Origin of the sequence: Nocardia sp. NPDC024068 (genome assembly GCF_040638875.1) — a bacterium.
Lineage (GTDB): Bacteria > Actinomycetota > Actinomycetes > Mycobacteriales > Mycobacteriaceae > Nocardia.
This window is the reverse complement of the sequence record NZ_JBEZYU010000002.1, coordinates 1-56,883: the sequence shown is the minus strand read 5'-3', so window position 1 is coordinate 56,883 and position 56,883 is coordinate 1. Positions and strand designations below refer to the sequence as shown.

Below are 56,883 nucleotides of genomic sequence, written 5' to 3'. Positions count from 1 at the left end.
TCACCCCCGGGGATCGAGCCGCGCTGGCCGCCGCGCTGCCTGCGCTCGAGCGCCTGCGCGAAGCCCTCCAGCGACTTCGTACTCCCGAGGAGCCCGCATGAACGCGCTGCGTCGACGCCTGTCCCGCCGGTTGCAGGCACGCACTATCAAGGGACTGACTCCGGGACCCCACGACATCACGATCCGCAAGAACCTGCGCGTTCCCATGGACGACGGCGTCGAACTGCTGGCCGACCTGATCACCCCGATCGGCAACCCCGAGCCCCCGCTGCCCACGATCGTGATCCGCGGCCCCTACGGCCGCAGCGGGCCCATGGCCGGTCAAGCCCGTGCGCTGGCCCGCGAAGGGTTCACGGTGCTCTTCCAGAGCTGCCGGGGCACCTGGGGTTCCGGCGGTGTGTTCACCCCGCAGATCGACGAGCAACGCGACGGCATCACCACACACCGGTGGGTCCGGGCACAGCCCTGGTGCACCGGGCCGGTGGTCACCTATGGGGCCAGCTATATGGGTTACACGCAGTGGGCGGTGGCCGCGGCCCTGCAGCGCGAGGAACCCGCGGCGGCGCCCGATGCCCTCTGCCTGATCACGACCATGCCCGATTTCGGCGCCGTCACCTGGGACAATTCGGCGTTCGCACTCCGTAACGCGCTCGGCTGGTCGCAGATGATGGATCGGATGATCCACCGCGAATTCCTCGCGCTGCTCTGGGGACAGCTGCGTCCGGACCGCCGGCTGCGCAGCGCGTTCGGCGTTCTTCCGCTGGCGGACGGGGATCTCGCGGCCACCGGCCGGCGGATGCACTGGTACCAGGATTGGGTGGCCCACGAGCGGCTCACCGACGAGTACTGGACCCGGCAGTCGCATACCGCCTCCGTCGCCGAGGTCACCGCGCCGGTGTACATGGTGACCGGCTGGTACGACATCTTCCTGCCGTGGCAGCTGGCCGACCACGCCCGGCTCGCGGCGGCGGGCCGGGCGTCGCGGCTCACCGTCGGCCCGTGGGGGCATCTTTCCCGGGGCATGGGGGCGCCCGCGATCAGCGAGAGCGTCGCGTTCCTCCGGGAACATTTCACCGGCGCCGACAGCGACCGGGTGGCGCCCGTGCGCGCCTATCGCACCGGCGCCGGGCAGTGGCACGATCTGGCGACCTGGCCGCCGGCCGGGGTGACCACCGAATCGCGATATCTGTCCGCATCGGGTTCACTCGGGGCCGGCCTCCCGGACGGCGGTGTCACCCGCTACGTCTACGACCCCGCCGCTCCCACACCCGCTCTCGGCGGGCCGAGTCTGCTGCCCGATTCGGGTCCGGTCGACAATGCCGCCCACGAGCGCCGCGACGATGTGGTGGTCTTCCGCAGTGAGCCCCTCGACGAGCCGGTCACCGTCGCGGGCGAGCCGGTGGCCCGGATCCGGTTCCGCTCCTCACAACCCGGCGCGGATCTGTTCGTCCGGATCTGCGATGTACACCCCGACGGCCGCGCGATGACCGTGTGCGACGGGATCCGCCGCATCGGCGGCGTCGCCACTGCGGCCACCGATCCGCCGGCGGGCCCGGACGGTTTCCGCGATATCGAAGTGCGGTTGTGGCCCGCGTTCCACCGATTCGCGCCCGGGCACCGGATCGGGGTGCAGATCAGTTCCGGCGCGCACCCCCGCTACGCCCGCAACCCGGGATCCGGTGAACCGGCCGTGTCTGCCTCGGCGCTGCATCGCGCCACCCAGGAGATCTCCCACGCGACAACGGATCCGTCGCGACTCGAGCTCCCGGTATGGTGCTCCGGCGACGGAACTCAGTAGCACACCGCCCCGGCACACCGCCGCCCACCGCGACGGCGTCGCCGGTGATCGCGATACTGCGCGGTGAGGCCGGGGAGGTCACCACATCGGCGACCTCCCCGGCATCGATGATCCTTCTTCGCGAGCCCGGCCTCGAGCGCGGTGACCGGCGTGCCCGACTCCCGGCCTGCGCGGCCAGACGATCGCGCACTCGGCACCGTGCTCGACCGGCCTGTTATCCCTGTATATGGACTTTTCCCCGGTGTAGGCTCACGCCGTGTCCACGACCTCCGCCGACCGGTCGGCGCGGATCCGCGACTGGGCCGAGAGCGGAGTCCCCGCACTCACCGGATTCCCCGGCGGACCGCCCCTGATACCACCCGGCACGGCTGCGTCGACCGCCCGGCGGTATACCGACCGGATCGCGGCGGCCACCGGTGGGCGCGTCCGGCTCGACGGTGCCCGGTTACTCGGCGAACGCACCGCCTTCACCGGATTCCGCCGCGGCGGAACGATCTCCGCAGGCGGGCATTGCCGCCTCCTGCGCACCGCGGACGGCTGGGCCGCGGTCAGCTGCGCGCGCCCCGACGATCCCCTGCTGCTCGGTGCACTCATCGGCAGTGCCCCCGTAGCTGATCCCTGGCCCGGCGTCGCGGACTGGCTGCGCGCTCACACCGGCACCGAACTCGCGGAACGCGCGGATCTGCTGGGCCTGGCCGCCGGACCGGTCGGGGCGGGGACGGCCGCGGCGCCACCGGAACCACTGGCGCCGCGGTCGGTAGAGGGGCTGCGGGTGGTCGATTTCAGCGCGCTGTGGGCAGGCCCGCTCTGCGCGCACCTGCTCGGTCTGGCGGGCGCGCGCGTGATCAAGGTGGAGACACCCACCCGCCCCGACGGCGCGCGACGCGGCGATCCGGATTTCTATCGGCTACTGCACGGCGGCCACGAATCCGTCGTCCTGGACCCCGGAGACCCCGCAGGACGGCGGGCACTACACCGGCTCGTCGCGTCCGCGGATATCGTGCTCGAGGCATCCCGCCCCCGCGCGCTGGCCGGATTCGGGCTGGACGCAGCCGAGTTCGCCGACTCCGGGACCACCTGGATATCCCTCACGGCGCACGGGCGCGGATCGAATCGGATCGGGTTCGGCGACGATATCGCCGCCACCGCGGGTCTGGTCGCCCGGACCGAGGACAGTACACCCGTTTTCGCCGGCGACGCGATCGCCGACCCGCTGACCGGCCTGGCGGCGGCCGCGGTGGCGATGTCGGCACCGGCCGACGGTTCGGGGCGACTCTGGGATATCGCCATGTCGGCGGTCGTGGCCGCGACCCTCGAACCGGATTCGCCCACCGTGACCGCGGACGAATCGCGTATTGTCGCACCGACCCGGCGGGAGTCCGCCGGACCCGCACCGGACAGTGGGCGCGACACCGCCTCGGTGCTCGGTGAATTGGGTGTCCGGCTCGGATGAACGATCTACTGATTCGTGACGCGGAAGTCGGCGGCCGCCCCCGGACCGATGTGCTGCTGCGCGATGGTGCGGTCGCCGCGCTCGGACCGGATCTGCCCGCGGCCGGACTGCCTGTCCTCGACGCGCGCGGCGGGGCCCTGCTCCCCGGTCTGCACGACCATCATCTGCATCTCCATGCCCTGGCGGCGGATTCGGCGTCCGTGCGCTGCGGACCGCCGCGGGTGCGGACCGCCGACGAGCTGGCCCGGGCGCTCGCCGCGGCAGCCGGTGACGGCTGGATTCGCGGTACCGGATACGCCGAAACCGTGGCCGGGATGCTCGATTCGACCGGGCTCGACGCGCTGTGCCGCGGCCGCCCGGTCCGGATCCAGCACCGCAGCGGCGCGCTGTGGTTTCTCAACTCCGCGGCGGCCCGGCTCGTCGGCCTGGACACCGCCACCGAACCGGGTGTGGAACGCGACGCGGAAGGTCGTGCGACCGGACGGCTCTGGCGCGCGGACACCTGGCTGCGATCACGGTTACCGGCGACCGGGCCACCCGATCTCACCGAGGTCGGCGCCGCCCTGGCCCGCTACGGCATCACCGGAATCACCGACGCCACACCCGATCTGACCGACACCTCACTCGACGCCCTCACCCGTGCGGCGGCGTCGGGTGCGATACCGCAGCGGCTGAATCTCCTCGGCGTTCCGCTCGGCCGCGCATCTGGTCCGGAGGTGACGGTGGGCGCCTACAAGATCGTGCTCGCCGACTCGGGCCTGCCCGATATCGAGACACTGGCCACCGCGGTCCGCCGGGCGCACGCGGCCGCCCGTCCGGTCGCCGTGCACTGCGTGAGCCGGGAGGCACTGCTGATCCTGCTCGCCGTCTTCGCCGAGACCGGAACTCTACCGGGCGACCGGATCGAGCACGGCGCGATCATCCCGGCCGAATCCGTCCGAACGCTACGGAACCTCGGGCTCACGGTCGTCACCCAGCCCGGTTTCCTCGCCGACCGTGGGGACGACTATCTCCGCCGCGTCGACCGCACGGACCTGCCCGATCTGTACCGATGCCGGAGCCTCACGGAGGCGGGTGTGGGCCTGGCCCTGTCCAGCGACGCCCCCTACGGCCCGGCCGACCCGTGGCAGGTCATCGAGGCGGCCCGCACCCGCCGGGCACCCGGGGGCGCGGCGCTCGGAGCGGGCGAGGCGCTTCCGGCGGCGCAGGCTCTCGGCCATTATCTGGCCCCGCTGCATGATCCGGGTGGTCGTGGCCGCACGGTTGCACCCGGCGTGAAGGCGGATCTGGTGCTGTTGGATCGGCCGATCGCCCCCATGCTGCGGCATCCGGAAGCGGAAGCGGTGCGCGCGACCATCATCGGCGGCCGGATGGTGTTCGAGCAGTAGGACCGCGACCACCGGTATCTCTCCCGCCGCTGCCGCGGCGGCACCCGCCTACGGCTCCGGCGAATCGGCGACCTCGTCGACCAGGCCCCACTCGAGCGCACGACGCGCCCCGAGCCCGACCCCGGTGATGAACAGATGCAGAGAACGCCACCGGCCGATGCGGCGCGGCAGGCTCACCGTGCCGCCGGCTCCGGGGATCAATCCCATCGCCACCTCCGGCAGCCTGACGACCGTGTCCGGTGCCGCGACGACTCGGCCGGCGAATGCGGAGATCTCGATCCCCGCGCCGACGCAGTGACCGTGCAACCGGACTTCGGTACGCCCCGCGATACGCGCCAGCAACCGGGCCGCGCCGCCCCGGGTGCGGATCAGATGCGCGGTCGCGATATCGGGCGTGTGGCCGAACTCGTCGAGATCGCCGCCCGCGCAGAACGACGGACCCGCCCCGTCCAGCAGAATACGAGTGGAACCGTCGTCCGCCACGGCGACCCGCAGTGCGTCGACGAGGGCGTCCCGCAGCGCGGTTCCGTAGGCATTGCGCCGTTCCGGACGGTTCAGGGTGATCCGCAGTGTTTCCCCGTCCGCGTCGAGCAGTACGGGATCGGTGACCGGCGGAGGTGGTAACGAACGGCCGAGGAGACGACGTTCGGCGAGCCAGCCCGCGAACTCCGGGCCGCCCTGCAAGGTCGAGTACGCCAGCGATTCCACGTCGATCGCCGCGGATATCGGCAGGTCCGCCGAAGCCCGCAGGACCTGTGCGGCGATATGCGACGCCTGCGGGCAACGCCGCACGCAGGCCAGGAACTCCTCGACCGCGTGCCGCATATCGTCACAGCCGACCACCGCGGGGTCGGAAGGGTCCGGCGCCGCCGCGTAGGTGAGGTCGAGGGCGGCCGTCAACGGGGCCAGTTCGGGCCGGATCGGCCCGGAGGCGATCCCGATGACCAACCCCTCCAAGTCGGGTACCCGGGCGGCGGCGGCCGCCGCGGTGGATCCGTCGACGCCGTCCAGATCGACCAGTATCACCGGCTCGAGGAGGGAGGTCGCGTCCAGCACCGCCACCCGGTTTCCGTCACCGGCCACCTCCGCCGCCGTGAGGGTGTGCACGTCGATATCCATGTCTGCCCTCCTGACCTGTGGCCAGAACGGTAGCAGGGCGTCCCGGGGCCGATCGCGTACCGGACCGGCACGAACACACCCGGCGTCGCGACCTCGTCCGGGCCGGCCGAAGATCAGCGAAAGCGGAGCCGAACCGATGATCGCCGATGGTTCGAGCAACCGCAGCCCCCGTCACCGGATAGGCAGGCCGCCCTCTCGCTCGGTTCCGGCGACCGCCGGCAATCAGTCCGTGAGGTAGGCGACGAGACTGCCGATGAGTCCGGCGAGGGCGTCGTCGAGATCTCCGTAGGTGCCCAGCGTCCGTTCCGAGGTGATACCGCGCATTGCCGCCGGGATCAGCGCGGCCACCTGCCGGATCTTCACCGGGTCCACCGGCAGATCGGCGAACGCGCGTTCACAGGCCTTGTCCCAGTTCGGTTTCCAGGACGCCAGTTCCGCGGCCGTACGCGGATAGTCGCGTTCGAGTTCGGCGTGATCCCGGGGCAGCGCGGCGCGCAGGGTTTCGATCGCCAGCGATTCCGGTGTGCGCAGCCCGACAGCCATCGTTTCGATCATCGCCGACACCCGTTCGCGCAGGGTTCCGTCGGGCTTGATCCCGGCGGGCAGATCGCCGCGTTTATCGGCCGTATGGCGTAGGACCGCCGCCCACAGACCGTCGATATCGCCGAACTGGTACTTCACCACTCCCCAGGTCGCGCCGATATCGCGGGCGATCCGGTTCCCCGACACCGCCGCGGGGTCGCCGGTCGCCAACGAGGCGATCGCCGCTTCGAGCATGCTCTCCCGGGAGGCCAGGCCGCGTTTGTTCGCGCGTCGCCCGCCTGTCGCCACGTCCGTCACGGGGATCGAGTCTACCGGGCTCGACCAGGCGAAACCAGTTTCATCGAACCCTCTTGCATTCATCCGGAGACCCTTCTATCCTCGATAGCGCCGCGTGGCCTGAGTCACAGCGGATGATCGCCGCGTACGCCCTTCACCGAACCGGGAGGATCGAAATGGCACCACCACCCCTGTCGATGGAGCCGACGGGCTGGTTCCAGGTCGCCTGGTGCGGCGAGATCACCGTGGGGGCCGTGCACAAGATGAAGTACTTCGGCCGCGAGATGGTGGCCTGGCGCTCGGCGTCCGGCCGGATCGCGGTATTCGACGCCTACTGCGAGCATCTCGGCGCTCATCTCGGCTACGGCGGACATGTGGAAGGCGAGAATCTGGTCTGCCCGTTCCACGGCTGGGAATGGAACCGCGAGGGCCGCAATGTCTGCATTCCCTACGAGGACCATCCGAACCGGGGCCGCCGTATCCGGAGCTATCCCGTGGTGGAGCGCAACGAAGCGGTATGGATCTGGTACGACGTCGAAGGGCGTCCGCCCTATTTCGAGGTCCCGGATATCTTCGCGGCCTTCGGCGACGACAGGACCGCCGCGGACTACTATCCGCCGGTACCGGCCGCCACGCTCTACCGGCAGCAACTGGAATTACACCCGCAGTACATCATGGAGAACGGCGTCGATTTCGCGCATTTCAAGTATGTGCACAAGACCCCTTTCGTCCCGGAATTCACCCGTCACGATTTCTCCGGCCCGGTGTCCTATGTCGACTTCACCATCGCGTTCGACGCGAAGGCCGCCGAAGACGCGGTCAACAGCGGAGTCGAGTCGATCAATGCCGGACTGGGGTGTTCGATCACCAAGAGCTGGGGCATGGTGGACAACCGCACCATGCCGGCCGTGACACCGGTGGACGAACGCACCTCCGATGTCCGGTTCACGGTGTGGATCGGGCGCAAAACCGGCGACGACGGCCCGGAGATCACCGAATACGGCAAGACCATGGCGGATTTCGTGATCGAGCAGTTCGAGGCCGATGTCCACATCTGGTCGCATCAGCGATATTCGGACCCACCGGCACTCTCCCGTAAGGAATTCCAGGGATTCCGGGCGCTGCGCGAATGGGCACGACAGTTCTATCCCGGCGAGACATCCGGGGCCGCCACCGGACGGCCCGTGCCGAACCCGGACGCCGCCGCCGGCCGGATCTGATCCGGGCCGGACGGCCCCGCCGCTCCCCAGCAACAGAAAGGCTTCCGACGATGAGCACCCACGGTAAGGTCCGCGTATTCCAGGTCGCGACGGGCAATCTGGGCACCGAGATGATCGGCCGGATCCGCGACCACCCCGATCTCGAATTGGTCGGCCTGCACTGCTATTCACCCGAGAAGATCGGCCGCGACGCCGGCGAGATCGTCGGACTGGATCCGGTCGGCGTGATCGCCACCGGCTCGGTCGACGATATTCTCGCCGCCCGCCCCGATGTCCTCACCTTCCACGGCGTCTTCCCGGACGAGGACCTCTACGAGAAGGTCCTGGAAGCCGGTATCAACGTGGTCACCACCGCGGATTGGATCACCGGTTTCCACCGCGACACCAACCACCGGCACCCCTCGGGGCGGAAGGTGAGCGAGGTGATCCAGGCGGCGTGCGAACGCGGCAATTCCACCTTCTACGGCACCGGTATGAATCCGGGCCTGGCCCAGATCCTCGGAATCGTGCACACCGCCGACGTTTCCGAGATCGAGAACATCACCGTCACGGAATCGGTGGACGTGTCCTGCCACCATTCGGTCGACACCTGGAAGGCCGTCGGCTACGGCCGCCCGGTCGACGATCCCTCGATTCCGGACTCGCTCTACACCTATACGGCGGTGTTCTCGGACGCGGTGTACCTCATGGCCGACGCCTTCGACCTCGAACTCGACGAGGTGCGTTTCGACTACGAACTCGGCGCCTGCACCAAGGATATCGATCTGGGCTGGTATTTCCTGCCCAAGGGATCGCTGGGCGCCAACTACATCAAGTATCAGGGAATGGTCGACGGTGTGCCCCGGATCGAGACCCATCTCGAATGGCAGATGACTCCGCATACCGATCCCGCCTGGCAGATCAAGGGCTGCTATATCACCCAGGTCACCGGTGATCCGAATATCTACAGCAAACATATGGTCTTCCCGCGTAAGGGATTCGATCTGTCCAACCCGGAGAATTTCGCCTCGATCGGGATGACCGTCACCGGATTGCCCGCGTTGAACTCGATCCGATCCGTCGTCGCCGCCCGGCCGGGGATCATCACGAGCGCGGATCTGCCGTTGCGTGGTTTCGCCGGTCGGTTCCGGATCTGAATCCATGAGGCCGCCGCCATGAGTTCAGCCCGGTAGGTCCCCACGCATTCCGGCCAGGGTCCAGCGGACCAGGGTGGGAAAGTTCTGCTCGATCAGGGCCATCTCGGCCTGCGCGTCCGCGGTCCGGCCGGGATCCAGCGACTCCTGCACCGCCACCACCGAATGATTGATCGTCAGAGTCGCCAGTGAGCGGCAGCCCATGATCGCCAGCGGTTTCGGGAAGCCGGCCCGCAGGGCGGCTTTGACGAGTTCGTTGACGTACCCGGTGACCGCCAGCCGGTCCTCGATCGTCATGAGCCGGGTGAGGTGCGGATGGGCCCGCAGCGCGCGGTGCAGGGCCAGGCACCAGTGCAGCGCGGTGTCTTCCCAGGTGTCGTATTCCTCGAACTCGAGGCGTAGCCGGGAGAAGTGCCGGGCGACGAGTGCCCGCGTCAGCTGGTCACGATTGCCCACCTGCTGATACAGCGTCTTGGTGGAGATCCTGAGATCGCGGACCAGCCGCTGCGCGCTCAAGGCGCCGAGTCCTTCCGCGTCGAGCAGTTCCAGCGCCCGGGCGTAGATGGCCTCGGCCGGGATCAGCGGTTTGGCCATCGCCGCACCGCGTCCGCCGCCCGTAGCGGCCCCGGCCGGGCCCGCACCCGGCCGGTCCGCCGGGCGCGGCCCACCTCGTTGCTGCGCAGCGTTCCGGGCATCAGTACTTGAGAGCGCCCGCGTCGACGGCTATCTGGCTGCCGCTGATCGTCGCCGATCCGGGACCGGCCAGCCACGCCACCACATCCGCGACCTGTTCCGGCGGCATGAAACCGCTCTGGCCGTCGGGGCCCTGCGTGGCCGGGCGATAGGGCACGGGCGGGAAGGCGTTGATGTAGGCCGGATACCGGGCGAAGATATCCATCATGGCGTCCGGTTCGATCATGGGGGTGTCGACCGAGTAGGGGTGGATCGAGTTCACCCGGATACCGAATTCACCGGCCTCCACCGCGAGGGTGTTGGTCACCGCCACCAGCCCGTGTTTGGAGGCCGCGTAGTGCCCGTTACCGGGGGTCGCCTTCAGTCCTGCCGACGAGCTCACGATGACGACGGAACCGCCGTTCCCGGCCTCGATCATCGCGGGCAGGGCGGCGCGGACGGTGCGCCAGGTGCCGTTGAGATTGACGTCGATCACGGTGTTCCACTGCTCTTCGCTCATCTCCCACAGCCGGCCCCAGCTGAGCACACCGGCGTTCGCGACCAGCACATCGAGCCTGCCGAACTGGTCGATCCCGTCCTCGACCGTACGCCGCAGCGCATCGAGGTCACGGATATCGACTTCACGGGCCAGTACTTTGCGTCCCGCGGATTCGACCAGGCGTGCCGTTTCCGCGAGATCCTCCGCGGTGGCGGCCGGGTAGGTGATGGTGTCGGCGACCGGTGCGCAGATATCGATCGCGATGATATCGGCGCCTTCCTCCGCCAGCCGGACGGCATGTGCGCGACCCTGTCCTCGTGCGGCGCCTGTCACCATGGCGACCTGTCCCTGCAGCGTCTGCGCGCGGCTCGTCATCGCGATCCATCTCCCGTTCGAGTAGCGGGGTACAGAGTTCGGGACCGTCCGCCCGGACACACCCGGCTCACCGACGACCCCGGCAGCCCTGCACCGAGATTTAAGAAAATGCAATTTTCTCAAAAAGTAGTCCCGGCCCCGGGGCGGCGCAAGACCCCTGTCACCGGATGGGCCGGATGCCGCCACGGAGTGCCACCCAGGTAGGCGGTGGCCGGCGCCGCGACATCGATGGTGAGGTCCGCAGGCGCGTCCGATGCCGCGACCTCCCGGGCGCCGATCCGGTACGTTCCGGTATTGGCGGGCAGGAGGGTGTCGGTGACCGCGACGGCCACGGCAGGGCCCGGCCGGTAGGCGCGGCGGGCCGGCGCCGCCGGGATGCCGACCAGCCGCAACCAGGTCTCGTCCCGGATTTCCGATACCCGCACCGCGCGCTCGTCGGTGAACAGCCGGCCCAGCGGCGAATCGGGCGCGGCCGTCAACACCACGGAAGCAGCGCGGTCGCCGGCCCGAGCCGGGCGTGGGTGAGCAGCACACCCGGTACCGAAACGACCGCCACTCGTTACAAGGCCGGGGCCGGCCGCCCCCGGCAGTCAACCGGGCGGATCGAATCCCGCGTGCCGCCCCAACGCAATTCGGCCCGGAGGCAGTGATTGCGTTCGAAGTGAGCACAATGGTGGGCGCCCGCCGCGCCGCGCGATTGGATCGACGGAGAACTTCCGAACCATCGGGAGGTTCCGGAGGTGCACCATGACGACACAGGCAGCCGACACCGGTATCGACGCGTTCCGCGCCGAATGGCGCGAGTGGCACCGGCAGCACGAGGACCGGCTGGCCGATCCGCACGGATTCCTGGCCATTACGGGTCTGTATCGGGTATCCGCGACCGCGCAGCGCTTCCCGGGCGCGCCCGGAACCTGGTCCACCGGAGCCGAGGGTGTCATCGTGGTCCTGGACGACAGCGAAGAACTGGTGATCGGCGGAACTCCGGTCCGCGATACCCACCGGTTCGGCGCCATCCCCGAACGGGGTGGGGTGAATGCCGTCTGGGGCGACGCCGTGATCGAGGTTGCGCGGCGCGGCGGACACGATGTGGTGCGCCCGCGCCACCCGGATAACCCTCTGCGCACGGCGTTTCGCGGCACCCCGGCCTACGCACCGAACCCCGACTGGGTCATCGGCGGTCGTTATACCGCCTTCCCGGAACCCCGGCCGACAACCGTGGGCGCGGCCGTGGAAGGGCTGGAACACGTCTACGACGCGCCGGGGCAGATCGAGTTCGTCCGTGACGGCCAAGCGTTGCGGCTCACCGCGTTCGCCGGCAAGGCGCCGGGTGAGCTGTCCGTCCTGTTCACCGACGCCACCTCCGGGGTCACGACATACGCCGCGAACCGCGCGTTGCACATCGCCGCTCCGGCCCCCGACGGCACCGTGGTGCTGGACTTCAACCGGGCCGCCAATCTTCCCTGCGCCTACACGGATCTGGCGACCTGTCCGCTGCCGCCCGCGGAGAACCGGCTCCCGATCGCCGTCGAGGCGGGCGAGAAAATCCCCTACGAACGTGGGTGATCCGGCCGACGGTGCGGCGCCGTCGATCACACACCTGTCGTTCCTGACTCCGGGCAACTATCCCGACAACGACCCCGCCACCGGGCTCGAGGACACCCTGCGGCTCTTCGAGTTCGGTGAACGCCTCGGGTTCGACGGGGCCTGGATCCGGCAGCGTCACCTCGAGCACGGTGTCGGGTCGGCGGCGGTCTTCCTGGCCGCGGCGAGTCAGCGCACCCGTCGTATCCAGCTGGGGACCGCGGTGATTCCCATCGGCTACGAAAGCCCGTTCCGGCTGGCCGAGGATCTGTCGATGGCCGATGTGCTCTCCGGCGGCCGGCTGCAACCCGGGTTCAGCGCCGGCACACCGCCGCACGCGGATCTCATCGGCGATCTGGTCTTCGACGGCGACTGGCGCGGTTACGACCTGTCCTACGGACGGATCTCCCGGCTGATCGCGAACCTGCGCGGCGATTACCTGGGCGACCCGGATACGGTCATCCACTCCCCCGGCAACACCCAGCGGCCCCGGCTGCAACCGCACAGCCCGGGGTTGGCCGACCGGCTCTGGTACGGCGGCGGCAGCACCCGGTCGGTGCGCTGGGCCGGGGAGAACGGGCTCAACCTGCTGTCCGGCAATATCGTCTTCGGCGAAACCAGTGACGATTTCACCACCACCCAACTGAATCTGCTCGACGAGTTCCGCCACCGCGCCGATGCGGCCCGGCCGCCCCGGATCGCGGTGGGCCGGGTCATCGTCCCCCTCGACAGCGCCGACCGCGCCACCCGCGAGCGGTACCTGCGGTACGCGGCCGGAAGGCATGAGCGGACCCTCGGACCGCAGGGCGAGCGCCGGATTCTGTTCGCGCCGGACCTGGTCGGCACCGCCGGACAGATTCTCGATCGGCTGCACTCCGATCCGGTCCTGCACCGGACCAGGGAACTACGCCTGGAACTGCCCTATGAGTTCCACCGCGACGATTACGAGCAGATCCTGCGCGACACCGTCGAACTCATCGCGCCCGCGCTGGGGTGGCGGCCCGCCGCCGACGCTCAACGGCGGCCCGCCGCCGACGCCGCGCGGCCCCTCAGTTCCTGATCAGAGTGATCGGGAGACCGTCCTTGGGGAACGGCAGCGAGTGGTAGTCAATCGGTGGCACATAGCCGGGATCCACGGTCCAGTGGTAGTCGCGCAGCAGCCGGTGCATGATCGCCTTGACCTCGAGGCCGCCGAAATACAGACCGATGCATTTGTGCACGCCGCCGCCGAACGGCTCCCAGGCGAACCGGTGCGTTTTGTCCTCGTGGCGGCCCGGCCCGAACCGATCGGGGTCGAAGGCCAGCGGGTCGGTCCAGTACTCCTCCATGAGATGGGTGAACTGGATGCCGACGATGACATCGGTACCGGCGGGAATGCGCACACCCTGGACCACGGTGTCCTTCACCGCGTACCGGACCAGCACCGGAACCGGGGCGCGCAGCCGCAACGCCTCGCGCATCACCAGATCGATGGAGACCAGGCCCTCCAGCTCGGATTTCGACGGCGCCGGCCCCAGGGCGAGCGCTTCGTCGCGACACCGTTGCTGCCACTGCGGGTGCTGCCCGAGGTACTGCAGGATGGTCGAGGTGGTGATGGTGGAGGTGTCGTGGGCCGCCATCATCAGGAAGATCATATGGTTCACGACGTCGTCGTCGCTGAACCGCTGCCCGTCCTCGGTCTCGACATGGCAGAGCACCGAGAAGATATCGTCGGTCTGCCGGGCACGTTTGGCCGGCAGGTAGTGGCGCAGGAATTCCTCGAGCACCTTCCGGCCACGGTAGGCCCGGCCCCATCGGGTGAACGGCGCGTTGATCCGGACGATACCGGCCGCGGCCTGGACGCAGGCGATGAATGCCTTGTTGATCCGGTCCATCTCCGCCGCACTCGTATCCTCGACCCCGCCCATGAACAGGTCCGCGGCGATATCGAGGGTGAGCTGCTTGAGCTTCCAGTAGGACGGGAACTCGGTGCCCGCCGCCCAGTCGGCCACCCCGCGTTCGACGGCCGGATGCAGACGCTGGGTGTAGGCCTCGAGCCGGGAGCGGGTGAACGCCTCCTGCATGATCCGCCGATGCGCGAGATGTTCTTCGAAATCGATCAGCATGAGGCCGCGATCGAAGAAGGGGCCGACGAGTTCGGACCACGCCGGTTCGTTGGCGAAGGCCTTGTCCTTGTTCTGCAGCGCCGCGCCGCAGGCGTCGGCCCCGAGCAGCATCACGGCGTTCTTGCCGAGCGCGCGGAACGGAGCGACCGGCCCGTAGCGCTCCCAGCGGCCCCGGCACAGGGCAACGGGATCCTTGGCGTATTCCAGTACCTGCCCGAGTACGGGCAGGCCCCGGTCGTCCCGGTGCTGAACCGGGATCGGCCGTGGACCGGCCGCCTGCTCCTGTGCCGTTCCCTCGTGTGGTCCCAGGGCCTTGGCCGTCATGGTTCACCTCGCGCGTTCATGTGGTCCGGATCACGTCAAGACTGATTCAGGAAGAGCATCCTGTCAACCTTGCGCGATGGTTCGCTGTGGCATGCTGGCCGTATGGCCGTGCAGTCAGGGGTCTACCGGGGCCTCAGTGCCGCCGAGCGCGCCGCCGAGCGCCGCGCCCGGCTGCTCGAGGCCGCCCTGACGGTCTGGGCGAATCCCGGGACGAAAACCACGATGACCGCGATCTGCGCCGAAGCCGGTCTCAGCGAACGCTATTTCTACGAGAGCTTCACCGGACTGGACGCGGCGCTGGAAGCGGTGATGAACGCGATCGCCGCCGAGATCGAGGAGACCAGCCGCCGCGCCGCCGAGAACGCGGGCGACGAACCCGAGTCGCGGGTGCGCGCGTCGATCGGCGCCTTCGTGCAATTACTGCTCGACGACCCCCGCAAGGGCCGGGTGGCCATCGTGGAATCGGTCGCGATACCCGAACTGCGGCAACGCCGGACCGAACTGCTGCGTCACCTCGCCCACCAATCCGCACTCGAGGCGCGGGAATTCCTCGGTCCCCGCGGCCGCAGCGAGGACGACGACGAGACCGCGGGCCTGTTCTTCATCGGCGGTATGGCGGAACTGGTCACCGCCTGGCTCGACAATGCGGTCACGGCGTCGGCCGACGATATCGTCGATGCCGCCGCACGCGCCCTCCTCGGCCTCTATCACTGATCCATCGGACCGCATACCGACGCCTGGTTCAACGCCATTCTTGCCATCTGCGCCTGGCGGTCGCGCCCGACGAGTTGATCGCGCACCCCAACTACGCCGCGGCACGGATTTTCGCCCGCAACGCGCACTGCTGCCGGGCAACGCCGCGGCGTGCAATCCTTCGATGACCATCGCCGCCGTGGCCGAACGCGCGATGGACAATATCGTCGGTCGCGATGTGGGGACACTGATCTGAGGATTCCGGCACGACCGCCGGGCACTCAGGTCTTGCGGCCGACCGCGCCGTAGAGCACCAGCTGGGTGTCCGGCAGGTCGTCGGCGAGCCACTGCTGTAGTGGGACCACCCCCGGTTCCAGATTCTCGAAACCGTCCAGGAACGAGGTCACCTCGTCGAGCGAACGGTATTTCACCTGCGAGGAGGTGTTCATCGCGTCTTTCGAGGTGCGCTCGATGATCTCCGGGTGACTGATATCGGCGCCGTGGGTGAACGCCAGATAGCTGCCGGGAGCCAGCGCGTCACGATACCGGGCGACCAGTTCGGCCGGATGTTCCTCGTCCATCACGAAATGCAGGACACCGACCATGGTCACCGCCACCGGTTCGGTGAAATCGATTCCCGATTCGGATTCGAGCCGTGCCAGGAGTTCTCCGGGGTCACGCACGTCCGCGTGCAGGGCGCTCACTCCCGGATGGTTACCCATCAGCGCATTGCAGTGCACGAATACGACCGGATCGTGGTCGACATAGGCCACCCGTGCGGCGGGGTGGGTCTCGTGTGCGACCTCGTGCACGTTCGGGGAGGTCGGGATACCCGAGCCGAGATCGATGAACTGCCGCACACCGGTGGCGGCGGCCAGGCGAACCGCGTGCAGCAGGAAATTGCGGCTGAACCATGCCAGCGACTTGGTTTCCGGCGCCACGGCCAGTATTCGATGGGCGAGCGCCCGGTCGACCTCGTAGTTGTCCTTGCCGCCCAGCAGGTAGTCGAACACCCGAGCCGAACGCGGCTCGTGTGGATCCACCCCTCGCGGTGTGCGTTCCATCTCCGCCACGCTACCTCCGATTCCGCCCACCGGTCGCAGCGAATACCCCGCCCGGCCTCATACGCCCGATTCACCGCCCGCCGCAGTTCGTTCGGCCCGCGTCAGCAACGCATCGGCGACCACGCGGGGACGCCGGCCCAGACCGCAGGCACTGGCCACTCCGTCGACCGGGCGGCCGAGTGCGTCCTCGACGAGGGACAGCAGGTGCAGTTGTTCCTCGTCCGTGGGCGTCTCGTGCACGACTCCCGCGTAGAACGCCGTCTGCGCACCGAGCGCCAGCCGGCGCAGGGGCGCATAGAATTCCGGCCGATCCGGGGGCGGCACGTCGCCCGCCGCGAGTGGCGCGTGCAGGAATTCCAGCGGCCGGTCCGGCGGCCAGTGCCGGACGATCGCGTTGGCGAGATCGACCAGTGGCCGGGTATCGCGCAGCGTGGCCCGGGCCTTGTTGTGCAGGCTACCGAGGCACAGGTGCACGCCGAACCGGGTACCCGCCGGCGCGGCCGCCGCGATCCCGGCGATCCCGCGGGCCAGGCCCAGCACGGTATCGACCGGCCGGTGCAGCGGCTGCGCCGATGCCATCAGCACCAGTTCCGCGGTGGCCTCGAGCTGGATCACCACCTGATCGCCGGCCAGTTCCCGGATCCGGGTGATCTCGCGGGCGGTCGCGGCGGCGAAGGCGGCGCGATGCCGGAACACGCCCGTGACGCCCAAAGCGATGAAGGCGAGGGTGAAATCGGTGGGCATACCGATCTGCAGCGCCGTCCCGGAGGTGGCGTGGTCCGGGCACAGTTGGCGGAAGATGGGCAGCGCCTCCTCGGCTTCCGACCGGTATCCGAGGTCGAGGGCCTCGGCGACGAGCCGGCCGCCCCGTGGCACGCGATGGCGGGTCCGGTCCCGGCTCGACCGCCATTCCCGGGGGCGGTCGACCTCCAGAACACCCTGCTGCACCAGGTTTTCGATGATCGGGCGGATATAGAACTCGTAGCGGCGCGTCTCCCCGGTCGGCAGGGTGCGCAGCCGCGGTCCGGCGGCGTCGAGCATGGCCCGCATCGCGCCCTCGGTGGTGTCGGCCGGAAAACTTCCGACGAAATGCACGGCCCGCCTGTTCACATTCGTATCTTATGCGGCCGAAGCCGTCGCCGACCTGCCGAGACGGAATTCGCTGTGCTGCTGCGTGATATCCCGTTCCGCTTTTCGTGCGCCCGACACTCATTGCGCGCCAACACGACCCCCATTAGGTTCCGTGGGCATGACTGCACAGAGCATTGCGCGCGGCCGCATCCGGCGAGCGCGCCGTTCGCCTATCACCGCACGGTTGCTGACCACCCTGGTGGTCGCAGTGGCGTGCCTGACGCCGGGTGTGGCCCATGCCGACGTGCCGGATCCCGGGCAGTGCGAATCGATTCCATTCCGGGTCGGCGCCGGCGACACTCTCGCGACCACACTGTGCACCCCGGCCGGCGCGACGACCGGAAAAGTCATGGTCCTGATGCCGGGTTCGAACTACAACCACACCTACTGGGATTTCCCGCACGCACCGGAGACCTACAATTTCCGGCGCGCGATGAACGCCGCGGGATTCACCACACTCGTCGTGGACCGGGCGGGTACCGGCGCGAGTTCGCGCCCGGCCAGCACCGGCGTCACCGCCACCGCGGACGCTCAGGCGCTGCACGAACTCGTCGGTGCCCTGCGCGCGGGGTACGCGGGCTCCGAACCGTTCGATACGGTGGTCACCGGCGGCCATTCGCTCAGTTCCGGTGTGGCCGTGCTGGAGGCGACCACCCACCACGACGTCGACGGTGTGCTGCTCACCGGCTATTCGCACAGTCTGAACGTGCCCGGCGCGCTCGGCGTCATCGGTACCTATCAGCCCGCCGAGCAGGATGCCGCCTTCACCGGTCGCGGCTACGATACCGGCTACCTCACGACCCGGCCGGGGACGCGCGAGCGCTCGTTCCACGCCCCCGAAACCTCCGATCCGGCGGTGGTGGCCGTCGACGAGGCCACCAAGGATGTCTTCTCCGCGGCCGAGTACCCCGACGGTCTCACCTCGACCCTGCCTCCCATGTCCACGGATATCACCGTGCCGGTGTTCGTGGTCAACGGCAGCGCCGATGTGCTGTGCTCGAACGCGTGCGCGGATACGGCGACCCTGCAGGCCGCCGAGACCCCGCATTTCGCGCCCGCCGCCCGGCTGCGGACGTTCGTCCTGCCCGGCAGCGGGCATTCGGTCAACCTCGCTCGCAATACCGCCGGCTACCAGGCCGCGGTCCGGGAATGGATGGACTCGATCCCGGGCTGAGCGACATCCGGGGCGGAGGCCGCGACGCGCAATCGGAGCCGCACTCCTGCTAGCTCGCGGGGCGGTGCGCTCCGCCGGAGCGCTCTGCCGCTTCGCGCAGCGTCCGGAATTCCCCGGCCAGCGCGTCCAGCGAGTAGTGGGCGTTGAGCCCGCTCGGATTCGGCAGCACCCACACCTCGGTGTCGCCGAGTTCCTCGGGTTGGCGGCCGACGCCGGTCCGCGGCCGGCCGAACGCGGTGCGATAGGCGCCCAGGCCCAGGACCGCGAGGATCCGTGGCCGGTAGCGCGTCACACGGTCGGCGAGCGCGCGGCCGCCGTCCTGTAATTCCTGCTTTGTCAGCTCCTGCGCCTTCGCGGTCGTGCGAGGTACGACGTTCGTGATACCCAGCCCCAGCGCGGGCAATTCATCCTGCTCTTCTGGGCGCAACAATCGCGGCGTGAATCCCGACCGGAACAGCGCGGGCCAGAAGCGATTGCCGGGCCGGGCGAAATGATGGCCCGTCGCCCCGGACCACAACCCGGGGTTGATCCCGCAGAACAACACCCGCAGATCCGGAGCCAGCACATCGGGAATCGTCGATCCCGCCGCGGCCTCCAGATCGGCCGGAGTGGGGCGGTTGCCGCCGGAACGTGCCATCTCCTCAGTCTGCCCGATCGGCTACGGTCGTAGAATCGGAGACGGTTGTCGCGGTCGGCGTCTACGCACGCGCGACGCGACCACTCCGTTCCCGGGCCCGCGTTCCGGGCGCATGTTCGTCGTCGTAGCCATATCCGCCGATTCGATCGGAAGGTGGTTCGGTGATGCGAACCGAGGGAGACGCGTGGGATATCGTCACCGGTGTCGGGCTCACCGCCCTGGGTGTGGCCACCTTCCGGGCCCTGGAATCGGCGCTGCCCGATCCACTCATTCGTGACGACTACGCGGCATTGTTCGTCCGGGCCGCGGGCGAACCCCATTTCCTGGACATCCTGCGGGACCCGCCGAAAATCGCGGGCCGGCCCCTGGTCCCCGGATTCATGGGATTGCGGACCAAATTCTTCGACGAATTCTTCCTCTCGGCGGTCGCAGCCGGGGCCGGTCAGGCGGTGATCCTGGCCGCCGGACTGGACGCCCGGGCCTACCGGCTCGACTGGCCCGCGGGCACCGTCGTCTTCGAGATCGACCAGCCCAAGGTGCTCGAATTCAAGGACCGCGTACTCGCCGACCACGCGGTGGCGCCGCGGGCAGTGCGCCGGCCGGTCGCCGTCGATCTGCGCGACGACTGGCCCGCCGCGCTCATCGCGGCCGGGTTGAATCCGGACACGGCCACGGCGTGGTCGGCCGAGGGCCTGCTCCCCTATCTGCCGGGTGCGGCACAGGACTCCTTGTTCGACCGTATCCGCGAACTCTCGGCGCCCGGCAGCCGCTTCGCGGTGGAAACCGCCCCGACGAGTGCGGCCGCCGGGAACTTCGCGAACCTCGAGGCGAAATACTTCGACAAGAACCCGTTCGGCGAAATCGACCCGACCGAACTCTTCTACCACGACGAACGAGCCGATCCGGCGCAATGGCTGCACGACCACGGCTGGACGGTGCAGGCCGTCGGCTCTGCCGACCTGGCGAGCACCTACGGGGTGACACTGCCCGAACTCCCCGAGGAACTCGAGCAGCAGTGGCAACGCCCTCGATACCTCTCCGCGGCCTACGACGCCGGATCGGGAGGACCCGGGTGACCCGCTACACCTTCAGGGTGCGGTCGAAGAGTTCCCGGAGCTCCAGATAGTGCCGTTCGGCGCCTGCCTCCTGATACATGCAGGTGTCGGCCATCGTGTAACCGTGCGTCGCGTCGGGATAGACCGCGGTCAGGTGGTCCACACCGGCGGCGGCGAGCGCGGCGTCGAACGCCTCGATCTGTTCCGGGGTGCTGCTCGGATCGTTGTCGGCGTGCCCGGCCAGTACCGCGGCCCGCACCCGGGACACCTCGTGGTGCGGGCTGTCGGCACCGTCGGTGACCAGACCACCGGTATGGAAGAGCCCGACGGCGGCGACCGCGGCGGGCCGATGCGCCGCCAGCACGAGTGCGGCCCGGCCCCCCAAGCAGTAGCCGGTCGCACCGACCACGGATCCGGTCACCCCGGGTAATCCTTGCAGGGCGGCCAGCCAGGTCTCACCGTCGACGCGCAGGACCTCCGGTGTCAGCGCCGTGAGGCGCGCACCGATACCCGAGGCGAAGAACGCCGCCCGATTATCGGGATCACGCAGGTCGGTGGTGGGTGCGAGATCGACGGCCCGGCCGGCGCGCCAGAAGATATTCGGCGCCAGCACGACGTACCCCCAGGAGGCGATCCGGTCGGCGATCTGTTCGATCTGGGGCCGTAGGCCGATCGCATCGGGATACAGCAGAACGCCCGGACCGGCATCTCCCGCCACGTACGCCTCGGCGGTTCCCTCGGACAGAGATATCTCGATCGTGGTCACGGCCCCGACCCTAGCGAAACGGGCCGAGGCGGCCCGACCGTGGCGCCGGAGAGATCACCACGCCACGGTCGGGTCCGCGGTCAGGGGATGACGACCGGGCCGGCGACCGGCGCCGGTTCGTCGGCCCATCGGTGCCCGGACTCCCGCGGGGTGAGGCCCTCGTCCGTCCAAGCGGCCAGCAGCAACGCGACCTTGGTGTGCATGATGGTGCGCAGCCGGTCGAAGGAGTTCTGCGGATTGTCGTCGACCTCGCCGAGCAGCAGCCACCACGCCCACGCCACCGCCCCGGCGTTCGCGACGAAGTCCGGCAGCACCGGGATACCGCGGGCGGCGAGCATGGCCTCCGCCTCCGGCGTGGTGGCGGCGTTCGCGGCCTCGACCACGACGTGGGCCCGGACGTCGAACGAATTGTCCGGGGTGATCGCATAGGAGATCGCCGCCGGGACCAGGATGTCGACCTCCGCGCCGAGGATCGCGGTGCGCGGCAGCTGCTCGATTCCCGCGGGCAACCGGGAGCGATCGATTTCGCCGAATCCGTCACGCAGGTCCAGCAGCGCCGGGACGTCCAGCCCGGCGGCACAGTGCAGAGTGCCGGCGGCGTCGGCCACGGTGGTGACCTTCATTCCGGCCTCGTGCAAGTAGTAGGCCGCCGCCCCACCCATGGTGCCCACACCCTGGATCGCGACCGTGGTGTCCGCCGGGCCCTTGCCCCGCCACACCGCCGCGGCGAGGCAGGCGTGCGCTACTCCGTAGCCGCCGATCACATCGCCCAGCAGGAAGCCGCCGTCGACCGCCGCGTTCAGGCCCTTGCGGACACGCTCGAGGGTCGCCACCGGGTCGGCCGCGCGGCTGATGGCGGCGTGATAGCTCTGCCCCATGCCCAGCTTCTCGAAGACTTCGTCGATCAGGTGCTGCGGGACTCCCAGATCCTCGGCCGTCACCCAGTGCGAGTCGATCCAGGGGCGCATGGCCTCACAGAACCGCTCCAGCACCTCCACGGCACGCGGATCCTTCGGATCGAAATCGATCCCGCCCTTGGCGCCACCGACCGGTAGATCGAACGTCGCGGTCTTGTTGGCCATCCCGCGGGCCAGATCCTCCACCTCGTGCACCGTGCATCCGGCGCGCATCCGGGTACCGCCGGTCGCCAGGCCCGCTCGCAGCGTGTGGACGACGAGATAGCCGACCGCGCCGGTGATCGAATCCGTCCACTGCAGCCGCATATAGGGTTCGGAACGGCGGATCGCGGGGGCGACTGCGACAGCCGGGGGGATGGTCGGAACGGTGTGTGCGGCCACCTGCGGTGTGCCCCCGGCCGGGTCCTGAATCGTCGTCACGGCGGAACCCCTCATCTTTCGTGGTCATGTTTGACGTCACCACCCACGGGGAAATAGTCCCTGTAGTGGCGAGCGTCCGTGCCCGGACCTCGTCGTCCCCGGCCGATGCTTGCATCCGGTGCACCCAGCGTGCATTCGCATCGGCCCGCGCGTCTATTTACGGTTCGTTCACGGCAGTGTTCAGTACTGCTGCACAACGCTTACGCTCATGGGTATGGACCTTTCGCTGGCCCGTCTGCGAATGCTGCGCGAGCTGCACCGACGTGGCACGATCACCGCGGCCGCGACGGCTCTGCACTACACCGCGTCAGCGGTGTCCCAGCAGCTCGCGCAGCTCGAACGCGATGTCGGCACCCGGCTCTTCGAACGCCGGGGGCGCCGAGTGCAGCTCACCGATCTGGGTGTGCTCCTCGCCGAGCACGCGGAGGAGATACTCGCCTCGGTCGAACGCGCGACCCAGGCTCTCGAGGAAGCCGGTGAATCGGTGACGGCCAAGATCACGGCCGGGGTGTGGGCCTCGGTCGCCTCCGGCCTGCTACCCGACGCGCTCAACGCCCTGGCCCGCACCCACCCGGGGATTCTGGTCCGGACGAAGGAGCTCGCGCCGGAGGCCACCGCCGCGGCCGTTCTCGACGGCACCCTCGATCTTTCCTTCGTGCTCGACTACTCGAATTCTCCGATGACCTGGGACCGCGGGCTGGAACGGGCGGTCATCGCCGTCGAGCGGCTACACGCCGCGGTGCCCGCCGGCGCGGTACCCGCGGCCAGTGTGACACTGGCCGAGTTGGTTGAGCATCCGTGGATCCTCGCACCCGCCCGGTCGCATTTCGGGCATTCGGTGCGACTGGCGTTCCAATCCGCGGGGCTGGAACCGCGAATCCATCACGAGGTGGAAGAGCAGGCGACCGCCATGGCAATGGTCGCGGCCGGCCTCGGTGTGACCTTGGTGTCCGATCTGGGTCTGGCGCTGCGCCCGCCGGGCGTATCGGTCGTCGCGCTGGGCGATGTCCTCACCCGGACCGTATCGCTGGCCTACCGCACCAACACGGCGCGGCGGGCAGCGCTGCTGCTGGTCGTGGACGCGATCCGCACCGCGGCAGCGGAGAAAGGCCTGGGCGCCGACACCGCACTTCCCGCCCCCACCGCCGAACAGGCGGTGACACCCGCCGCCCCACCGGACGACGGCACAAGGGGGCGCCTGGCGTACGGATGACCCACCGTCCGGACGACCAGGCCGACGGGCCCCCGGTTCGCCGGGAGATCGGATATCGTTTCGTGAACAACCGTCGGCAATCCGGACACGCACAACCGCGAGACGTGAATATTGTTGTGCCCGAACCAATCACGGTTTTCCCGACCGGCGTCGCGATTGCGCGCCGGCGGGTTCCGCCGGTGTGGACTCGGCACTCTGAATTGTGAATGAAGCAGACCGAACGCCCGGCGCGATGGGCCGCGGCCGGTCGGCCGGGCCCGCGAGGTCCGGATGCAGTATTCGTGACACCGCACGCGCGGCGTCGACCACCAGCGGCGCGATCCGTTCGATCCGGTTGCTCTCCTCGTCGGCACACAGCGAGATGGCGGCGACCGGACCATCGGGTCCGCGCACCGCGGCGCCGGCACAACCGACACCGGGGGACGATTCACCGATATCGAAGGCCAGCCCGCTGCGCTGCCGGATCCGGTGGAGTTCCCGATGCAGCACCGTGCGCTCGCTGATCGTGCGCTCCGTGCGGCCGGGCAGCGCACGGCCGTAGATCTGGTCGACGGTCTCCGGCGCCAGCCGTGCCAGCATCGCTTTACCGGCCGCGGTGGCGTACGCGGGAACCCGGCCGCCGACCCGGGACGGGACCTGGGCCGCGAAGGGGCCCCCGATCTTGTCGAGATATACGCAGTCGGCCCCTTCCAGCACTGTCAGGTGGACCACGACGCCGGTCCGCTGATGGAGTTCGTGCAGGAGCGGCGCGGCGGCTGCCCGGATCTGTCCCCGGCCACCGTCGCCACCCAGGGCCAGTGCGCGCCCGCCCAGCCGGTATCCGTACGCGGCATGCTCGATCCAGTTCAGCCGCACCATCTGGTGCAGGATCCGGTGGACCGTGGATCGCGGGAGCCGCGCCCGACCGGCCACTTCCTCCAGTGTCAGTCGCGACCCGCGCCCGTCGAAGGCGTCGAGGATCAGCGTCATCCGTTCGATCATCGACGCCGGTAGACCCTGGTTCGGCGCGTCGACCTCGCACTCCGAGTCAATGACAGTCATCGATTACTCCAAACACGCACTTCATAGCGGTATTCATCGCCAAAACTGAAATTAATTCTCGCTGACGGTAGCACTCCGGTCGCGGAACCGAGGGTGGAATCGGCGCCTCCGGGCGAGATGCGGTGCGGGTACCGCCCACCGGGATCGCGTGCGGCCACCGCGCGGCGCGATGCGGTACAACGAACGCCGCCCGGTATCACCCGCAACCGATAGGGAGCCTGCGATGCGCATCGGAATCTCGTCCCCCGTGGTCGTCACGCATCCGGCGCTGTGCTCGGAGTGGGAACGGACGGCCGGTATCGGCGAGCTCGCGCGAATCGCCCGAACCGCGGACCGGCTCGGATTCGACCACCTCACCTGCAGCGAACACATCGCCGTTCCCGTCGGCGTGGCCGCCGAGCGCGGCGGCACCTACTGGGACCCGCTGGCCACCTTCGGATACCTCGCCGCCCGCACCGAACGTATCCGGCTGGCCACCCACGTCCTGGTGCTCGGCTATCACCATCCGCTGGAGATCGCCAAACGCTACGGGACTCTCGACACCGTCAGCGACGGCCGTCTGGTCCTGGGATTCGGCGTCGGCAGCCTGCGTGCGGAGTTCGACCTGCTCGGCGCTCCCTTCGCCGACCGCGGCGCCCGCGCCGACGACGCCCTCGCCGCGGTGCGCGCCGCACTGTCGCGCAGCCGGCCGGAGTACCACGGCCGGTTCTACGATTTCGGCGATGTCCTGGTCCGCCCGCACGCGATACAACCGCGGGTCCCGCTCTGGATCGGCGGACGCACCCGGCGCTCGCTGCGCCGCGCGCTCGAATACGGCGACGGCTGGGCGCCTTTCGGCCTGGCACCGGACGCGTTGCGCGCACTGCTGAGCACTGTGGATCTTCCCGGCGGATTCGATCTGGTCCTCGGGACCGGCACTCCCCTCGACCCGATCGGCGCACCCGGCCGCGCGACGCGCTCCCTCGAACGTCTCCGCGATATCGGTGCCACGATCGCCGGCGTCGCGCTGACCGCCCGCGATGCCGACCACTACTGCGATCAGCTCGCCGCACTTCGTGCTCTGGGCGGGCGACTCGGCTGCCCGTTCACCGACCCCGCCGACTCCGGCCCGAGAGGAAACCCATGACCGACACCGCTGCCCTGGTGGCGCAACTCGCCGCCCGGGTGCAACACCTCGAGGACACACTCGCCGTCACCGAACTGCTGACCGCCTACGGCCCGGCCGTCGACAGCGGCAGCGCCGAGGCCGCCGCACGGCTGTGGATCGAGGACGGGGTGTACGACGTCGACACCGGGATCATGCGCGGCCACGCGGAGATCCTCGCCATGGTGCGGTCCGCACCGCATCAGCGCCTGATCCGGGCCGGCTGCGCGCATATCCTGGAACCCGGTCATATCCGGATCGACGGCGAGACCGCCGTGGCGACCAACAAATCGCAACTGATAGCCGGTGGCCCGGACGGTTTTCGAGTTCTGCGAATCACGGCCAATCGATGGGAACTCGTCCGCGTGGACGGCGGCTGGAAGGTCGCCCGCCGCACCAGCCGGCTCCTGGACGGTCGAGCGGAGGCGCGCGACCTCCTGGCCCGAGGTGTCGGTCCCGCTCAGTGGTAATGATCACCGGGCCCCCGGCCGCACCGTGCGATGTTGACGCTCGATCTGCACCGCGAACGAGAGGCGGCCTTCCATGACCCGAGCACTACCCGCACCGCCGGACCCGGCCGCCGTCGTCGCCCGATTGACGGGCCCGGGCGGCCGATTCGAAATGACCACCGAGGAGGTCCTCGGGGTGGCGATGCCGGTGATGCGGCACCGGGGCCGCTCGGCCGGCGAACTGCTCGCCGCCTCCCGGGCCTGGGGAGACCGCGACTACCTGGTCACCGCCGACCGCCGCATCTCGTTCGCCGGGCATCTGGACTCCGTTGCCGCACTGTCGGCCGCACTCCGTGAGGACTACTCGGTCACGCCCGGTGACCGGGTGGCGATCCTCGCCGCCAACAGCCCCGAATGGGTGATGACGTTCTGGGCGGCCCAGTGCCTGGGCGCCATCACCGTCGGCCTCAACGGCTGGTGGGTACCGCGCGAAATCGAATACGGATTACGGCACAGCCGCCCGTCGATTCTCGTCGTCGACGCCCCCCGCGCCCGGTTGCTGGCCGATATCGACACCACCGGCATCACGGTGCTCACCGTCGAAACCGATCTGCCGCGGCTGATCGGCGGCCGCACCGGCGCGGAACTCCCTCTCGTGGCGGTGGACGAGGACGACCCCGCCGTCATCCTCTACACCAGCGGCACCAGCGGACGGCCGAAGGGCGCCCTGCATTCGCATCGCAACCTGCTGGCCGTCGCCGACTACCACCGGTTCAACGATGCGGTCATGGCCGAGTTCACCGGCCGGACCTATCACGACGCCGAGCCCAGTCCCCTGCGCTACCTGCTGACCTCGCCGCTGTTCCATATCGCCAGCCTGCACAATGTGATCGTGCCGCGGCTCGCGACCGGCAGCGCGGTCGTGATGACCCAGGGCGCCTTCGATGTCGACAAGGTGCTCGGACTCGTGGAACGGGAGCGGGTCACCAACTGGGGTGCGGTGCCCACCATGGCCGCCCGGCTACTCGCCCACGACAACCTCGAGAAATACGATCTGTCCTCCCTCACCGCCTTCGCGCTGGCCTCCGCGCCGTCGTCGATCGCGTTCAAAGAGCGGCTGCGGCAGCGGCTCCCGGCCGTCGGCACCACCTTGGCCGACAGCTACGGGCTGACCGAATGCAGTACCGCCATCGCGGTGGCCACTGCCGCCGACCTCGACCAGGCGCCGGGCACCCTCGGTCGGCCGATCCTCACGGTGGCCCTGGAGATCCGCGCACCCGAGGGCGAGCGGGTTCCGGACGGGACGGAGGGTGAAATCTGTGTGCGCAGTCCGTTCGTCATGCTCGGCTACTGGGAGGACGAGACGGCGACAGCCGCGGCGATAACCCCCGACCGGTGGCTGCGGACCGGCGACTACGGATTGGTGCGCGAGGGACGGCTGTGGCTCACCGGCCGGCGATCCGATCTGATCCTGCGCGGCGGTGAGAACATCTATCCCACCGAGATCGAGCAATGCCTCGAGGAACATCCCGCGGTCGAGGAGTGCGCGGTGCTCGGCATCCCGCACCCCGATCTCGGTCACGAGGTGGCGGCGGTGGTCGTCGTCGCGACCGGCGCGGCGGTGGGCGAGACCGAACTCGCGGCCTACGCCGCCGAACGCCTCTCCTATTTCAAGGTGCCGGTCCATTGGCGGATCACCACCGAGTCGTTGCCGCGTAACGCGACGGGGAAACTCGCCCGGCGTTCCATCGGCTTCTGATCGACGCGTGCTCCGCGCCGGTGCGCCGGCGCGGAGCACCGGCCGGTCTCAGTCCGCCGCGGAGAACGCGGCCGGCCATTCGGCGAGCAGCAGATCGCAGGTGACCCGCAGGTCCTGCTCGGCGTCGGCGATGGTGATCCGCCCGTTGAGGCAGGACTGAATGGCACCGAATGTGGCGTGGACCAGGATTCGCACCAGCACCGCGTCCCGTTCGGTCACGGTGTCGATACCGGCCGCGTCGTAGAGCAGCCGGCGGAAGTTGGTGTCCACCCGCGCGGTATCGGGGACCACACTGGCCTTGGCGGTGCTGTTGGACTGGATCATGGCGGTCGCCAGCAGCGGCCGGCGCAACAGCGCCCGAACCACCTGCACCAACGTGTCGTAGACCGCGTCCGCGGGGCGCCGCGCACCGCGTGGCCGACGCGCGAAGGCCGCACTCATCCGGTCGATCTGATCGAGCATGACCGCGACGAAAAGGTGAGTCTTGGACGGGAAGTACCGATACAGGGTGGCGACGGCCACCCCCGCCAGTTTGGCCACCTCGTTCATCTGGACTCGCTCGAGGTCGTTCTCGGTGGCCAGCGCGGCGGCGGCGTCCAGTATCCGGACGACCCGCGCGCGCTGCTCGGTGGAACTGGGTGCCGCGGCATCGCGCGCTTCGGCGATTCTCGGCATCGCATCCCTCCTTACCCGGCCATCGTGCGGTCGATGCTGCCAGTATCGAACCACCCGGTGGTGGCCGCGTCCGATGAGTGAGACCGGCGCGGGACGCCCCCGCGGTCCCGGCCAGTGAGAATTTCGCGCCGGGCCCGGCACCGGATCCCTAGCGTATGGGCCGTACCGCAGCCGGGCACGCAGGGAGGTCTTCACCGTGATCGATACGAGCAGATTCGGACCGTGGGCCGTCGTCGCCGGTGGATCGGAGGGAGTGGGCGCCGCGTTCGCCGACGAACTCGCCCGGGCCGGGATGAACCTGGTGCTCATCGCCCGCACGCCCGGCCCGCTCGACGAGACGGCGGCCAAGGCGCGCGCCCACGGTGTGCAGGTACGCACTCTCGCCCTCGATCTGCTCGCCGCCGACGCGGTGGCGCAGATCCGCACCGCGACCTCCGATCTCGAAGTCGGCCTGCTCATTTTCAACGCCGGGGCGAACAGTTACGGACACGAATTCGTGACCGGTGACCTGGACGGCTTCCGCCGCGTGATCACCCTCAATATCGATCGCCAGCTCGAGCTGGCCCAGCACTTCGGTGCGCCGATGAAACAGCGCGGGCGCGGTGGCATCGTGCTGCTCGGCTCCCTGGCCGGTTACCTCGGCTCCGAACAGCAGAGCGTCTATGCCGCGGCCAAGGCGTTCAGCCGGGTATTCGCCGAGGGGCTGTGGATCGAACTCGAGCCGTACGGGGTCCACGTGGTCGAGCTGGTCCTCGGTGTCACCCGGACACCGGCGATGCAGCGGGCCGGGCTGAACCTCGATCTGCCGGGCATGCTCGTCGCCGAACCCGCGGACGTCGCCCGCGAGGGACTCGAACATCTCACCGACGGCCCGGTCTGGGTGGCCGGGGGCAATTACGAGGCGGCTCGCAAACGTAGTGGTTTCCCGCGTGCCGACCTCGTCCGCAGCGCCGCCCGCGCCCTGCGCAAACTGATGAACCGTCCCTGACGCTTCGCGACCCGTTACCGGAGGGTGGCCCCCACCGGCACGTCCATGTGACCGACGGCGGTCGTGTTGAGCAGTGCCGCGGTGGACGCCACGCCGTCGATCGGCGGGGAATCACCCGCGGGTACGGCGACCGGTCCGGGCTCCTCCCGGTAGCCGGGCGGGCGAAGCAGGTAACCGAATCTCGCCGACCATGTCGTCGCGTTCTTCATATCGCGCACCATCGACGCCAGCTCACCGTAATTGACGGTGATCGGGTTGTGGGTGCCGATATTGTGCACCAGGCCGTACCGGACCGGCTCGATCTCCTCGGCGTAGCTGCCGAACAGACGGTCCCAGATGATGAACACCCCGGCGTAGTTCTTGTCGAGGTACGGGTTGTTCGAGCCGTGATGCACGCGATGATGCGACGGAGTGTTGAAGAGATACTCGATCGGCCGCCACAGTCTGCCCACCCGCTCGGTGTGGATCGGGAACTGGAACACCAGATTCAGCGACTGCATCAGCAACACCATCCACACCGGGAAACCCAGCAGCACGGCGGGAACGAAGAACGCGCTGCGGAGCAGCATCGACGGGTTCAACCAGGGCAGCCGGATCGCGGTGGTGAGATTGAAGTACTCCGAGGAGTGGTGCACCGAATGCGAGGTCCACATCAGCCGCACCCGGTGATCGGCGCGATGGGCCCAGTAGTAGCAGAAGTCCACCACCACGAAGGCCAGCGGCCACACCCACCACGACCGGGTGTCGAGCTGGAACGGGGCGAAGGCGGCGGCCAGCGCCAGTGGTCCGACGACAGCGGCGGCGGTCAGGATCGGCTTGGTGATCCGGCCGAGCACGAACGTCACGATATTGGTCGCGACATCGCGGCCGTGGTAGCCGTGGCCACCGGGCCGGGTGTCCGGGTCGATCCGGGTCGCCGCCCATTCGGCCAGCATCAACACCACGAAGGCGATCAGGGTGGGGACCACGAACAGTGGGTCGCGCATATGCGGGCCTCTCGCCGAAGTGTTTCTGGTACCGGAAACGATCCCGCACGATCGTCGGGTAACGGTGTGACGGTACTGAAGGCTTTCTGAGGAACCCGCCCCGGCACTACCGGTAGCCGCGAGCCAGCAGGTATTTCGCCCCCGCGGCGAAGCCCTCGGGCCCCGGTATCGCGAAACCGAAGGCGTCGGCGAGCCGGTCGGTGATATCGAATGCGGTGCACACCGCCAGGGCGTCCTCGATCTGCCGGGGTGAGACCCCCGCGGCGAGTACCTCCCGCATATCCTCGGCACTCACCGTCCCCTGCCGGGTCAGGGTGGCGAGCATCCGCAACGTCGCACGCAACCCCTCCCCGATGGGCGCGGTATCCGGATCGGCGAGCACGGCCCGGACCTTCGCGCCGTCACGGTAGGCCCGGGTGGCCGTCGCGGTATGGGCGCCGACGCAGAACGCGGACTCGTTCACCACGGACACATAGGCTGCCATCAGCTCGCGGTCGGCCACCGACCATTCGGAAGGCCCGCGCATCGCCTCATGGGTCAAGGCCTTCGCCGCGGCGCCGTAGAAACCCGGCCGGTAGAAGACCAGTTTCGCGGCGTCGGGCAACGGGTGGCCGGAGAAGATCCGGATGATCGCGAACAGGAGTGTGGTTCGGGGCCGGTACCCGCGGTTCAGGATATCGAGCCGCATCAGGGGGCCTCCCCGTCCGCGGTGGCTTCGGCCAGGGCGGCGAGCCCGCTGTCGTACAGCCGGGCCGAGCGGCCGACGGCGGCACATATCACCATTTCGAACAGCTCGTCCTCGTCGAAGCCCGCCGACTTCGCCGCGGCGAAATCGGCGTCGGTGATCCGTCCCGGAGCAGTGACGACCTTCTCGAGCAATGGGCCCAGGGGTGGCGGGATATCGGCGTGGTCGAAGGCCCGGGCCCGCGACGCGCACGATGCCCGGCCGTCCGCGTTCAGCACCCGATCCACCAGGGTTCGGTGCGCCGCCCGCTTCCCGTCCTCTACCGGCACAGCGCCCACGCTACCGCTGCGGCCCCGCCGGCCAGGTCGTTTCGGGCGATCGGCGCCGGGACGCGGGCCCGGCACCCACCCCGCGCACCGGGTCCGTTGCGACAGAACTCGGGACGTTGTTACAGTTCGCCCTGTACACGTTCTCAGGGCGGGGTGGAATTCCCCACCGGCGGTAATGGCATCCGGGCCGATCCGGAGGCATGAGCCCGCGAGCGCCACGGCCTCTCCGGAGGTGGTGGGTCGAGCAGATCCCGGTGCGATCCCGGAGCCGACGGTCAGAGTCCGGATGAAAGAGAACGCGGCACCGGAGCGCCCGCCCGCGGGTCGGTCCTGTTCGCGTTGCCATGCCCTGGGTGACATAGCGAACAGGAGAAACCATGTCACCCGAAACCGCTCGTATCGCCGTCGTCGCCGCGCGCTGGCATGCCGAGATCGTCGACCGGGCCGTGACGGCCTGCCGCACCCGGCTCTCGGAGCGCGGCTATGCCGATATCGAGATCCTCGAGGTTCCCGGCGCGTTCGAAATCCCGTTACAGGTCAAACGATTGGCCGCAACCGGCCGATATGCCGCGATCGCGGGCTGCGCCCTGGTGGTCGACGGCGGAATCTACCGGCACGACTTCGTCGCATCGACCGTGGTGGACGCGCTGATGCGAATCCAGATCGACAGCGATGTGCCGGTGTTCTCCGCGGTCCTCACCCCGCACCATTTCCACGAGCACGCCGAACATCTCACCTACTTCACGCGTCATTTCGAAACCAAGGGCACCGAACTCGCCGACGCCATCGCGGCCACCCTGGCACTGGACACCGTCCCGGCCTGAACCGGCCCGGTGCGGGCCCGACGACAGCGGTCCGCACCGGGTCGCTCGACGACGAACGGCCGCTCAGCGGCCGAACACAGAGGCGAGCAGGTCGGCCGCCGCCCGGTTCATCGGTGCCAGCACCCGCCGGTGCACCAGCGCGGCCGGCCGCACCACGAGCACCTGCCAGCAGCGCCCGAGCGCGCGCAGCACCGGCCGGACCGCGAGGCGATAGACGAAAACGCAGGGCACGACGACCAGGATCCGCACCACGGCGGTCGCACCACGCCAGCCGTAGGAGGCGACCGCCGCCGCGGCGAGCCAGCACGGCCGCAGCACCCACCGCCACAGCTGCCGCAGCGGCCATTCCACACACCATCGCCACAGCCATCCGGCGCTCACCACGATCGCGTACAGCACCGGCCGCAGCAGCCATCGCCACAGCAGACCGAGCACCGGCCGCAGCAGGCGCCGCCACAGCAGGACTTCGACGGCGTGGCGCAGCGGCCGCAGCAGCCAGTCCATCAGCAGCGCGCCCAGAGGTGTGAGGACCATCCCCCACAGCACATGCTGCAGTGCCCACCCCCACAGCACATCCTTCACGAACAGCCACAGCGGCCGGATCAGCCAGAACCAGAGGAACCGCCCCACCGGGGCAAGGAGCGTATCCAGAATGTAGACGCAGACCGCGACCACGGCGCGGCCGCACAATTTCACCCCCTCCCACAGCAACCGCACCGGTACCAGCAGCACGATCGCAACGACACGCGCCACCCATTCACCGGCCGATGCCGGCCGCCGCGGGCCCTGCGGATCTTCCGAAGTCATCGAATCCTCCTCCCACCCGGAATCATCGCATCACGGCACACCGGTGTGAACGCTGTATTCCACACCGCGCGTGAACGCCGAATTCCACACCGCGCGTGAACGCCGAATTCCACACCGCGCGTGAACGCCGTATGCCTCGGGGGACGGCCGAGGGGAATTCCTAGCGCGCGGAAGGCGTGAGCGGACCGTCCTGCCGGTCGAGGAGTTTGGTGGCGATATTGTCCAGTGCCAGGTCCAGCAGCACCCGGTCCCGCGGATCGGCGAAGGTCCAGTCCTCCAGCCGGCCGTCCAGCCACTGCCGCCACTTCGCTTCCAGGCGGCGCACTTCGACGCCACCGGAGCCGGTCAGACGGAGTCGGCCGTCGACGGCCGCCAGATACCCCGCGTCCTGCGCACGGCCGAACAGCGGTGCCAGCACCGCCGGCGGCAGACGGTGGTCCCAGGCCATCTCGGCCAGGGTGGGCGCACCCGCGACCCGGGTACGCACATGCACTTCCACCAGCGCCCACGCCACATCGGGCGCGAGGGGACTCCCGGACTCCTCGAGCACCTCCCGTCCCGGTACCGCGTCCGTTCGCGCGCGCTCCCGGCGCAGCACGTTCGATATCGCGCGTTCCAGTTGCGCCAGATTGTCCGACGAATCCGGTACCCCGAACCCTTCCCCCAGGTCGGCGGCGCCCGCCCGCGCGGAATCGCGCAGCGGCACTTCTTTCAGGAACCAGGCGACCACGAAACCGGCCAGCGCGACCGGAACCACCCACAGGAACACCGAATTGATCGCCGCGGCGTAGGCGTCGATGATCGGCTCCGCCTGCGGTCCGGGCAGGGCCCGCAACGCGGCCGGGTTCTGCGCGGCCTCCGCGGGCACCCCCGTCTCTGCCACCGCGGCCGCGAGCCCGGGAGTGAGCGAATTGCTGTAGAGCGTGCCGAATATCGCGGTCCCGAAGGCGCTGCCCAGAGTCCGGAAGAAGGTGACTCCGGAGGTGGCGGTGCCCAGTTGTTCGTAGGGGACGGTGTTCTGCACCACGATCGTCAGCACCTGCATGGCCAGGCCGATGCCGAGGCCGAGCACCAGCATGTACAGCGACTCCAGCCAGATTCCCGTGTGCTGGTTCATGGTCGACATCAGGAACAGCCCGGCCGCCATCACCGCCGCGCCGGCTATCGGGAAGGCCTTGTACCGGCCGGTCCGCCCGACCACCGAGCCCGACAGCACCGAGGTCACCAGCAGCCCCACCACCATCGGCAGCGTGCGCAGTCCCGACACCGTCGCCGATACGCCGTCGACGTACTGCAGGTAGGCGGGCAGATAGGTCATCGATCCGAGCATCGCGAAACCCACGATGAAGCTGAGAATCGAGCACACCGTGAACACGTTGCCGCGGAACAGTCCCATCGGCAGCACCGGTTCGGGCGCCCGCCGCTCCGCGACGACGAAACCGGCCAGCAGCACCACCGACGCGGCGAACAGGCCCAGGATCATCGCCGAATTCCAGGCGTATTCCTGCCCGCCCCATTCGAGCGCCAGGATCAACGCCGACACCCCGAGGGCCACCAGCGCGATACCGGTGTAGTCGATGATCGGCCGGATATGCGACCGCACCACCGGAATCGTCTTGGCCGCCATCGCGATCATCAGAACGGCGATCGGGATGTTCACATAGAAGCACCAGCGCCAGTCCGCGTGGTCGGTGAACAGGCCACCCAGCGTGGGGCCGAGGACGGTGGTCACCCCGAAGACCGCCCCGAGCGCGCCCTGGTATTTACCGCGTTCCTTCAGTGGAATGGTGTCGGCGATCAGCGCCATCGCCGTCACCATCAGCCCGCCGCCGCCGAGACCCTGCGCGGCCCGGGCCACGATCAATTCCACCATGCCCTGCGACAACCCGGCCGCCGCGGACGCGACGACGAAAACCACGGCGCTGGACTGGAAGACGACTTTACGGCCGAAGAGATCCCCGAATTTCCCGACGAGAATCGTGGCGATCGCCTCGGCGAGCATATAGGCGGTCACCACCCACGCCATATGGCCCGCACCGCCCAGATCGGCGACGATGGTCGGCAGCGCGGTGGAGACGATCGTCTGATCGAGTGCCGCCATCAGCATGCCCAGCAGAATGGTCACGAAGACGAGATTGGTGCGGGAACGACTCATCTGCTCGGCACCGTCGACGGTCCCGCGGCGGGTGGTCATCGGCCGATTATCACCGGGCCCCGCCCGAGCCCTCCGTACAACACGCCGTCCGCTCCCCGGGTGTGCGGCACACGCACCCGCGACGTCACGTTTCTGTCGGCCCGGCGGAGTACGCTCGCACGCGGTCGGCGTGGCGGTGACACCAGGAGGTCGGCAGTGGACGTATTGCTCGGTATCGGAACGCGCAAAGGGTTGTTCCTGGCGCGGAGCACGGACGGCAGGTCGAGCTGGGAGGTGGGCCCGCCGCAGTTCGCGGTGGCCGATGTGAAGGCACTCGCCATCGATACCCGGCGTGCGGTACCGCGGGTCCTCGCGGGCGTGCTGGACAGCCATTTCGGCCCCACGCTCGTAACCAGCGACGACCTCGGCGCGACCTGGACCGAGCCCGACGACGCGCCGCTCGCCTTTCCCGCCGATACCGAAGCGGCGTTGCAGGGCGTCTGGCAGATCGCGCCCGCCACGGACGCCGAACCGGAGGTGGTGTACGCGGGAGTGGAACCGTCGGCGCTGTTCCGCTCCGCCGACGGTGGGCGGACCTTCGAACTGATCCGCGGCCTGTGGGATCACCCGCACCGGCCGGAGTGGATGCCGGGCGGTGGAGGTCTGGCGCTGCACACGGTCCTGCCCCATCCGCGCGATACCCGGCGGCTGGCGGTCGCCATCTCCACCGGAGGCGTCTATCAGACCGGCGACGGCGGGGCCTCCTGGACACCGACGAACAAGGGCGTCACGGCCGACTTCATGCCGGGTGAGCTGCCCGAGTGGGGCCAATGCGTGCACAAGGTCGCCATGGACGCACAGACACCGAGCACCCTGTATCTGCAGAATCACGGCGGCGTCTTCCGCAGCACCGACGACGGTACGAGCTGGCAATCGATCGACGGCGGCCTGCCGCCCTCGAATTTCGGTTTCCCGATCGTGGCCCACCCCGCCCGCCCGGGCGTGATCTACACCTTCCCGCTGGTCGCGGATATGGACCGGTTCCGGTTCCCACCGGAGGCCACCTGCGCGGTGTATCGCAGCACCGACGGCGGCGAGACCTGGTCCGCGCAAACCGACGGGCTGCCGCGGGTGCCGTTCTGGGCAGCGGTCATGCGCGATGCCATGTGCGCCGACGACGCGGACCCGGCGGGTATCTACTTCGGCACCCGCAACGGCGAGGTCTACTGCAGCGCCGATGAGGGCGACCACTGGCAACTGGTCGCCGACCGGCTGCCGGACGTGCTGTGCGTCCGCGCCGCCGTGGTCGGATGACACGGTGGCCCGCGTACGCCTGCCGTCCATGCTCCGGCCCCATGTCGACGGTGCGAAGGAACTCGATGTCGACGGCGGCACTCTCGGCGAGGTCCTGGACATCCTGCGCGAGCGGTCGCCCGCACTGGAGCGGCGGCTCCGCGACGAAAGCGGGGCACTGCGCCGCTATGTGAACTTCTTCGTCGACGGCGACGAATGCCGGACGCTCGACGGCCCCGATACACCCGTCGGGCCCGGCTCCGAGGTGATGATCATCCCGTCGGTGGCCGGCGGGTGAAACACGGCCGGTGGGCGGGGTGCGGGACAGCGACGTAATGTCCACCTCGACCGACGAGCAGAACGGAAGTAGCACCCATCATGTCGAAAATCGTGTTGTTCGGGGCCACCGGGTACACCGGCCGCCTGATCGCCGAGACGCTGATCGGGCGGGGTGCCGCCCCCGTACTCGCGGCCCGTGACGCCACCGCGGTCGGGAAACTGGCCGCGGACCTCGGTGGCGCGGAGACCGCGGTGGCCGATGTGACCGATCCCGCCTCGGTGCGGGCGTTGCTCGGCCGGGGTGATGTCCTGGTGACGACGGTGGGACCGTTCCTGAAATACGGCGGACCCGCGCTGACGGCGGCGGTGACGGCCGGGGCGCATTACTTCGACTCGACCGGCGAAGGCCCCTTCATCCGCAGGGTGTTCGACCACGACGACGAAGCCCGCCGGGCGGGCGCCGCACTGCTCACCGCGTTCGGGTTCGACTACGTCCCGGGCAATCTGGCCGCGGCCCTCGCGCTGGACGAGGCGCCGGAGGCCGTCCGGGTCGATATCGGCTACTTCATCACCGATCCCGGTACCAGCGGCGGAACCCGCGCGTCCATGGCCGGCATGCTCTTCGCCGGTGGTTTCGCGCTACGGGACGGCCGCATCGTCGAGGAACGGACCGGCGCCCGAGTACGTGGATTCGATATCGCGGGCCGCAGGCTCACCGGGGCGTCGGTACCGGGTTCGGAACATCTGACCCTCACCCGGTCCTACCCGCGCCTGCGGGATGCCGGGGTCTATCTCGGGATGCCGGGCATGGCCGCACAGGGCCTGCAGGTCACCTCCGTACTCACCGGTGCGGTCGCCCGGGTCGATCCGCTGCGGCGATTGGCCGAGGGCGCGCTGAATCGTCTCGTCCGCGGATCGACCGGTGGTCCGGATTCCGCGGCACGCGCCCGGACCCGCACCTGGGCGGTCGCGGAGGCGTCCGACGCCGCGGGCCGGGTCGTGGCGTCGGTCACGCTCACCGGTGGCGATCCCTACGATTTCACCGGGGCGATCCTGGCGTGGGGTGCGCAGACCGCGCTCGACGGCGGCCTCCAGGGTGTCGGGGCGCTCGGCCCGGTCGAGGCGTTCGGCCTCGGCACCCTCGCCGACGGAGTCGCCGCCGCGGGGACAACCCGCTAGCCGACGCCCGGTCGGCGCACCCGCGGCGGTCCGGCGAACCGTGGTCAGGCCAGCCCGGGTGCCGGGTCGACCGCGAGCGACAGAGTGTCCTTCACCATCGCCAGCGCCGCACCGAGCGGACTCGACCGGCCACTCACGATGCTGAGGTCACCGGCTTCGCCGCAGTCGAACCGCACCGCCTTCTCGGGGCCTGTCAGGACCCCGAAGGGACTCTCGGTCCGGCGGAATTCCGCCAGGGTCACCACCACCCGCCCGGGTTCGCCGGCCCGCGCCGACGCCACCTGCCGCAGCACCGCCCCGCGCCCGGCCGCATTCACAGCGCGCCGGGCGGTATCGGCAGTCACCGCTTCCGTGTCGACGGTGCACGCACCGACATCCCATCCCCACAGCAGACCGGTCAGCAGGCGCACCTTGGTGGCGGCGTCGGCACCGGAGAGATCGGCGGTGTGGTCCGCCTCCGCGATCCCTCGGTCCCGGGCCACCTCCACGGCCGCGGCGAGCGGCATACCCTCACCCAACCGGTCGAGGACGAAGTTCGCCGTCCCGTTCATACAGCCCTGCACCGTATCGACCTCGAAGCCCCGGAGCCCGGCCCGGGCGAACTCGCCGGCCGGCAACGCCGCGCCGGTCGCCCCCGAGATACGGATACCCCGCCCGTATTCGCATGCCACCCTGTGCAATTCGGACCAACCGGACAACAATGGCGATTTGGTGGCGGTCACCAGGTGGGCTCCGGCCGCCAGCGCCGCGCGGCCGTCGGCGAGCGCTTCCGCGGTGCCCGCCGGGTCCGAGGGCACCGCCTGTGCCACGATCGCCGGCGCGACCTCCGACAGCAACTCCTCGATCGGAGTGCGCGGAGACCATCGACACCGGGCGGGCGGCGGCTCGCCACCCGGGACGACTACCTGACTGCGCCGTCCCCGGATCGCGACCACCCGCGGATCCACGCCGTATCGCCGCCGGAACTCCTCGCGTCGCGAACGGAGGACCGTTTCATACCTCTGGGCGACCGGACCGAAGCCGATCAGCAGAATCGGTAACGGTAGGACGGCCTTCATCCGGGCATCTCCGGTTCCCTCCGTTCGGCGCGCGGACGACAGGCGCACGCGGGTATGCCCGGACGACACTAGTACCGGCCCCGGCGCGCGCCGCCGCCGATACCGGCCCGCACCGTCCTACGATCGCCGTACCAGCGGATATCAGGGAGGTCAGCGATGCTCACGGCCCTCGCCACCGCAGCCGGCGAACCGCTCACGATCACCGAACGCGATATTCCCGTACCCGGGCCCGGCCAGGTGCTTGTCCGCATCACGGCCTGCGGGGTCTGTCATACCGACCTCGACCTGCTCCAGGGGCACTGGCCCGACGCCCCCTTCCCGGTCGTTCCGGGCCACGAGATCACCGGTGTCGTGACCACCGCCGGGCCCGGCGTCACGTGGCCCGAAGTCGGCACCGCGATCGGCGCCCAGTTCCTGGGCGATTCCTGTCGTCATTGCGACTACTGCGCGCGGGGCGAACAGATCCTGTGCCCGCGCAAACGCATCACCGGCATCCTCATGGACGGCGGCTACACCGAATACGCGGTACTGGAAGCCGATTTCGTGACGCCGCTACCGCCCGGACTCGATCCGGTCGCGGCGGCGCCCCTGATGTGCGCGGGCCTGACCGCGTTCAACAGCCTGCGGCAGGCGGGTATCACCGCCACCTCGCGGGTCGCGGTCATCGGCACCGGCGGAGTCGGCGCGCTGGCGATCCGGTACGCCGTCGCCATGGGCGCCCGGGTGGCGGCCGTCGGCCGGTCGAACCGTGGCGAGGCCGCGACACGGGAGCAGGGCGCCGAACTCTTCGTCGCCACCCAGGACACCGATCCCGCCGAGGCACTCCGGAACTGGGACGGCGGCGCGGATCTGATCCTGAACGCCGCACCGTCCACCACGGCGGCGGCGGCAGCGCTGACCGGGCTGGCACCGGACGGCACCCTCGTCCTATGCGGCTACAGTCCCGAATCCCTGGTCCTGCCCCCGCAGCCGATGGTTCTCAACCGGCTGCGCGTCATGTGCAATCCGTCCGGTTCGCCGCACGACGCCCGCGACGCCCTCGCGTTCTCTGCGGCCCACTCGATCCTGCCGGATATCACCCCGATCGGCCTGCGCGACGCCGGCGCCGCACTCGACGCCATGGCCGCGGGCCACGCGGGTGCGCGGTCGGTCATCACCTTCGACTGAGGGCCGGCCCGTCAGTCGTCGGCGCCGCGATGGACGACGATCGGCCGGTCGGCACGGTGCAACAGGTTCTGGCTGGTGGAGCCCAGGAGGGCGGCACGAAACCGCCCCCATCCCTTGCTGCCCACAACGGCCATCTGCCCGTCGTCGAGTGCGCGCAGCAGTTCGCGGGCGGCCGATCCTCGGCGGGACCGTTCCTCGACCGGGACCCCGGGGAAGTCCTTCCGATAGGGGGCGATGATCGTCGACAGTGTGCCGGCTTCGGCGCGCGCTACGGCGTCCCAGTCCATGACCATCGCCGTCGGGCCGAGCAGTTGCATGGCGGTGGGCACGGAGTCCCCGGCAGCGGCGCCTTCGGTCCACGCACGTACCGCGGTCACCGGCGCGGTCAGCAATTCCGCCCATTCGAACGCCAGCCGGGTCGCGGCCGCCGAGATCGGGCTTCCGTCGGCTCCCACCACGATGGGACGTCCGTCGGGACCCGGGTTCGCGGGGTCGCCACGCCAGACCACCACCGGGCACCGCGCGTGAGTGACCACCCGCAACACCGTGGAGCCCAGGATCCAGCGCTCCACCGATCCGGCCCCGGTCGCGCCCAGAACGATCATCGCGGCACCCTCGGCCGCCGCGATCAGTCCGGAAGCGGGCGCCCGATCGTCCGCGAACGGCCGCGTCTCGACTGCGGGAGCCCACTGCCGAACCGATTCCACCGCCGACTCCAGCAGGTCCGAGCGGTAGGCCCGATGCCGCTCCGCCAGTTCGGCCGGAGTGACCGCGATATCGGGCATCGGGCCCGGCGCGGGCGAGGAGTGCACCAGATGTATCGGCAGTGCCAGTTTTTCCGCGAACGCCGCCGCCCACCGGGCGGCCGCCAGCGATGTATCGGATCCATCGACACCGGCCACGATGTACTGTCCCGAGGCGCTCGGCCACATAACCGTCCCACCTTTCGTCCCGCCACCGCGGTCGGTTCACCGGCATCGGCGCACGCCACAGCGCCTTCCGGCCTGTCGACCCGTCGGGCACAGGATAGAAGCAACGCGGTCCCGGGGCGGGCAGACACGCACGCACTCGCCGCGATACCGGACACCGCGCCCATCCGGGCGTCGCCCGACACGCCGTCATGGACGTCGCCGACCGCCGCGCCCCGGCCGCACAGGAGAATTCGTCTGCCCCCCCGCAACGCCGAAGGAGCCGTCACCGCCCGGAAGGAGCCCGACCGTGCCGAAACCGGATGCCGGTCGCAGGCAGGCGCTCTTCGACGCCGACGCCCGGCTGTCCTGGGTGCTCGCCGCCTTGGCCGGGTTGATCGGCGCCGCCGCGTTCACCCATACCGCGGGATATTTCGTCACCTTCATGACGGGCAACACCGAACGCGCGGTTCTCGGCTACTTCCGCGACGAGCCGGATATGGCGGCGGCCGCTCTGGCACTGATCCTGTCGTTCGTGGCCGGTGTCGTGGTCGCGTCGTGGTGCCGGCGCCACTACTGGACCCGGCATCCGCACGGACCGACACTGCTGACGACCGTCTGCCTGGCGGTCGGGGCGGGGACGGATCTCGCCGTGTACCAAACGAACCCGGACGATATCGACTTCGTTCCGATCCTGTTCGTGGCCTTCGGCGTGGGCGCCCTGAACACCTCGTTCATCAAGAACGACGAGGTATCGGTGCCGCTCAGTTATGTGACCGGCACGCTGGTGAAAATGGGGCAGGGCATCGAACGCCACGCCAGCGGCGGTGACTACGCGGACTGGCTCGGATACTTCCTGCTGTACGCGACTTTCGCGCTCGGCGCGCTCGCGGGCGGCTTACTCGGGCTGCTGGTCGCCGGCTGGGCGATGCTGATCACCGCCACCCTCGTTTGCCTCGCTGTCACCGGCTACACGTATCTGCATCTGGACCGGCACGGTCCGTTCGAGGAGTGACGCGACAGGCTCCGGACGTGCTCGACGCCGGCATCCGTGCGCGGGGAGACCCATTCCCCGCGGCGCCACCGGCGACAGCACCATCCACTCTCAGAAAACCAGGCCGAGCACTGCCCATGCCGCGCTGAGAGCGAGCCCCGCGACCGCGGAGCCGAGACCGATTACCGCACTCATGACGTTTCTCTCTTCTTCCGATGAAATGATTGGATGGTTCTCCGGTAAAGAAACTGCAAAAGCGGCGAAGCCCTCGCGACAATAGGCTGTGAACGACTTGGATTCCGAACGCAGCGACCGACAGAGCCATCGCCCGACGGGGACACCCCTTTCTCTGGAGGGTCCACGTGTGCAGACTAACACCTCGAATCGGCACCGTCAGGACCCGTTCACCGGAAAACGGTCCAGTGAATAATTCCGCGTCACCGCCGCCACAAATATCCCCGGCCCGATAATTCCGGAAACGACCCGTCCGCCGCGCGGGATCTCAGCACGCCGGCAGCCGGAAGCGACGGACGGCGATGATCGAAATTCCGGGTGCCGGTAGCTGTCTACCTCGAATTACTTCACGTTCGAACGCCGCCGAGTGACCACCGTCCGACCGCACCCCGGCCGAGCGGCAATGCGACACCCATCTTCGATATCCCGATCTCACCCGCCGCCGGGTGGTGATGATCTCGCTATGGCCCGGAGCTTGCCCACTCCGGGTTATCAGGATTGTTAGACACCTCGCCGCCGCAATAACGAACCAGGTGTCGCGATCCGACGAAATCCCACATCGTCATTCCATTATCCAGAGAATCACACGAATGACCATCGAATTGTGACGATGAAACGCGAATCGATCAGGCAGACGTCTCCTCGGGTTTCGCGCGAATCATTTTCACCAGCGCCTCGTGCAACCTTCCCGCTGTTTCTCCGGCGCGTTTTCCACGCAACTCGACCTCCACGAATCCGTCGATCAGTGCGCGCGCCGGATCGAGCAGGCCCGGCCCGAGATCCAGGCCACCGCCGCCCAGGGAACCGGCCATCAGAATCCGCCACGCCTCCTGCCGCGCCCGGTGACCACCCGCCTCGTCCAGTGCGGCGCCGAACGCGCGAACCACGGCCGCGTACACCGGCCGGGCGGTGGCTTCTGATCGCCGGAATCGCTTTCTGCCCTGCACTGCCACACCGCCCGCGTTCGCGAGTTCGGTCCACGCCAGGGTGATCCACACGCGGGGCGGAGCACCGTCCTCGGGCTCGGCTGTTTTCCGGCGCACGCGGCGCAGTGTGTCCTCGCGCTGTTCGGCGATCTCGATGCCGTACAGCGCGACCGTGTACTTGGCGAACAGCATGTCCACCGCGGCGATGATCTCGCGCACGGTATCGCTGTCGACGGGATGGGTATCGAACCCGCGGGTTTCCAGGCCGTGCCTGCACGCCATCTCACGGACGAGCCCGGGCGTCCGGGTGTCCGCGCCTTCGCCGTACGCCCCCGCCGCGACAGGGTCGTCCGGCGCCGCGGGCGGTACCGGCGCGGGGGAGGGAGTGTCGGCGAATCGCCGATCCTCCACCAGTCGTAGCTGAGAAACCCCCGCCGGTTGCGCGACCTCGCCGGGCTGCCCCGCGACGGCCGCCGGGCCCGGTGCCTGCGGTCCGGACGGTGGCATCTCCGGGTCCGGCAGCAACGACAGTTCGGCCCGCCCGGAGGGCCGGGAACCGGAAACGGATTGCGAGTGATGTTCCGAAGCCACATGCTCCACCTCCCTCGGAGGCAGGTCCGGCGACGATCGCTCGGGCGGCGCCCCGACGGTCACACCGACGTCACTCGGCGCATCCGCAGCCACCCCTGCCTCGCTCGCCGCACCGGCATTCACACCAGCGCTCGGACCGGCCGGGTGTTCGCGGGACAGGCCCACCGGCACCGGCGCCTGGCCGGACGATGAATCGGCCGCAGGCACGGGATCGCTGTCCGGAATCGGACGCCGCCGCTCGCCCGTCTTCGCGGACAGCAGCCCGAACGCGGAAACCCGAGGCGGCCGCCGGATCTCGTATGCCGGGCGGCTCTCCGCCACGGGACGCATCGACCTGTCCGGGATATCCGCCTGCGACCCCACCTGTGGCCCCGTACCCACCACCACCGACCGCCCTTCGGGCGATGCATCGGCCACAGACGAGGAAACACCCGGAGCGGTGTCCGCGCGCGACGGCGGCCGCGCCACCTCCCTCGCGTCGACAGCACCACCGGACGCCGGCCCGCCGCGGGTCCGGCCCGGCGAGGATTCGCCAGGCCGGAGAGCTCCGTGCGGTGTGCCCGCGACCCGCGCGGAGGCAGTGGTTTCGACGGCGGAGGCCGGATCCGGAACCGACGCGGACGAACCGGAAGCGACAACGTCGACTGCCGGAGACCGCCCGACAGTATCGACTGCCGGAGACCGCCCGACAGTATCGACTGCCGGAGACCGCCCGACAGTATCGACTGCCGGAGACCGCCCGACAGTATCGGCTGCCGGAGACCGCCCGGTGGGATCGACTGCCGAGGAAGGTTCCGCGCCGGATACGCCGGCCCGTCTACGCGACCAGGGCGTGGCGGCCCGCGCCGGCGAACCGGCCGAACCCCGGTGCCCACGGGCGGCAAGCCCACCGACGCCGACGTCCGGAACCCGGCCGGCAGGGCTCCGGCGGTCCGAAACGGACACTGCGGCAACGGTTTGCCCCGGAATATGCTCAACCGAGGCCACAGCGGCTTTCAGTTCCGCGGTGACCCGGGAGGCCTCGGCGATCAACTGCTCCAGCGTCGATACCAATGCGCGCAGTTCGACTACGTCTACATCCGGGGTCCGGCTCACCGATCTCTCCGCTTGTCGTCGCCGCAGTCGGACCGGACCGCTCATCAGTCCGGCCGATACCAACGGTAGGGACTCACACTGACATAACACCAGTTTGTGCTGTCCACGTTCGCCGCGCGAGCAGCGCGAACTCTCCGGGATGGGAAGTCCCGGCCCCAGGCGGCCTGCCCTCGGACCGGTGCGGCGCCTTGCCGCCCGGAGCCACCGAAAAGTAGACTGTGATCCGCATCACCTATCAGATGCGGGGCGCGCGGCGTGGCGCGAACATCCATCGCACGCACCCCGGTGTGTGTTCCCGCGAAGTCCGTTCGATCCGACACGAGGGGAAGCACACCGAGGAGTACGAATCATGTCCGGTTTGGTACGCAAGAGTTTCGAGTCGCCCGAGGAGACCCGCACCTTCGAGGCGGGCAAGGGCAAACTCGATCTGGTCAATCTCGACTCCGGCGCCGTGGGCCGGGCGGTTTTCGAGCCCGGCTGGAAATGGTCCGAACATGTCAAACCGATCGCGCAGACCGACAGCTGCCAGGCCGCGCACGCGGGCTACTGCCTCGCGGGACACATGGTGGTGGTCATGGACGACGGTGAGAAACAGGAGTACGGGCCCGGCGATTTCATGAGTGTCCCGCCCGGACACGACGCCTGGATCGTCGGCGACGAACCCTGCGTGATGCTCGACTGGCAGGGTTTCGCCGATTACGCCAAACCCTGACCAGACCTCCGATTCAGCGGCGTAGCAGCTGGGTCAGCAATTGACCGCTCTCTTCCAGCGACATATGCGGAAGATACGCGCGGCCGATGGCGATCCCGATGGCCGGCAATGCCGCGGGATCGGGGAATACCATGTACATGGGCCGGTGCCGGGGCTGGAATTTGGCTTTGAAGGCCAGCAGCGACCGGAAACCGTAGACCGGTTCGAGCGTGCGGCCCAGCAGATCGAGCAACGCATCGAGCGCGCCGCGATCGAGATCGGATTCGGCCTGGTCGGCGCCGGCCAGCGGGGCACCGGACAGGCTGAGGAACTCGAGTCCTTCCGCCTTGGCCGACAACGCGGCCGACGCGATGAGGAACTCCATGGCCGCGCGGAATCCATCGGAGCGGCGGCGCATGAAATCCAGCGTCAGGCCGATCGGCGCGCCGTCGCGGCGGACCGGCAGCCACGAAGTGACGGCGTGGACATGGTCGTCCGCGTCGACGGCCAGCAACAGCCGGACCTCCGGGTCACGGAGTTCGGCGAGCCCACCGAGTGTGAAACCCATTTCGGGCAGGCCCTTGTCCGCCGCCCATTCCTCGGAGATGTCCACGATCTGCTCGGTGACCGACAGCGGGGCATCGGCGAACGTCGTCCATCTCGCTTCGATCCCTTCCTTGCCGGCGCGGTTCAGAGCGGTCCGCACATCCTGGAATTTCTTGCCCTTGAACGCCAGGCCGTCCAATTCGATCAGGGTTTCCTCCGCCACCTGCAGGCAGCTCCAGCCGTGTTCACGGGCCAGGGCGGCGGTGTCGTGCCCGACCGAATAGAAACAGGGGGTCCACCCGTTGCCGAGGCAGAAGGCCGCGAACCCGTCGACCGCTTCGGCCAGTCCGGCGCGGTCACCGATCGGTTCTGTGATGGTCAGAGCGACACCGGAATGCACGCGGTACGCCACGGCGTGCCGCCCGTCGGCGGTGAACCAGTACCTGTTGCCCGCCCAGGTACTCATCCATGACAGCGAGCCGCCACCGGGATCGTGCAGCAGTTTCCGCACCCGGCGCTCGCCCCCGGCGTCGTACCCCGACGGTGGGATGAGGAAGCTCCGCAGCATCAGCCCGCAGAACACGGCCCACACCAGGACACCGATCCACTCGAACAGCGCGGTCGCCGCCGGGGTCAGTGGCAGGACCTGCGGCTCGAAGAGCTGGAGATACACCGGTGGGAGCAGCCGCAGCGGTGCATCCCGGAGCAACGTGCCGACGCCGGGCTCCCGATCGAAACCGTCACCCAGCAATGTCCCCGACACCACATACGCCACGAGAGCCGTCCCGGCCGCCGCGAGGGCGACCGGCCAGATCCGGCGATAGGTCCCGCGCGGTGCGCGAACATCGAACAGTCGCCCCGTCGCCAGCAGCAGTATGAGAACCGCCACTAACGCGAGCAGCGGAGCGAACTCCATACAGACCGAGCTGTGCCGGTGAATGCCGTAGAGCAGTGAACGCGTCTGATCCTGTCCGGTGATCCGGACGATCACACTGGCGGCGGCCACGACGACGAGCGCGGCGTGCCCGCCCACCGACAGCAGCCACGCCGCGCGCCGGCCGCGGCGCAACCCCTCGGCACCGATGAGCAGCACCACCGACGGCATGAGGTTCATCATCAGCGGGCCGATCCCGGACAGGCTCAGGGCCTGCTGCCCACGGCGGCATTCGTCGTGCAGGGCCGGGTCGGCGCAGACATCGACCAGTTCGCGCGCACTATAGGGGACCTGGTCGAACAGCTCCCGCAGTGACGACAGCGGCCCGATGGCATGCGGTGAGAACACCGCGAGCAGCGGACCGGCGACACTGGCGGCGACGACCAGCGCGACCAGGGTGCGGCGTTCCCGGATCGTCCCGCCGAGCGCCGGGGGGCGGGCGGCGCGCCCGAACAGCACCGGACCGACGAGCAGTCCGGCCACCGCGACCGATGATCGCGTCACATCCTGCAGATGCCCGGCGAAAAGCGCGGCGGTCACGAGAACCACCAGCAGCAGTGTCCGGATCCGGCGGCGCCACAGGGTGTGCATGGCAGCGGTGGCCGCCAGCAATGCGCCGAGCACCCACGGCAGGGGCTCCTCGGTCACATGCCCGTGCAGTTCCAGACCCCACGAGTTCGGCACCGCCGAGGCGAGTTGCGCCGCGATCAGGGCCACGGCCGCGCCGGCGCCCTGGGATACGAACACCGCGATCGCGAACCTGCGGCTGCCGATCCGGTGTTCGACCGGCACCGCGATGGCCAGGATGAACAGACTCGACAGCAGATAGTCGCCGAAACCGGAGGCGAACAGGCCCGAGGTCCACAGCGTCCACACATGACCTTCGGTGAAGGTGCGGATCCCGAGCGAGACATTCGACGCGAGCTCGGGCGAGGGGCCTCTGCGCACTGCGCCGGTCGCGACGGCGAGTACCCAGATCACCACCAGCAGGCCGAGAGCCACGGGGGCGCGGGCGGCTCCGGAAACGATACGGGTCGTCATGACACGTCGAGGCCGAGTCGGTGGCCGAGCCACGGCATCTCCTTCTCGAGTCCGGCGGACCACACGGCGAAGCTGTGCGCCCCGGGCAATTCGGTCAGGTGGACCTCCATACCCGCGGCCCCGGCCGCGGCGGCGAGCTGCTCCATCCCGCGCCGGTACTCGGCGTCGTCGAGGCCCACCACGAACGCGCCGGCGGAGTCGGGGTAGCGATTGCGGGCCAGCAGGTCGGCGGGATTGTTCCGCGCGAAGGCCGCGGCGTCGCCGCCGAACGCCGCCCGCAGCGTCGAGTTGCGGTCGCCGAGCGTGGGCTCGGACTGTCCCGACATATCGAGGAAGGTGGGATAAACCTCGGGGCGGGTGGTGGCGAGTTGCAGGGCGCAGGTGCCGCCGTAGGAGAGTCCGCCCACGGCCCACGCGCGCGGATCCGGGTCGACCTGCAGGTGGGTACGTACCCACTGCGGTACATCGACGGCCAGATAGGTGGCCGCGTTGCCGAGTGCCGAGTCGACGCACAGCGGGTTGCCGAGGCGGCTGCCGGTGCCGTCGGCGAGGACGACGACGGGTGCCAGCCCTCGGTGGGCGGCCGCGTACTCGTTCATGATGTCGGTGAGCCTGCCGCCGACGAGCCAGTCGTCGGTACTGCCGGGCTGCCCGGCCAGCAGTACGAGCACGGGCAGTGCGGGTCGCGGCGAGGCGAAATAGGCCGGCGGCAGGTAGATCCGCGCCTCACGGGCGGAGAATCGGGAGGTCATACCCGGTATGGCCGTTTTCGTCACCGCGCCGGTGTCCGGCAGATCGTCGGGCGGCACCCAATTCCCGGGCGGCGTCGGGGACGCACCCGGATCCGGCGCCAGTGCGGCATCGAACGGGACCGTGCGGTAGTCGCTGCGACCGACCACCTCACGCACTGTCGGATACGCGTCGAATACCGCGTTGATCCCCCCGGCGGCGCAGAGGACGACCGCTGCCGCCGCGGCGAGCAGTCCGGCGGCGGCAGCCGGGCGCGCCCGGTCGCGTCCGCGGGCGAACCACCGGCCGGCGAGCAGTGCGACCGCGAGTACCGCCACACCCGACCAGGCATAGACACTGCGCGGCAACGGGTCGGGGAAGGGCCGCCACACCCTGTCGATCAGCACCGCGGCCGCCACGATCGTCACCACAGCCACCACAGCTGCCGCGGAGACGACCGCGATCACCCGGCGACGGCCACGCCGAATGGCCAGCGTTGCCAGCCCCACCACCGTGACCATTACGAACACACCGACCGCCGCCGTCGTGGTCACGCGCAGATCGAGTATCGCCTCGATAGGCCCGGTCCACGACATGACACCCAGTATGCAAGCGCGCCGCACCCGCACACATGATCGACACCGGTTGCCCGACACCCGTGCCGTCGGCGCCCGGGCGCACGCGCCGGATGCCGTTGCCCGGGCACTGGCCACCACCCGCCGCGGGTCGTCCCGCTAGACCTGCTCCGGACAACGCCGGTCCGGGAGCCCACACGGAATCTCCACAACTGGTACCGGTTCTCTCCACACCCGGTGGCTAGGCTCGCCCAGCATGGAACAGAACGCACCGGCCGGGGGAGCTACGGCGCGACGAATCCTGGTGGTCGACGATGAGCCCACGATCGCGGAATCGGTTGCGGCACGGCTGCGAGCCGAGGGCTTCACAGTCGACATGGCATACGACGGCCCCGCCGCGGTGGCCGCCGCGGGGCGCTTCGCACCCGATCTCGTCGTCCTCGATGTCATGCTGCCCGGCTACGACGGGCTGGAGGTGTGCCGCCGCATTCAGGCCGAACGCTCGATTCCCGTGCTCATGCTCACCGCGCGGACCGACGAAACCGATCAGCTCATCGGTCTCGGGGTGGGCGCCGACGACTATCTGACCAAACCGTTCTCGCTGCGGGTCCTGACCGCACGCGTGCATGCGCTGCTGCGCCGGGTCGAGCGCGCCGGGCAGGGCCACGGCACGATCACCGTGGTCGGCGATCTCCGGATCGACGCCGACCAGCGCAGAGTCTGGCGCGAGGGAGTCGAAGCGCAGCTGACCCCGCTGGAATTCGACCTGCTCGCACGGCTGGCCCGGCGTCCCCGCGCGGTGCTCGCACGCGAGCGCCTGCTCGAGGAGGTGTGGGATTGGGCCGATGCCGCGGGCACCCGGGCGGTCGACAGTCATATCAAGGCGCTACGCCGTAAGCTCGGCGCCGACCTGATCCGGACGGTCCACGGGGTCGGCTACGCCTTGGAGCCAAGGTGACACGCCCCGCGTCCGCTCCGGCCGGCACCGCCGACGGCGATCCCGGCCGCCCCGCGATCGTGGCCACGATGCGGCGCCTACCGAACAGGGTGGCGGCGGCACTACCCCGGCCACTGGATCGGATCCGCTCCCTCAAACTCAAACTGGCCATCCTGATGACCTTCGCGGGTGGTCTGGCCTTCGGATACTTCCGGCTGCGGATCGGCTGGCTGCCACCGATGACCACCCTGGCGGCGATGCTCATCGCACTGGTGTCCTCCCAGTTCCTGGCGCACGGCATCACCATGCCGCTGCGGGAGATGACCGCCGCTGCCCGGCTGATGGCGCGCGGCGACTACACCACCCGCGTCCGCGCGTCCTCCCGGGACGAGGTGGGCCAGCTCGCCGAGGCGTTCAACCGCATGGCCGCCGATCTCGCCGCGGCCGATCGGCAACGCCGTGACCTGATCGCCAATGTCTCGCATGAGCTGCGTACGCCGATCACCGCGTTGAACGCCGTCCTGGAGAACCTGGTGGACGGCGTGTCCGAACCCGATCCGCGGACACTCGAAACCGCCCTGGCCCAGACCGAACGGCTGGGGCGGCTCGTCTCCGAACTCCTCGACCTGTCCAGTATCGAGGCGGGGGCGGTACCGCTGGAGCGCGAAGAGTTCGATATCGCACCGCTTTTCGCCGAGGTGACCGCCGAGGGCGAGGTCATGACGGCGGCGCTCGGCCGCGGTATCCGATTCCGCAGCGAAGTCGACCCGGCCGGCGCCACCGTATACGCCGACCGCGCCCGCCTCCACCAGGTGCTGGTGAATCTCCTGGACAATGCCGCCCGGCACGGCCCCGCCGGCGGTGAGGTACGGATACGCGCCCACCTCGCCGGTGGTGATCTCGTCGTCGATGTCGACGACGACGGTCCCGGTATCCCGCCGGAACAACGCGAACGCATCTTCGACCGTTTCACTCGTGGCGGCCGCACCGACGGCGGCGGCACCGGGCTCGGCCTCGCCATCGCACGCTGGGTGATCGACCTGCACCACGGCTCCATCGCCGTGGCCGATCCCGGCTCACGGATCCGCGTCGTCCTCCCGTCCTCCCGGACACCCGACCTCTGATATTCCCCGCTCACCCACCCGGAAGCCGCTCGGCCCCGGGGCGATACCGCACACCCTCAGGAGCGACACCATGCCCAGACGACCTGTCCCGGACGTCACCACCCAGCGCACTCACGCACCGGAATCGGCCGGTACCGCGACAGCCTCCGAGCCGACGGAACCCGCGGGTGCTGCCTCGCGTACTCCCGCCCCCGCCGCCCCGCCCCGATGGCGTCAGGTGGCCTACACCTCCGGCGCCCTGCCCGCGGCGGGGATCGCCGGTCTGGTCACCGCGGTCGCCGTCCCCGTGGACCGGCCCGGAATCGGCTGGCTGCTCGCGGGATCCGCCGTGGCGGGGGCGGTGGTCGTGGTCCGTCGTCGCGCACACCGGACCGATCCGGGCGAGAAACAACCGGCCGGGACGGTCCGGAATCGGGAACGGCTGTTCTGGTCGATCGCGGCGCTCGCTCTGCTGGCGGTCGGTACCTTCCGGGCCGCCGGCTGGTTGTTCGCCCTGTGCGTGGCGGCCGCGGCCGTCGCCGGGTCACTCGCGGTGGTGGATAGGCGATCGGGCCGCGGGATATTCCGGGACGCGGCCGCCGTCCCCCTGGCATCCCTCAGCGGCCTCGCGTGGGTCTACACCGCGCAGAGCGGGCGGTCGCGCAGCGCGGGTGAACGCACCCGGAGACTCGGGGTATCCGTGGCCGTAACGGCCGGGCTGCTGGCGGTTTTCGTACCGCTGCTGGCCGGCGCCGATGCCACTTTCGCCGCGCTGGTCGAGGGACTGATTCCGCGGCTGGACGGCGATATCTTCGTGCGCTGGATCGTGCTGTTCCTGGCGGCCGCATCGGGCTGTCTGGGCGCGTTCTATCTGCTCGCTCGCACCCCCGCCGAGTCGGCGACCCCGGATCCCGGCCGGAGCCGGACAGTGGCGCGGCTCGAATGGGGGCTGCCGGTCGGTGCGCTGACGGCGGTGTTCGCGGTCTTCGTCGGCACCCAGCTGATGGCTCTGTTCGGTGGCGACGACTATGTGCAGCGCACCGCCGGCCTGACCTACGCCGAATATGCACGCGGCGGGTTCTGGCAACTGTCGGCGGTCACCGTACTCACTCTCGGCGTCATCCTGCCCGTACTGCACCGAGCCGCCCGGGATTCGGCCGCGGACCGCCGGTGGTTGCGACTCGTGCTGTGCGCGATCAGCGGGCTCACCCTGGTGATGATCGCCTCCGCGCTCGGGCGGATGTGGACCTACCAGCAGGCGTACGGATTCACGGTGCTGCGGCTCCTGGTCGGCACCTGTGAACTCTGGCTCGGCATCGTCTACGTCCTGGTGATCGTCGCCGTGCTGCGCTTGGAAGCGAGCCGGCTGCCGCGTATCGCCGCCGGTACCGCCGTGACCGCGCTGCTTCTTCTCGCCCTGCTGAATCCAGAGGCCCTGGTGGCATCCGGCAACATCGACCGCTGGCAACGCGGTGCGGAACTCGATACCGACTATCTCGCAGGTATGTCGGCCGATGTCATCCCCGTCCTCGACCGTCTGCCCGCGGCGATCAGGCTCGAGCTGCGCGACCGGCTCGGCTCCGGACCGGACGACGACACCTGGAACAGCTGGAACCTGGCCCGGACGCGGGCGCGATGAGAACAACGGAGACAACCGGCGCCCGGCCCGCGCCCGGCGGATCTCAGCGATACTCCGCCAGCCCCTCCGCCATTTCGGCCGGATCGCCGTCACGCAGGCCGGCCAGTGCCTGCTGCAGTGCGAACGTGCCACGGACGGCCGCGATACGGGTGCCGAGACCCGGGTCCACCGGGCCGTGGCGGGTGAGGATGCCGTGCACGAACGCGCACCCGTGGCCCGCTTCGATCGCCGCGAGATCCTCGGCCGGGTCCCCCAGGGCGATATCGTCCCAGTCGAGCACTCCGGTCAGCCGCGGTACACCGTCCGCCCACGCCCACAACACATTTTCCGAGCCCAGGTCACCGTGCACGACCGCGTCGTCGAGCGGCGGGACCGCAGCGAGCGCGGTGAGTTCCCGGCCCGCCCGCCGCCGCCCGCGGTCCGACATCAGCGGGAACAGATCCGTGCGTACTTCGCGGGCGAACCGCGGCCACCGGTCGACCGGCGTACGCGGCAAACGGCGGCGCACCACGGCATCTTGTCCGGCTCGGGCCAGCGCGGTCAGCAGCGCCGCGTACTGGTCCGCGACCCGGCTCGCCGTCTCGGAGCCGGACAGTGCCGCCGGATCGAGTGGGGCGCCGGGGATCCGGTCGAGCACCAGATAGGGCGTCGCATCGGCGTCTCGGCCGGCCGCCAGCGGAACCGGTGCCCGGACGCCGAGGTCCAGCTCCGCGAGCATCCGCAGCGTCCGCGCCCGCCGGGGCAGCCGCCCGGCGGCCGCCGGGGTGCGCGGCAGGCAGACCACCCGGTCGGCGCCCACGATCACCTCGTAGAACTGGCCCCGGCACACCACGGTGTCCGGTTCGGCCGGCAGCAGCCGCCGCAGGAGGTCACGGCGGAGGTCGCGAATATCCTCCGGCGGCGGTGCCGGGGTGGGGCCGGTGGGGTCGCGGCGCGGGACCGGCACCGCCCACGCGGAATCAGATGCCCGGGTCTCCACCGCTCCACCTCCATTTCGTCCCGCGCCGAACATATCCGTGGCGATCGCGGCCGGTCGGACGGCACCGCACCACCGTGCCCGGGCCGGCTTCCCCGGCAACACAGCCTGGGCCGACCACGGCGCCGGCGCCCACCGGTATCCATGTTACTGTCCAGTAGGTCACAGGCGTGAAACACGCCACGTTCGGCGGCGCACTGTGATCCAGCACCCGGATAAGGTTCCAGGGCGGAGGGCATGGAGAGTGACGATGATTCGGAAACAGTGGCGTTCCCGGTGGGGTCTGCGTGGGTCGGCAGGACGGAGCGCCGCCGTCGCGGTGGTCATCGCCTGCGCCGCCGCGGTGGGGATCGCGGCGCATCAGCCGGAGGCGGCCGCGGCCCCCGACGACTTCTACCTCCCCCCGGCGCAGATCCCGGCCGAGCCCGGGACGGTCATCAAGACCCGGCCGATGTCCCTACTGGCCACCCTGCCCACCGAGCAGGGCTGGCCGGGCAAGGCCGACCACGTCATGTACACCACCCGGTTGCAGGACGGATCGCCGGTGGCGGTCACCGGCACCTATATCGATGCCGCGGGTCCGTGGCTGGGGGCCGGCCCGCGACCGACAGTGGTCATCGGTCCCGGCACCTCCGGCCAGGGCGACCGGTGCGCGATGTCGAAGGCATTCTCCACCGGGATCTCGATCACCGCCGATCCCTCCCCCTCCCTGTCCGCGAACCAGGAACTGCCGTCGTCGGCGGTGTGGAGCAGGCTGGGCGCGCGCGTCCTGGTCACCGACTACATCGGCCTGGGCACACCCGGTATCCACACCTACGCCAACCGGATCGAACAGGCGCACGCCGTTCTCGACGGTGCGCGGGCGGCCAACGCGCTGGGTGGCGTCGGCGCCGACACTCCGCTGGTGTTCTGGGGTTACTCCCAGGGCGGCGGCGCAGTGGGCGCGGCCGCGGAGATGCAGCCCGATTACGCGCCGGAACTGAACCTCCGGGGCACCTGGGCGGGCGGCCCCGTCGCCGATCTGACAGCGATCCTGGAGCGGATCGACGGCGCGCTCATCGGCGGCGCCATCGGTTTCGCCGTCAACGGCCTGCTGGCCCGCTACCCCGATCTACAGAAGGCGGTGGACCGCGTCACGGGTCCGGCCGGACGCGACACCCTGCGCGAACTCAGCGATATGTGCATCGGGGACATCATCACCCGCCATCCGTTCATGAAGACGAGTTCGCTCACCGTCGACGGACGCTCACTCACCGAACATCTGAACGAGATTCCCGAGGCCGCTCCGGCGCTCACCGAACTCCGGCTCGGCAGTCGCGCCCCGGCAACCCCGGTCCTGATCACGAGCGGGCTCAACGACGACACCGTCCCCTACAACCAGGCCCGGCGCCTCGCCGACGAATGGTGCGCGCAGGGCGCCACGGTCACCTTCCGTACCAACGACCTGCCGCCCATCCTGCCCGGCACCACCATCCCCAACCATTTCGGTCCGGAGATGATCGACGGATTCGGCCCGGACAACGCGATCACCTACCTGCTCGATCGTCTGGCCGGTAAGCCGGTGTCCGGCTGCACGATCGACTGATCCCGGAAAGGCGCGGTGGGCAGGCGGCGATACGCCTACCCCACCCCCGCGCTGTTCTGCTTCCGACCGCCCCGCCGAAGGTGATACCGATCACCACGGCGGGGCGGTCCTTTCTTCGCCGCCGCCGAACCCGGCGATCTCCGGTCCAGAGCGGAAAACTCCCCGATGACAGGCGCCGACGACCGGCGCACAGCCGCGCGGAAGGCCACATCCCCCCCTCTCAGCCCTAGGTTCCCCTGGGCCGCCCCGGACACAGCGTGGCGCCACGATAATCCCAAATGTCCGGAAAACTACCGCTACCTGCGCCTTTCACCGGACCCCCGATAGTTGATTAGCACAAGCAACCGATATATTGTTGATTACCGAAAGAAACTAATCACTGTCTTGGAGTCGCCGTGACCGTCTCAGCCGCCACCGCGCAGAAACTCCTCGGCGAAATGTTCCAGATCAGCCGGGCACTGCGTTCGGCACTGGCCCACTCCGACGCCGGCGAGCTCCTGCCCGGGGCACTCGGTGTCCTCACCACCCTCGAGACGAGGGGCCCGTGCCGTCAGGTCGACCTCGCGAGCGATCTGCGCATCACCGCGTCGGCGATGAGCCGGCACATCACCGAGCTGGCCGCCGCAGGATATATCAGCAGACGAGCCGATCCCAGTGACGGCCGGGCCGCCTTGGTCGAGCTGAGCGACGACGGGCAGAACCTGCTCCACCACGCGCGGGACATCCATACCCGCCATCTGCAGGAAACGCTCGACGACTGGTCCGAGGACGACGCCGAACAGGCTTTTCTGGCCGTGCGACGACTCCGTAATTCCCTCAATGCCCCCAATTCCGGCGACCGCTGTGGCGTACCGGACGACAATTCGCAGGTTTCGAAAGTGAGAGCCGATGTCTGACACCGAGGCACCCGCAGCCTCTCGCGATCCGCTCGCCATGAGCCATCGCCAGATCCTCGAAGCGATGACCGGCCTGCTGGCCGCGCTGTTCACCGCGCTACTCAGCACCACCATCGTCGCCAACGCC

General features: G+C 69.5%; 52 protein-coding genes, 1 pseudogene and 1 riboswitch (1 of these 54 only partly in view). Of the genes and pseudogenes, 28 read left to right on the top strand and 25 right to left on the bottom strand.

The annotated features are described in order from the left end of the window. Positions 1 to 101, top strand: partial view of a MarR family transcriptional regulator gene (locus tag AB0F41_RS03140; RefSeq protein WP_357421042.1) — the final stretch only. The gene continues 436 nt to the left of window position 1, outside the view; 101 of the gene's 537 nt are visible here — the last part of the coding sequence; its start codon lies beyond the left edge, outside the window; the stop codon is at positions 99 to 101. Then, the gene (locus AB0F41_RS03135; RefSeq protein ID WP_357421041.1) at positions 98 to 1,798 is read left to right on the top strand and encodes a CocE/NonD family hydrolase; all 1,701 of its coding nucleotides are present in this window, start codon (positions 98 to 100) and stop codon (positions 1,796 to 1,798) included. The genes AB0F41_RS03140 and AB0F41_RS03135 overlap by 4 nt, the downstream gene beginning before the upstream one ends. Positions 1,799 to 1,805: 7 nt before the next feature. On the opposite strand, the pseudogene AB0F41_RS03130 reads toward AB0F41_RS03135, so the two are convergent. After that, positions 1,806 to 1,913 (bottom strand): annotated as a pseudogene (locus tag AB0F41_RS03130) (short-chain dehydrogenase); the annotation flags it as partial. Positions 1,914 to 2,054: 141 nt separating this feature from the next. Between AB0F41_RS03130 and AB0F41_RS03125 the strand changes: the two are divergent. Beyond that, positions 2,055 to 3,251 (top strand): CoA transferase, encoded by a 1,197-nt coding sequence (locus tag AB0F41_RS03125; protein WP_357421040.1) that lies wholly within the window; start codon positions 2,055 to 2,057, stop codon positions 3,249 to 3,251. Beyond that, a complete protein-coding gene (locus AB0F41_RS03120; RefSeq protein ID WP_357421039.1) occupies positions 3,248 to 4,639 on the top strand; it encodes an amidohydrolase family protein in 1,392 nt (463 codons plus the stop codon). The genes AB0F41_RS03125 and AB0F41_RS03120 overlap by 4 nt, the downstream gene beginning before the upstream one ends. Before the next feature lie 48 nt (positions 4,640 to 4,687). On the opposite strand, the gene AB0F41_RS03115 is transcribed toward AB0F41_RS03120, so the two are convergent. Further along, entirely contained in the window at positions 4,688 to 5,758 is a 1,071-nt protein-coding gene (locus AB0F41_RS03115) for an enoyl-CoA hydratase/isomerase family protein (protein WP_357421038.1), read from the bottom strand. 222 nt (positions 5,759 to 5,980) lie between these two features. Continuing rightward, a complete protein-coding gene (locus tag AB0F41_RS03110; protein ID WP_357421037.1) occupies positions 5,981 to 6,598 on the bottom strand; it encodes a TetR/AcrR family transcriptional regulator in 618 nt (205 codons plus the stop codon). A gap of 155 nt (positions 6,599 to 6,753) precedes the next feature. Here AB0F41_RS03110 and AB0F41_RS03105 point away from each other — a divergent pair, with 155 nt between their 5' ends. Further along, positions 6,754 to 7,797, top strand: a complete 1,044-nt coding sequence (locus tag AB0F41_RS03105; RefSeq protein ID WP_357421036.1) for a Rieske 2Fe-2S domain-containing protein — start codon at positions 6,754 to 6,756, stop codon at positions 7,795 to 7,797. Positions 7,798 to 7,847: 50 nt separating this feature from the next. Then, positions 7,848 to 8,933 (top strand): dihydrodipicolinate reductase, encoded by a 1,086-nt coding sequence (locus AB0F41_RS03100; RefSeq protein ID WP_357421035.1) that lies wholly within the window; start codon positions 7,848 to 7,850, stop codon positions 8,931 to 8,933. 24 nt (positions 8,934 to 8,957) lie between these two features. Here the strand turns inward: AB0F41_RS03100 and AB0F41_RS03095 are convergent, their stop codons facing one another. The 3 genes from AB0F41_RS03095 to AB0F41_RS03085 all read right to left on the bottom strand — a co-directional run bounded on the left by AB0F41_RS03095 (position 8,958) and on the right by AB0F41_RS03085 (position 10,961). Next, a complete protein-coding gene (locus AB0F41_RS03095) occupies positions 8,958 to 9,524 on the bottom strand; it encodes a hypothetical protein (RefSeq protein ID WP_357421034.1) in 567 nt (188 codons plus the stop codon). Positions 9,525 to 9,624: 100 nt separating this feature from the next. Beyond that, complete coding sequence (locus AB0F41_RS03090) at positions 9,625 to 10,476, bottom strand: mycofactocin-coupled SDR family oxidoreductase (protein ID WP_357421033.1); 852 nt, start codon at positions 10,474 to 10,476, stop codon at positions 9,625 to 9,627. 119 nt (positions 10,477 to 10,595) lie between these two features. Further along, complete coding sequence (locus AB0F41_RS03085; protein WP_357421032.1) at positions 10,596 to 10,961, bottom strand: sterol carrier protein domain-containing protein; 366 nt, start codon at positions 10,959 to 10,961, stop codon at positions 10,596 to 10,598. Positions 10,962 to 11,223: 262 nt separating this feature from the next. On the opposite strand from AB0F41_RS03085, the gene AB0F41_RS03080 reads away from it, so the two are divergent. Both AB0F41_RS03080 and AB0F41_RS03075 read left to right on the top strand, forming a co-directional pair. Further along, positions 11,224 to 12,042 carry a DUF1684 domain-containing protein gene (locus tag AB0F41_RS03080; protein WP_357421031.1) on the top strand — a complete coding sequence of 273 codons (819 nt, stop codon included), beginning with the start codon at positions 11,224 to 11,226 and terminating at the stop codon, positions 12,040 to 12,042. Continuing rightward, the gene (locus tag AB0F41_RS03075) at positions 12,035 to 13,120 is read left to right on the top strand and encodes an LLM class flavin-dependent oxidoreductase (RefSeq protein ID WP_357421030.1); all 1,086 of its coding nucleotides are present in this window, start codon (positions 12,035 to 12,037) and stop codon (positions 13,118 to 13,120) included. Before AB0F41_RS03080 ends, AB0F41_RS03075 begins: the two co-directional genes overlap by 8 nt. On the opposite strand, the gene AB0F41_RS03070 is transcribed toward AB0F41_RS03075, so the two are convergent. Then, positions 13,110 to 14,489, bottom strand: coding sequence for a cytochrome P450 (locus AB0F41_RS03070; protein WP_357421029.1), 1,380 nt, complete (start codon positions 14,487 to 14,489; stop codon positions 13,110 to 13,112). The genes AB0F41_RS03075 and AB0F41_RS03070 overlap by 11 nt on opposite strands. Before the next feature lie 102 nt (positions 14,490 to 14,591). Between AB0F41_RS03070 and AB0F41_RS03065 the strand changes: the two genes are divergently transcribed. Next, a complete protein-coding gene (locus tag AB0F41_RS03065) occupies positions 14,592 to 15,203 on the top strand; it encodes a TetR/AcrR family transcriptional regulator (RefSeq protein ID WP_357421028.1) in 612 nt (203 codons plus the stop codon). Positions 15,204 to 15,463: 260 nt separating this feature from the next. Here the strand turns inward: AB0F41_RS03065 and AB0F41_RS03060 are convergent, their stop codons facing one another. Both AB0F41_RS03060 and AB0F41_RS03055 read right to left on the bottom strand, forming a co-directional pair. Next, positions 15,464 to 16,246 carry an SAM-dependent methyltransferase gene (locus AB0F41_RS03060; RefSeq protein WP_357421027.1) on the bottom strand — a complete coding sequence of 261 codons (783 nt, stop codon included), beginning with the start codon at positions 16,244 to 16,246 and terminating at the stop codon, positions 15,464 to 15,466. Between the two features lie 57 nt (positions 16,247 to 16,303). Then, positions 16,304 to 17,356 carry a hypothetical protein gene (locus AB0F41_RS03055; protein WP_357421026.1) on the bottom strand — a complete coding sequence of 351 codons (1,053 nt, stop codon included), beginning with the start codon at positions 17,354 to 17,356 and terminating at the stop codon, positions 16,304 to 16,306. A 139-nt stretch (positions 17,357 to 17,495) separates the two neighbouring features. Between AB0F41_RS03055 and AB0F41_RS03050 the strand changes: the two genes are divergently transcribed. Further along, positions 17,496 to 18,551, top strand: coding sequence for an alpha/beta fold hydrolase (locus AB0F41_RS03050; RefSeq protein WP_357421025.1), 1,056 nt, complete (start codon positions 17,496 to 17,498; stop codon positions 18,549 to 18,551). A gap of 49 nt (positions 18,552 to 18,600) precedes the next feature. Here the strand turns inward: AB0F41_RS03050 and mug are convergent, their stop codons facing one another. Then, positions 18,601 to 19,188: a G/U mismatch-specific DNA glycosylase gene (gene mug, locus AB0F41_RS03045; protein WP_357421024.1), complete on the bottom strand. Its 588-nt coding sequence runs from the start codon at positions 19,186 to 19,188 to the stop codon at positions 18,601 to 18,603. Between the two features lie 164 nt (positions 19,189 to 19,352). On the opposite strand from mug, the gene AB0F41_RS03040 reads away from it, so the two are divergent. After that, positions 19,353 to 20,264 carry an SAM-dependent methyltransferase gene (locus AB0F41_RS03040; protein ID WP_357421023.1) on the top strand — a complete coding sequence of 304 codons (912 nt, stop codon included), beginning with the start codon at positions 19,353 to 19,355 and terminating at the stop codon, positions 20,262 to 20,264. 4 nt (positions 20,265 to 20,268) lie between these two features. Here the strand turns inward: AB0F41_RS03040 and AB0F41_RS03035 are convergent, their stop codons facing one another. Continuing rightward, positions 20,269 to 21,009: a dienelactone hydrolase family protein gene (locus tag AB0F41_RS03035; protein ID WP_357421022.1), complete on the bottom strand. Its 741-nt coding sequence runs from the start codon at positions 21,007 to 21,009 to the stop codon at positions 20,269 to 20,271. An 80-nt stretch (positions 21,010 to 21,089) separates the two neighbouring features. Further along, positions 21,090 to 22,232, bottom strand: a complete 1,143-nt coding sequence (locus tag AB0F41_RS03030) for a Glu/Leu/Phe/Val dehydrogenase dimerization domain-containing protein (RefSeq protein ID WP_357421423.1) — start codon at positions 22,230 to 22,232, stop codon at positions 21,090 to 21,092. A 328-nt stretch (positions 22,233 to 22,560) separates the two neighbouring features. Here AB0F41_RS03030 and AB0F41_RS03025 point away from each other — a divergent pair, with 328 nt between their 5' ends. After that, the gene (locus AB0F41_RS03025) at positions 22,561 to 23,559 is read left to right on the top strand and encodes a LysR substrate-binding domain-containing protein (protein ID WP_357421021.1); all 999 of its coding nucleotides are present in this window, start codon (positions 22,561 to 22,563) and stop codon (positions 23,557 to 23,559) included. Positions 23,560 to 23,688: 129 nt separating this feature from the next. Here the strand turns inward: AB0F41_RS03025 and AB0F41_RS03020 are convergent, their stop codons facing one another. After that, positions 23,689 to 24,600, bottom strand: a complete 912-nt coding sequence (locus AB0F41_RS03020) for an IclR family transcriptional regulator (RefSeq protein WP_357421020.1) — start codon at positions 24,598 to 24,600, stop codon at positions 23,689 to 23,691. A gap of 223 nt (positions 24,601 to 24,823) precedes the next feature. On the opposite strand from AB0F41_RS03020, the gene AB0F41_RS03015 reads away from it, so the two are divergent. From AB0F41_RS03015 to AB0F41_RS03005, 3 genes are all read left to right on the top strand, one after another. Next, the gene (locus AB0F41_RS03015) at positions 24,824 to 25,726 is read left to right on the top strand and encodes an LLM class F420-dependent oxidoreductase (protein WP_357421019.1); all 903 of its coding nucleotides are present in this window, start codon (positions 24,824 to 24,826) and stop codon (positions 25,724 to 25,726) included. Beyond that, positions 25,723 to 26,214, top strand: a complete 492-nt coding sequence (locus AB0F41_RS03010) for a nuclear transport factor 2 family protein (RefSeq protein ID WP_357421018.1) — start codon at positions 25,723 to 25,725, stop codon at positions 26,212 to 26,214. Before AB0F41_RS03015 ends, AB0F41_RS03010 begins: the two co-directional genes overlap by 4 nt. Positions 26,215 to 26,287: 73 nt before the next feature. After that, the gene (locus tag AB0F41_RS03005; RefSeq protein WP_357421017.1) at positions 26,288 to 27,952 is read left to right on the top strand and encodes a class I adenylate-forming enzyme family protein; all 1,665 of its coding nucleotides are present in this window, start codon (positions 26,288 to 26,290) and stop codon (positions 27,950 to 27,952) included. Positions 27,953 to 28,000: 48 nt separating this feature from the next. Here AB0F41_RS03005 and AB0F41_RS03000 read toward each other — a convergent pair whose 3' ends face one another. Continuing rightward, a complete protein-coding gene (locus AB0F41_RS03000) occupies positions 28,001 to 28,627 on the bottom strand; it encodes a TetR family transcriptional regulator (RefSeq protein WP_357421016.1) in 627 nt (208 codons plus the stop codon). A gap of 196 nt (positions 28,628 to 28,823) precedes the next feature. Between AB0F41_RS03000 and AB0F41_RS02995 the strand changes: the two genes are divergently transcribed. Then, positions 28,824 to 29,615 (top strand): SDR family NAD(P)-dependent oxidoreductase, encoded by a 792-nt coding sequence (locus tag AB0F41_RS02995; RefSeq protein ID WP_357421015.1) that lies wholly within the window; start codon positions 28,824 to 28,826, stop codon positions 29,613 to 29,615. Between the two features lie 14 nt (positions 29,616 to 29,629). Here AB0F41_RS02995 and AB0F41_RS02990 read toward each other — a convergent pair whose 3' ends face one another. From AB0F41_RS02990 to AB0F41_RS02980, 3 genes are all read right to left on the bottom strand, one after another. Beyond that, complete coding sequence (locus AB0F41_RS02990) at positions 29,630 to 30,601, bottom strand: sterol desaturase family protein (RefSeq protein WP_357421014.1); 972 nt, start codon at positions 30,599 to 30,601, stop codon at positions 29,630 to 29,632. Positions 30,602 to 30,707: 106 nt separating this feature from the next. Beyond that, entirely contained in the window at positions 30,708 to 31,289 is a 582-nt protein-coding gene (locus AB0F41_RS02985; RefSeq protein ID WP_357421013.1) for a carboxymuconolactone decarboxylase family protein, read from the bottom strand. Next, on the bottom strand, positions 31,289 to 31,615 hold the full coding sequence (locus AB0F41_RS02980; protein WP_357421012.1) for a hypothetical protein: 327 nt from the start codon (positions 31,613 to 31,615) through the stop codon (positions 31,289 to 31,291). Before AB0F41_RS02980 ends, AB0F41_RS02985 begins: the two co-directional genes overlap by 1 nt. A gap of 135 nt (positions 31,616 to 31,750) precedes the next feature. Next, positions 31,751 to 31,917: riboswitch (FMN riboswitch) on the top strand. A 75-nt stretch (positions 31,918 to 31,992) separates the two neighbouring features. Here AB0F41_RS02980 and AB0F41_RS02975 point away from each other — a divergent pair. Further along, positions 31,993 to 32,439, top strand: coding sequence for a 6,7-dimethyl-8-ribityllumazine synthase (locus tag AB0F41_RS02975; protein ID WP_357421011.1), 447 nt, complete (start codon positions 31,993 to 31,995; stop codon positions 32,437 to 32,439). Positions 32,440 to 32,502: 63 nt separating this feature from the next. Here AB0F41_RS02975 and AB0F41_RS02970 read toward each other — a convergent pair whose 3' ends face one another. Together AB0F41_RS02970 and AB0F41_RS02965 are read right to left on the bottom strand one after the other, a co-directional pair. Next, positions 32,503 to 33,246: a hypothetical protein gene (locus tag AB0F41_RS02970; RefSeq protein WP_357421010.1), complete on the bottom strand. Its 744-nt coding sequence runs from the start codon at positions 33,244 to 33,246 to the stop codon at positions 32,503 to 32,505. A gap of 160 nt (positions 33,247 to 33,406) precedes the next feature. Next, positions 33,407 to 35,440 carry an MDR family MFS transporter gene (locus AB0F41_RS02965; RefSeq protein WP_357421009.1) on the bottom strand — a complete coding sequence of 678 codons (2,034 nt, stop codon included), beginning with the start codon at positions 35,438 to 35,440 and terminating at the stop codon, positions 33,407 to 33,409. 156 nt (positions 35,441 to 35,596) lie between these two features. Between AB0F41_RS02965 and AB0F41_RS02960 the strand changes: the two genes are divergently transcribed. From AB0F41_RS02960 to AB0F41_RS02950, 3 genes are all read left to right on the top strand, one after another. Continuing rightward, on the top strand, positions 35,597 to 36,694 hold the full coding sequence (locus tag AB0F41_RS02960) for an exo-alpha-sialidase (protein WP_357421008.1): 1,098 nt from the start codon (positions 35,597 to 35,599) through the stop codon (positions 36,692 to 36,694). A gap of 4 nt (positions 36,695 to 36,698) precedes the next feature. Next, positions 36,699 to 36,971, top strand: a complete 273-nt coding sequence (locus AB0F41_RS02955; protein ID WP_357421007.1) for a MoaD/ThiS family protein — start codon at positions 36,699 to 36,701, stop codon at positions 36,969 to 36,971. 80 nt (positions 36,972 to 37,051) lie between these two features. Next, positions 37,052 to 38,131 (top strand): NAD(P)H-binding protein, encoded by a 1,080-nt coding sequence (locus tag AB0F41_RS02950; RefSeq protein WP_357421006.1) that lies wholly within the window; start codon positions 37,052 to 37,054, stop codon positions 38,129 to 38,131. Between the two features lie 44 nt (positions 38,132 to 38,175). Here AB0F41_RS02950 and AB0F41_RS02945 read toward each other — a convergent pair whose 3' ends face one another. Next, positions 38,176 to 39,189: a hypothetical protein gene (locus AB0F41_RS02945; RefSeq protein ID WP_357421005.1), complete on the bottom strand. Its 1,014-nt coding sequence runs from the start codon at positions 39,187 to 39,189 to the stop codon at positions 38,176 to 38,178. A gap of 156 nt (positions 39,190 to 39,345) precedes the next feature. Here AB0F41_RS02945 and AB0F41_RS02940 point away from each other — a divergent pair, with 156 nt between their 5' ends. After that, complete coding sequence (locus tag AB0F41_RS02940) at positions 39,346 to 40,356, top strand: alcohol dehydrogenase catalytic domain-containing protein (protein ID WP_357421004.1); 1,011 nt, start codon at positions 39,346 to 39,348, stop codon at positions 40,354 to 40,356. A gap of 11 nt (positions 40,357 to 40,367) precedes the next feature. On the opposite strand, the gene AB0F41_RS02935 is transcribed toward AB0F41_RS02940, so the two are convergent. Further along, a complete protein-coding gene (locus AB0F41_RS02935) occupies positions 40,368 to 41,288 on the bottom strand; it encodes a universal stress protein (protein WP_357421003.1) in 921 nt (306 codons plus the stop codon). A 286-nt stretch (positions 41,289 to 41,574) separates the two neighbouring features. Between AB0F41_RS02935 and AB0F41_RS02930 the strand changes: the two genes are divergently transcribed. Next, the gene (locus AB0F41_RS02930) at positions 41,575 to 42,279 is read left to right on the top strand and encodes a YoaK family protein (RefSeq protein ID WP_357421002.1); all 705 of its coding nucleotides are present in this window, start codon (positions 41,575 to 41,577) and stop codon (positions 42,277 to 42,279) included. A gap of 839 nt (positions 42,280 to 43,118) precedes the next feature. Here the strand turns inward: AB0F41_RS02930 and AB0F41_RS02925 are convergent. Next, a complete protein-coding gene (locus AB0F41_RS02925; RefSeq protein ID WP_357421001.1) occupies positions 43,119 to 44,009 on the bottom strand; it encodes a hypothetical protein in 891 nt (296 codons plus the stop codon). 1,444 nt (positions 44,010 to 45,453) lie between these two features. Here AB0F41_RS02925 and AB0F41_RS02920 point away from each other — a divergent pair. Beyond that, entirely contained in the window at positions 45,454 to 45,816 is a 363-nt protein-coding gene (locus AB0F41_RS02920; protein ID WP_357421000.1) for a cupin domain-containing protein, read from the top strand. A gap of 13 nt (positions 45,817 to 45,829) precedes the next feature. On the opposite strand, the gene AB0F41_RS02915 is transcribed toward AB0F41_RS02920, so the two are convergent. Both AB0F41_RS02915 and AB0F41_RS02910 read right to left on the bottom strand, forming a co-directional pair. Further along, complete coding sequence (locus AB0F41_RS02915; protein WP_357420999.1) at positions 45,830 to 48,316, bottom strand: DUF2156 domain-containing protein; 2,487 nt, start codon at positions 48,314 to 48,316, stop codon at positions 45,830 to 45,832. After that, positions 48,313 to 49,641 (bottom strand): alpha/beta hydrolase-fold protein, encoded by a 1,329-nt coding sequence (locus tag AB0F41_RS02910; protein ID WP_357420998.1) that lies wholly within the window; start codon positions 49,639 to 49,641, stop codon positions 48,313 to 48,315. The genes AB0F41_RS02915 and AB0F41_RS02910 overlap by 4 nt, the downstream gene beginning before the upstream one ends. 235 nt (positions 49,642 to 49,876) lie before the next feature. Between AB0F41_RS02910 and AB0F41_RS02905 the strand changes: the two genes are divergently transcribed. The 3 genes from AB0F41_RS02905 to AB0F41_RS02895 all read left to right on the top strand — a co-directional run bounded on the left by AB0F41_RS02905 (position 49,877) and on the right by AB0F41_RS02895 (position 53,299). Continuing rightward, the gene (locus AB0F41_RS02905) at positions 49,877 to 50,578 is read left to right on the top strand and encodes a response regulator transcription factor (RefSeq protein WP_357420997.1); all 702 of its coding nucleotides are present in this window, start codon (positions 49,877 to 49,879) and stop codon (positions 50,576 to 50,578) included. A gap of 68 nt (positions 50,579 to 50,646) precedes the next feature. Continuing rightward, positions 50,647 to 51,681, top strand: coding sequence for an ATP-binding protein (locus AB0F41_RS02900; RefSeq protein ID WP_357421422.1), 1,035 nt, complete (start codon positions 50,647 to 50,649; stop codon positions 51,679 to 51,681). Between the two features lie 70 nt (positions 51,682 to 51,751). Then, complete coding sequence (locus tag AB0F41_RS02895; RefSeq protein WP_357420996.1) at positions 51,752 to 53,299, top strand: DUF4173 domain-containing protein; 1,548 nt, start codon at positions 51,752 to 51,754, stop codon at positions 53,297 to 53,299. Between the two features lie 43 nt (positions 53,300 to 53,342). Here AB0F41_RS02895 and AB0F41_RS02890 read toward each other — a convergent pair whose 3' ends face one another. After that, complete coding sequence (locus tag AB0F41_RS02890; protein WP_357420995.1) at positions 53,343 to 54,278, bottom strand: aminoglycoside phosphotransferase family protein; 936 nt, start codon at positions 54,276 to 54,278, stop codon at positions 53,343 to 53,345. Between the two features lie 247 nt (positions 54,279 to 54,525). Here AB0F41_RS02890 and AB0F41_RS02885 point away from each other — a divergent pair, with 247 nt between their 5' ends. Both AB0F41_RS02885 and AB0F41_RS02880 read left to right on the top strand, forming a co-directional pair. Beyond that, a complete protein-coding gene (locus AB0F41_RS02885; RefSeq protein ID WP_357420994.1) occupies positions 54,526 to 55,860 on the top strand; it encodes a lipase family protein in 1,335 nt (444 codons plus the stop codon). 395 nt (positions 55,861 to 56,255) lie between these two features. Next, entirely contained in the window at positions 56,256 to 56,756 is a 501-nt protein-coding gene (locus tag AB0F41_RS02880) for a MarR family transcriptional regulator (protein WP_357420993.1), read from the top strand. Positions 56,757 to 56,883: the final 127 nt, after the last annotated feature.

Coding starts and splice junctions, on each gene's coding strand:
- AB0F41_RS03135 (WP_357421041.1), top strand. CDS start 98: ATGAACGCGCTGCGTCGACGCCTGTCCCGCCGGTTGCAGGCACGCACT.
- AB0F41_RS03120 (WP_357421039.1), top strand. CDS start 3,248: ATGAACGATCTACTGATTCGTGACGCGGAAGTCGGCGGCCGCCCCCGG.
- AB0F41_RS03115 (WP_357421038.1), bottom strand. CDS start 5,758: ATGGATATCGACGTGCACACCCTCACGGCGGCGGAGGTGGCCGGTGAC.
- AB0F41_RS03105 (WP_357421036.1), top strand. CDS start 6,754: ATGGCACCACCACCCCTGTCGATGGAGCCGACGGGCTGGTTCCAGGTC.
- AB0F41_RS03100 (WP_357421035.1), top strand. CDS start 7,848: ATGAGCACCCACGGTAAGGTCCGCGTATTCCAGGTCGCGACGGGCAAT.
- AB0F41_RS03095 (WP_357421034.1), bottom strand. CDS start 9,524: ATGGCCAAACCGCTGATCCCGGCCGAGGCCATCTACGCCCGGGCGCTG.
- AB0F41_RS03090 (WP_357421033.1), bottom strand. CDS start 10,476: ATGACGAGCCGCGCGCAGACGCTGCAGGGACAGGTCGCCATGGTGACA.
- AB0F41_RS03080 (WP_357421031.1), top strand. CDS start 11,224: ATGACGACACAGGCAGCCGACACCGGTATCGACGCGTTCCGCGCCGAA.
- AB0F41_RS03070 (WP_357421029.1), bottom strand. CDS start 14,489: ATGACGGCCAAGGCCCTGGGACCACACGAGGGAACGGCACAGGAGCAG.
- AB0F41_RS03065 (WP_357421028.1), top strand. CDS start 14,592: ATGGCCGTGCAGTCAGGGGTCTACCGGGGCCTCAGTGCCGCCGAGCGC.
- AB0F41_RS03060 (WP_357421027.1), bottom strand. CDS start 16,246: ATGGAACGCACACCGCGAGGGGTGGATCCACACGAGCCGCGTTCGGCT.
- AB0F41_RS03050 (WP_357421025.1), top strand. CDS start 17,496: ATGACTGCACAGAGCATTGCGCGCGGCCGCATCCGGCGAGCGCGCCGT.
- mug (WP_357421024.1), bottom strand. CDS start 19,188: ATGGCACGTTCCGGCGGCAACCGCCCCACTCCGGCCGATCTGGAGGCC.
- AB0F41_RS03040 (WP_357421023.1), top strand. CDS start 19,353: ATGCGAACCGAGGGAGACGCGTGGGATATCGTCACCGGTGTCGGGCTC.
- AB0F41_RS03030 (WP_357421423.1), bottom strand. CDS start 22,232: ATGCGGCTGCAGTGGACGGATTCGATCACCGGCGCGGTCGGCTATCTC.
- AB0F41_RS03025 (WP_357421021.1), top strand. CDS start 22,561: ATGGACCTTTCGCTGGCCCGTCTGCGAATGCTGCGCGAGCTGCACCGA.
- AB0F41_RS03020 (WP_357421020.1), bottom strand. CDS start 24,600: ATGACTGTCATTGACTCGGAGTGCGAGGTCGACGCGCCGAACCAGGGT.
- AB0F41_RS03015 (WP_357421019.1), top strand. CDS start 24,824: ATGCGCATCGGAATCTCGTCCCCCGTGGTCGTCACGCATCCGGCGCTG.
- AB0F41_RS03010 (WP_357421018.1), top strand. CDS start 25,723: ATGACCGACACCGCTGCCCTGGTGGCGCAACTCGCCGCCCGGGTGCAA.
- AB0F41_RS03005 (WP_357421017.1), top strand. CDS start 26,288: ATGACCCGAGCACTACCCGCACCGCCGGACCCGGCCGCCGTCGTCGCC.
- AB0F41_RS03000 (WP_357421016.1), bottom strand. CDS start 28,627: ATGCCGAGAATCGCCGAAGCGCGCGATGCCGCGGCACCCAGTTCCACC.
- AB0F41_RS02990 (WP_357421014.1), bottom strand. CDS start 30,601: ATGCGCGACCCACTGTTCGTGGTCCCCACCCTGATCGCCTTCGTGGTG.
- AB0F41_RS02985 (WP_357421013.1), bottom strand. CDS start 31,289: ATGCGGCTCGATATCCTGAACCGCGGGTACCGGCCCCGAACCACACTC.
- AB0F41_RS02975 (WP_357421011.1), top strand. CDS start 31,993: ATGTCACCCGAAACCGCTCGTATCGCCGTCGTCGCCGCGCGCTGGCAT.
- AB0F41_RS02970 (WP_357421010.1), bottom strand. CDS start 33,246: ATGACTTCGGAAGATCCGCAGGGCCCGCGGCGGCCGGCATCGGCCGGT.
- AB0F41_RS02965 (WP_357421009.1), bottom strand. CDS start 35,440: ATGACCACCCGCCGCGGGACCGTCGACGGTGCCGAGCAGATGAGTCGT.
- AB0F41_RS02950 (WP_357421006.1), top strand. CDS start 37,052: ATGTCGAAAATCGTGTTGTTCGGGGCCACCGGGTACACCGGCCGCCTG.
- AB0F41_RS02945 (WP_357421005.1), bottom strand. CDS start 39,189: ATGAAGGCCGTCCTACCGTTACCGATTCTGCTGATCGGCTTCGGTCCG.
- AB0F41_RS02940 (WP_357421004.1), top strand. CDS start 39,346: ATGCTCACGGCCCTCGCCACCGCAGCCGGCGAACCGCTCACGATCACC.
- AB0F41_RS02935 (WP_357421003.1), bottom strand. CDS start 41,288: ATGTGGCCGAGCGCCTCGGGACAGTACATCGTGGCCGGTGTCGATGGA.
- AB0F41_RS02920 (WP_357421000.1), top strand. CDS start 45,454: ATGTCCGGTTTGGTACGCAAGAGTTTCGAGTCGCCCGAGGAGACCCGC.
- AB0F41_RS02915 (WP_357420999.1), bottom strand. CDS start 48,316: ATGACGACCCGTATCGTTTCCGGAGCCGCCCGCGCCCCCGTGGCTCTC.
- AB0F41_RS02910 (WP_357420998.1), bottom strand. CDS start 49,641: ATGTCGTGGACCGGGCCTATCGAGGCGATACTCGATCTGCGCGTGACC.
- AB0F41_RS02905 (WP_357420997.1), top strand. CDS start 49,877: ATGGAACAGAACGCACCGGCCGGGGGAGCTACGGCGCGACGAATCCTG.
- AB0F41_RS02900 (WP_357421422.1), top strand. CDS start 50,647: ATGCGGCGCCTACCGAACAGGGTGGCGGCGGCACTACCCCGGCCACTG.
- AB0F41_RS02895 (WP_357420996.1), top strand. CDS start 51,752: ATGCCCAGACGACCTGTCCCGGACGTCACCACCCAGCGCACTCACGCA.
- AB0F41_RS02885 (WP_357420994.1), top strand. CDS start 54,526: ATGATTCGGAAACAGTGGCGTTCCCGGTGGGGTCTGCGTGGGTCGGCA.